The 57,177-nt window shown below is 59.9% G+C and carries 49 protein-coding genes and 4 pseudogenes (1 of these 53 only partly in view); 23 read left to right on the top strand and 30 right to left on the bottom strand.

The annotated features are described in order from the left end of the window. Nucleotides 1-338 carry the 5' portion of a hypothetical protein gene (locus tag HJC00_RS11625; RefSeq protein ID WP_210631991.1) on the bottom strand. 10 nt of this gene lie to the left of the window's left edge, so the window shows 338 of its 348 coding nt (coding positions 1-338); it begins with the start codon at nucleotides 336-338; its stop codon lies off the left edge, out of view. A 237-nt stretch (nucleotides 339-575) separates the two neighbouring features. Between HJC00_RS11625 and HJC00_RS11620 the strand changes: the two genes are divergently transcribed. The 7 genes and pseudogenes from HJC00_RS11620 (at nucleotide 576) to HJC00_RS11590 (ending at nucleotide 6,264) form a co-directional block, all read left to right on the top strand. Next, on the top strand, nucleotides 576-1,241 hold the full coding sequence (locus tag HJC00_RS11620; protein ID WP_210631990.1) for a response regulator transcription factor: 666 nt from the start codon (nucleotides 576-578) through the stop codon (nucleotides 1,239-1,241). Next, a complete protein-coding gene (locus tag HJC00_RS11615) occupies nucleotides 1,238-2,593 on the top strand; it encodes an ATP-binding protein (protein ID WP_259672236.1) in 1,356 nt (451 codons plus the stop codon). Before HJC00_RS11620 ends, HJC00_RS11615 begins: the two co-directional genes overlap by 4 nt. Before the next feature lie 423 nt (nucleotides 2,594-3,016). Then, nucleotides 3,017-4,312, top strand: a complete 1,296-nt coding sequence (gene blh, locus HJC00_RS11610; protein ID WP_210631989.1) for a bifunctional sulfur transferase/dioxygenase Blh — start codon at nucleotides 3,017-3,019, stop codon at nucleotides 4,310-4,312. Then, on the top strand, nucleotides 4,303-4,650 hold the full coding sequence (bigR, locus tag HJC00_RS11605; RefSeq protein WP_210631988.1) for a sulfite-sensing transcriptional repressor BigR: 348 nt from the start codon (nucleotides 4,303-4,305) through the stop codon (nucleotides 4,648-4,650). The genes blh and bigR overlap by 10 nt, the downstream gene beginning before the upstream one ends. After that, a complete protein-coding gene (locus HJC00_RS11600; protein WP_210631987.1) occupies nucleotides 4,647-5,057 on the top strand; it encodes a YeeE/YedE family protein in 411 nt (136 codons plus the stop codon). Before bigR ends, HJC00_RS11600 begins: the two co-directional genes overlap by 4 nt. Continuing rightward, nucleotides 5,054-5,485, top strand: a complete 432-nt coding sequence (locus HJC00_RS11595; protein WP_221164048.1) for a YeeE/YedE family protein — start codon at nucleotides 5,054-5,056, stop codon at nucleotides 5,483-5,485. The genes HJC00_RS11600 and HJC00_RS11595 overlap by 4 nt, the downstream gene beginning before the upstream one ends. Beyond that, a pseudogene (locus HJC00_RS11590) lies at nucleotides 5,467-6,264 on the top strand (sulfite exporter TauE/SafE family protein). Before HJC00_RS11595 ends, HJC00_RS11590 begins: the two are co-directional and overlap by 19 nt. A 44-nt stretch (nucleotides 6,265-6,308) precedes the next feature. Here the strand turns inward: HJC00_RS11590 and HJC00_RS32450 are convergent. Continuing rightward, nucleotides 6,309-6,460, bottom strand: a pseudogene (locus tag HJC00_RS32450) (universal stress protein); the annotation flags it as partial. 76 nt (nucleotides 6,461-6,536) lie between these two features. Then, nucleotides 6,537-7,358 (bottom strand): universal stress protein, encoded by an 822-nt coding sequence (locus tag HJC00_RS11585; RefSeq protein WP_221147019.1) that lies wholly within the window; start codon nucleotides 7,356-7,358, stop codon nucleotides 6,537-6,539. Between the two features lie 315 nt (nucleotides 7,359-7,673). On the opposite strand from HJC00_RS11585, the gene HJC00_RS11580 reads away from it, so the two are divergent. The 5 genes and pseudogenes from HJC00_RS11580 to HJC00_RS11560 all read left to right on the top strand — a co-directional run bounded on the left by HJC00_RS11580 (nucleotide 7,674) and on the right by HJC00_RS11560 (nucleotide 12,123). After that, entirely contained in the window at nucleotides 7,674-7,979 is a 306-nt protein-coding gene (locus HJC00_RS11580; protein ID WP_210631983.1) for a hypothetical protein, read from the top strand. A gap of 297 nt (nucleotides 7,980-8,276) precedes the next feature. After that, nucleotides 8,277-8,642, top strand: coding sequence for an EF-hand domain-containing protein (locus HJC00_RS11575; RefSeq protein ID WP_210631982.1), 366 nt, complete (start codon nucleotides 8,277-8,279; stop codon nucleotides 8,640-8,642). 30 nt (nucleotides 8,643-8,672) lie between these two features. Next, a pseudogene (locus HJC00_RS11570) lies at nucleotides 8,673-8,977 on the top strand (propionyl-CoA--succinate CoA transferase); the annotation flags it as partial. Between the two features lie 50 nt (nucleotides 8,978-9,027). Further along, nucleotides 9,028-10,011 (top strand): zinc-dependent alcohol dehydrogenase family protein, encoded by a 984-nt coding sequence (locus HJC00_RS11565; RefSeq protein WP_210631981.1) that lies wholly within the window; start codon nucleotides 9,028-9,030, stop codon nucleotides 10,009-10,011. Between the two features lie 204 nt (nucleotides 10,012-10,215). Beyond that, nucleotides 10,216-12,123 (top strand): PAS domain-containing sensor histidine kinase, encoded by a 1,908-nt coding sequence (locus tag HJC00_RS11560; protein ID WP_259672235.1) that lies wholly within the window; start codon nucleotides 10,216-10,218, stop codon nucleotides 12,121-12,123. 103 nt (nucleotides 12,124-12,226) lie between these two features. On the opposite strand, the gene HJC00_RS11555 is transcribed toward HJC00_RS11560, so the two are convergent. Then, nucleotides 12,227-12,898: a hypothetical protein gene (locus tag HJC00_RS11555; protein ID WP_259672234.1), complete on the bottom strand. Its 672-nt coding sequence runs from the start codon at nucleotides 12,896-12,898 to the stop codon at nucleotides 12,227-12,229. Between the two features lie 160 nt (nucleotides 12,899-13,058). On the opposite strand from HJC00_RS11555, the gene HJC00_RS11550 reads away from it, so the two are divergent. After that, on the top strand, nucleotides 13,059-13,706 hold the full coding sequence (locus tag HJC00_RS11550) for a BON domain-containing protein (protein WP_210631979.1): 648 nt from the start codon (nucleotides 13,059-13,061) through the stop codon (nucleotides 13,704-13,706). 239 nt (nucleotides 13,707-13,945) lie between these two features. Here HJC00_RS11550 and HJC00_RS11545 read toward each other — a convergent pair whose 3' ends face one another. Both HJC00_RS11545 and ftsH read right to left on the bottom strand, forming a co-directional pair. Next, complete coding sequence (locus HJC00_RS11545; RefSeq protein ID WP_210631978.1) at nucleotides 13,946-14,992, bottom strand: lysylphosphatidylglycerol synthase transmembrane domain-containing protein; 1,047 nt, start codon at nucleotides 14,990-14,992, stop codon at nucleotides 13,946-13,948. A 9-nt stretch (nucleotides 14,993-15,001) separates the two neighbouring features. Continuing rightward, on the bottom strand, nucleotides 15,002-16,849 hold the full coding sequence (gene ftsH, locus HJC00_RS11540) for an ATP-dependent zinc metalloprotease FtsH (RefSeq protein WP_221123494.1): 1,848 nt from the start codon (nucleotides 16,847-16,849) through the stop codon (nucleotides 15,002-15,004). A 196-nt stretch (nucleotides 16,850-17,045) separates the two neighbouring features. On the opposite strand from ftsH, the gene HJC00_RS11535 reads away from it, so the two are divergent. Continuing rightward, entirely contained in the window at nucleotides 17,046-17,477 is a 432-nt protein-coding gene (locus tag HJC00_RS11535) for a DUF3775 domain-containing protein (protein ID WP_210631976.1), read from the top strand. A gap of 90 nt (nucleotides 17,478-17,567) precedes the next feature. On the opposite strand, the gene HJC00_RS11530 is transcribed toward HJC00_RS11535, so the two are convergent. The 3 genes from HJC00_RS11530 to HJC00_RS11520 form a co-directional block, all read right to left on the bottom strand. Further along, entirely contained in the window at nucleotides 17,568-17,732 is a 165-nt protein-coding gene (locus HJC00_RS11530) for a hypothetical protein (protein ID WP_221164046.1), read from the bottom strand. A gap of 132 nt (nucleotides 17,733-17,864) precedes the next feature. After that, nucleotides 17,865-18,617, bottom strand: coding sequence for a helix-turn-helix domain-containing protein (locus HJC00_RS11525; RefSeq protein WP_221164045.1), 753 nt, complete (start codon nucleotides 18,615-18,617; stop codon nucleotides 17,865-17,867). Between the two features lie 246 nt (nucleotides 18,618-18,863). Then, a complete protein-coding gene (locus HJC00_RS11520; RefSeq protein ID WP_221164044.1) occupies nucleotides 18,864-19,331 on the bottom strand; it encodes a hypothetical protein in 468 nt (155 codons plus the stop codon). 312 nt (nucleotides 19,332-19,643) lie between these two features. Here HJC00_RS11520 and HJC00_RS11515 point away from each other — a divergent pair, with 312 nt between their 5' ends. Then, nucleotides 19,644-20,102, top strand: a complete 459-nt coding sequence (locus tag HJC00_RS11515) for a pyridoxamine 5'-phosphate oxidase family protein (protein WP_210631972.1) — start codon at nucleotides 19,644-19,646, stop codon at nucleotides 20,100-20,102. Nucleotides 20,103-20,343: 241 nt separating this feature from the next. On the opposite strand, the gene HJC00_RS33005 is transcribed toward HJC00_RS11515, so the two are convergent. The 5 genes from HJC00_RS33005 to HJC00_RS11490 form a co-directional block, all read right to left on the bottom strand. Further along, on the bottom strand, nucleotides 20,344-23,025 hold the full coding sequence (locus HJC00_RS33005) for an erythromycin esterase family protein (RefSeq protein ID WP_311044171.1): 2,682 nt from the start codon (nucleotides 23,023-23,025) through the stop codon (nucleotides 20,344-20,346). Nucleotides 23,026-23,099: 74 nt separating this feature from the next. Further along, entirely contained in the window at nucleotides 23,100-23,522 is a 423-nt protein-coding gene (locus HJC00_RS11505) for a hypothetical protein (protein WP_221155137.1), read from the bottom strand. A gap of 181 nt (nucleotides 23,523-23,703) precedes the next feature. Further along, nucleotides 23,704-24,351, bottom strand: coding sequence for a BON domain-containing protein (locus tag HJC00_RS11500; RefSeq protein ID WP_210631969.1), 648 nt, complete (start codon nucleotides 24,349-24,351; stop codon nucleotides 23,704-23,706). A 53-nt stretch (nucleotides 24,352-24,404) separates the two neighbouring features. Continuing rightward, nucleotides 24,405-24,647 (bottom strand): hypothetical protein, encoded by a 243-nt coding sequence (locus HJC00_RS11495; RefSeq protein WP_221164043.1) that lies wholly within the window; start codon nucleotides 24,645-24,647, stop codon nucleotides 24,405-24,407. Between the two features lie 11 nt (nucleotides 24,648-24,658). After that, nucleotides 24,659-24,916, bottom strand: a complete 258-nt coding sequence (locus HJC00_RS11490; RefSeq protein ID WP_210631967.1) for a hypothetical protein — start codon at nucleotides 24,914-24,916, stop codon at nucleotides 24,659-24,661. Between the two features lie 491 nt (nucleotides 24,917-25,407). Here HJC00_RS11490 and HJC00_RS11485 point away from each other — a divergent pair, with 491 nt between their 5' ends. Both HJC00_RS11485 and HJC00_RS11480 read left to right on the top strand, forming a co-directional pair. Next, a complete protein-coding gene (locus HJC00_RS11485) occupies nucleotides 25,408-26,004 on the top strand; it encodes a chemotaxis protein CheB (protein ID WP_221164042.1) in 597 nt (198 codons plus the stop codon). Between the two features lie 155 nt (nucleotides 26,005-26,159). Next, nucleotides 26,160-28,460 carry a heavy metal translocating P-type ATPase gene (locus HJC00_RS11480; protein WP_221155123.1) on the top strand — a complete coding sequence of 767 codons (2,301 nt, stop codon included), beginning with the start codon at nucleotides 26,160-26,162 and terminating at the stop codon, nucleotides 28,458-28,460. A 20-nt stretch (nucleotides 28,461-28,480) separates the two neighbouring features. Here the strand turns inward: HJC00_RS11480 and HJC00_RS11475 are convergent, their stop codons facing one another. After that, entirely contained in the window at nucleotides 28,481-28,648 is a 168-nt protein-coding gene (locus HJC00_RS11475) for a hypothetical protein (protein ID WP_221155122.1), read from the bottom strand. A 221-nt stretch (nucleotides 28,649-28,869) separates the two neighbouring features. On the opposite strand from HJC00_RS11475, the gene groL reads away from it, so the two are divergent. Next, nucleotides 28,870-30,489 (top strand): chaperonin GroEL, encoded by a 1,620-nt coding sequence (gene groL / locus HJC00_RS11470; protein WP_210631964.1) that lies wholly within the window; start codon nucleotides 28,870-28,872, stop codon nucleotides 30,487-30,489. A 47-nt stretch (nucleotides 30,490-30,536) separates the two neighbouring features. Here the strand turns inward: groL and HJC00_RS11465 are convergent, their stop codons facing one another. Beyond that, the gene (locus HJC00_RS11465; protein WP_221147012.1) at nucleotides 30,537-31,496 is read right to left on the bottom strand and encodes a glucokinase; all 960 of its coding nucleotides are present in this window, start codon (nucleotides 31,494-31,496) and stop codon (nucleotides 30,537-30,539) included. 135 nt (nucleotides 31,497-31,631) lie between these two features. Between HJC00_RS11465 and ppsA the strand changes: the two genes are divergently transcribed. Then, nucleotides 31,632-34,034, top strand: coding sequence for a phosphoenolpyruvate synthase (ppsA, locus tag HJC00_RS11460; RefSeq protein ID WP_221164041.1), 2,403 nt, complete (start codon nucleotides 31,632-31,634; stop codon nucleotides 34,032-34,034). Between the two features lie 124 nt (nucleotides 34,035-34,158). Here ppsA and HJC00_RS11455 read toward each other — a convergent pair whose 3' ends face one another. Together HJC00_RS11455 and HJC00_RS11450 are read right to left on the bottom strand one after the other, a co-directional pair. Next, nucleotides 34,159-34,806, bottom strand: a complete 648-nt coding sequence (locus tag HJC00_RS11455) for a phosphoribosyltransferase (RefSeq protein ID WP_210631962.1) — start codon at nucleotides 34,804-34,806, stop codon at nucleotides 34,159-34,161. Nucleotides 34,807-34,911: 105 nt separating this feature from the next. Further along, nucleotides 34,912-35,748, bottom strand: coding sequence for a universal stress protein (locus tag HJC00_RS11450; RefSeq protein ID WP_221147010.1), 837 nt, complete (start codon nucleotides 35,746-35,748; stop codon nucleotides 34,912-34,914). Between the two features lie 777 nt (nucleotides 35,749-36,525). On the opposite strand from HJC00_RS11450, the gene HJC00_RS11445 reads away from it, so the two are divergent. Next, complete coding sequence (locus HJC00_RS11445; protein ID WP_221147009.1) at nucleotides 36,526-37,401, top strand: bile acid:sodium symporter family protein; 876 nt, start codon at nucleotides 36,526-36,528, stop codon at nucleotides 37,399-37,401. On the opposite strand, the gene HJC00_RS11440 is transcribed toward HJC00_RS11445, so the two are convergent. After that, nucleotides 37,388-38,683 (bottom strand): DUF2254 domain-containing protein, encoded by a 1,296-nt coding sequence (locus tag HJC00_RS11440; protein ID WP_210631959.1) that lies wholly within the window; start codon nucleotides 38,681-38,683, stop codon nucleotides 37,388-37,390. The two genes, HJC00_RS11445 and HJC00_RS11440, sit on opposite strands and share 14 nt — an antisense overlap. Before the next feature lie 492 nt (nucleotides 38,684-39,175). On the opposite strand from HJC00_RS11440, the gene HJC00_RS11435 reads away from it, so the two are divergent. Continuing rightward, nucleotides 39,176-39,718 (top strand): host attachment protein, encoded by a 543-nt coding sequence (locus HJC00_RS11435; protein ID WP_247241769.1) that lies wholly within the window; start codon nucleotides 39,176-39,178, stop codon nucleotides 39,716-39,718. 188 nt (nucleotides 39,719-39,906) lie between these two features. On the opposite strand, the gene HJC00_RS11430 is transcribed toward HJC00_RS11435, so the two are convergent. From HJC00_RS11430 to HJC00_RS11405, 6 genes are all read right to left on the bottom strand, one after another. Further along, complete coding sequence (locus HJC00_RS11430; RefSeq protein WP_221164040.1) at nucleotides 39,907-40,428, bottom strand: Hsp20/alpha crystallin family protein; 522 nt, start codon at nucleotides 40,426-40,428, stop codon at nucleotides 39,907-39,909. 183 nt (nucleotides 40,429-40,611) lie between these two features. Further along, complete coding sequence (gene mgtA / locus HJC00_RS11425; RefSeq protein ID WP_221164039.1) at nucleotides 40,612-43,218, bottom strand: magnesium-translocating P-type ATPase; 2,607 nt, start codon at nucleotides 43,216-43,218, stop codon at nucleotides 40,612-40,614. Nucleotides 43,219-43,292: 74 nt separating this feature from the next. Then, a complete protein-coding gene (locus HJC00_RS11420; RefSeq protein ID WP_221147007.1) occupies nucleotides 43,293-44,000 on the bottom strand; it encodes a CBS domain-containing protein in 708 nt (235 codons plus the stop codon). Nucleotides 44,001-44,094: 94 nt separating this feature from the next. Then, nucleotides 44,095-45,207 (bottom strand): ABC transporter permease, encoded by a 1,113-nt coding sequence (locus tag HJC00_RS11415; RefSeq protein ID WP_221147006.1) that lies wholly within the window; start codon nucleotides 45,205-45,207, stop codon nucleotides 44,095-44,097. 2 nt (nucleotides 45,208-45,209) lie between these two features. Further along, on the bottom strand, nucleotides 45,210-47,948 hold the full coding sequence (gene rbbA, locus HJC00_RS11410) for a ribosome-associated ATPase/putative transporter RbbA (protein WP_221164038.1): 2,739 nt from the start codon (nucleotides 47,946-47,948) through the stop codon (nucleotides 45,210-45,212). A gap of 25 nt (nucleotides 47,949-47,973) precedes the next feature. Next, the gene (locus HJC00_RS11405; RefSeq protein ID WP_221164037.1) at nucleotides 47,974-49,083 is read right to left on the bottom strand and encodes an HlyD family efflux transporter periplasmic adaptor subunit; all 1,110 of its coding nucleotides are present in this window, start codon (nucleotides 49,081-49,083) and stop codon (nucleotides 47,974-47,976) included. Nucleotides 49,084-49,241: 158 nt separating this feature from the next. On the opposite strand from HJC00_RS11405, the gene HJC00_RS11400 reads away from it, so the two are divergent. Continuing rightward, nucleotides 49,242-50,072, top strand: a complete 831-nt coding sequence (locus HJC00_RS11400) for a universal stress protein (protein WP_247241768.1) — start codon at nucleotides 49,242-49,244, stop codon at nucleotides 50,070-50,072. A gap of 40 nt (nucleotides 50,073-50,112) precedes the next feature. Here the strand turns inward: HJC00_RS11400 and HJC00_RS11395 are convergent, their stop codons facing one another. The 5 genes from HJC00_RS11395 to HJC00_RS11375 all read right to left on the bottom strand — a co-directional run bounded on the left by HJC00_RS11395 (nucleotide 50,113) and on the right by HJC00_RS11375 (nucleotide 56,678). Further along, a complete protein-coding gene (locus HJC00_RS11395) occupies nucleotides 50,113-52,803 on the bottom strand; it encodes an HAD-IC family P-type ATPase (protein WP_210631952.1) in 2,691 nt (896 codons plus the stop codon). Nucleotides 52,804-53,028: 225 nt separating this feature from the next. Then, nucleotides 53,029-53,406: a hypothetical protein gene (locus tag HJC00_RS11390; protein ID WP_221147004.1), complete on the bottom strand. Its 378-nt coding sequence runs from the start codon at nucleotides 53,404-53,406 to the stop codon at nucleotides 53,029-53,031. 161 nt (nucleotides 53,407-53,567) lie between these two features. Continuing rightward, nucleotides 53,568-54,740 (bottom strand): acetate/propionate family kinase, encoded by a 1,173-nt coding sequence (locus HJC00_RS11385; protein ID WP_221147003.1) that lies wholly within the window; start codon nucleotides 54,738-54,740, stop codon nucleotides 53,568-53,570. 21 nt (nucleotides 54,741-54,761) lie between these two features. After that, nucleotides 54,762-55,064, bottom strand: coding sequence for a hypothetical protein (locus tag HJC00_RS11380; RefSeq protein WP_210631949.1), 303 nt, complete (start codon nucleotides 55,062-55,064; stop codon nucleotides 54,762-54,764). After that, a complete protein-coding gene (locus HJC00_RS11375; protein ID WP_221164036.1) occupies nucleotides 55,065-56,678 on the bottom strand; it encodes an MBL fold metallo-hydrolase in 1,614 nt (537 codons plus the stop codon). Nucleotides 56,679-56,801: 123 nt separating this feature from the next. Here HJC00_RS11375 and HJC00_RS11370 point away from each other — a divergent pair. After that, nucleotides 56,802-57,177, top strand: a pseudogene (locus HJC00_RS11370) (universal stress protein); the annotation flags it as partial.

Genomic DNA, 57,177 nt, shown 5'->3' with positions numbered 1-57,177 from the left:
TGGGCGCGCGGCTTGCTGCCGGGCGTAAACAGGCTGTTGCTCGGGGGATTCGCTTTCTCTTGCATGGGGGGATTGCGAGCGTCGCACCCAGCCTTGCCATCGTCATCATCGTCGTCATCACTTCGGCCGCCACAGCCGTTGGCAGCGTAGCGGTCATCCTCGTGTTCACGCCGGCGTTGTTCCTCGCTGTGGCCTTTGCTCTCATGTTCGCGATAATCCGCTTTCACGACGTCGGTACCACTGAGCCTCAATGGATTAAGCGGTAGGGCCATACCGGCGAAGGCGGCGAGAATGCCGGTAGCGACAATCGCGGTAAGAAGGAGCTTGCGGTGTTTCATGCGTGTGTCTCCTTTGAGAATTGGCGAGAGCGAGGGATCACCACGTGATCGTGGGTTCCTCGATTCCGACGACATCGAGCGTCACGGGGATGCCGGTCTTCATCATCGTTTCCTCTCGGTGTCGAACCGATAATTCAGGCCGCAGACTGACCGCCACCTGACGGACGCCAAGATCTTGCTTCAGCTTCCGGTAAGCTGGCGGATGGACTACAGAGAGGGCGAAGGGAGAATTCCTGCATGAGGGTTCTGCTGATAGAGGACGATAGGGCACTGGGGACGGCTATTCGTGACCAGATCGCCGCGGACGGTCATTCCGTCGATTGGATGAGCCGCCTCGACGAGGCGCGAGATGCGTTCTGCTCGGCCGCCTACGATCTCGTACTGCTCGACCTGATGTTGCCGGACGGCCTCGGCATTCCCTTCCTCAAGGGCCTGAGGGCGCGCGGAGACGCGACGCCCGTGATCATACTGACTGCGCTGGATCAGGTTTCCGACCGAATTGCCGGGCTGAACGCCGGCGCGGACGATTATATGGTCAAGCCCTTCGACCTAGACGAACTTTCCGCACGTATCGGTTCTGTGGCGCGTCGCTATACGGGCAACCCGAACCCGATCGTTACGCTTGGACCATTGGAGGTCGACCTAGCCGCCCGCAGCGTCAGGCTTAACGGCAAGCCGGTCGCTCTGACGGCGCGCGAATGGGTGCTGTTCGAGGTTTTCGTCCAGCGTCCTGGCCAATTGCTTTCCAAGGCACAACTCGAGGAGCGGCTCTATTCGTTCGATCAGGAAGTCGGCAGCAATGCGATCGAGGTTCATGTGAGCCGGCTGCGCAAGAAGCTGGGGGCTCATGTGATCGAGACGGAGCGCGGTCTAGGCTATCGGCTGGGACGGCCATCAAGATGATGTCTTCGCTTCAGGCGCGGCTGGCAGTCGCGGTCGGTGTTTCAGTGACCATATTGTGGCTCGCGGCCGCCATAGCCACCGCGCACCGCCTCGGACAAGACATGGAAGAAGTCTATAACGACGGGTTGAAAGCGACTGCCGAGCGCATCCTGCCGATCGCCCAACATGACCTGCGCGAAGGACACCAGAGACGTGAAAGCGTCGATGATGAGGAGAACGACGACGTCGGGCGTGATCCGCGACAAGAACGAAAGGCTCGCTACGGCGAGGATGTCACCTTCATCCTGCGCGACAGACAAGGCCGTGTGCTGCTTGGTTCGGCGGGTGCGGACGCCTCGATCTTTCCTCCGTTCGAGAGACAGGGGTTTTCCCGCACCAGGACGCATCAACTCTATTATGCGGCAAGCGCTAACGGAAACCTGGTCATCGCTGTGGCCGAACCACTGGATCGTCGTCGGGAACTGTCGCAGAGCATGCTGCTCGGGCTGTTGTTGCCGCTGCTGGTTGTCATTCCGCTGAGCCTTGTGGTGATCCTGTTCGCGGTCCGCTATTCTCTGCGTCCGGTCCGTGCTCTTCGGCAGGGACTTTCCCGTCGGGGAGCGCAGGATCTGTCACCTTTGCCGGACAGCGGCTTGCCAAGTGAACTGCGGCCGATTTCCGCCGGAATCAATCAGCTTCTCGACCGCCTGAGGGCCGCGTTCGAGGCGGAGCGGGCCTTTGCTGCAAACGCGGCGCATGAACTCCGCACACCGGTTGCCGGCGCGATAGCGCAGGCGCAACGCATCCGCTCCGAGACGAAGGAAAGGCTGACGGCACAGCGCACAAATGAGATCGAAGCCACGCTCAAGCGGCTGATGCGCATGTCGGAAAAGCTGATGCAACTCGCCCGAGCCGAAGGCGGTCGGCTGCGCGCCGACGAACCGTCCGATCTGAGGACGGTGATCCGCATGATCGTAGAGGACTTCGAACGTGCCGGAGAGCGGCAAATTGAGCTGACTATGCCGGAAGGGCCTGTTCTATCGCCGCTCGATCCAGATGCGGTCGGAATCCTCTCCCGTAATCTCATCGAAAACGCATTGAAGCACGGAGCACGAGGAAGCCCGGTCGAAGTGGTTCTAGAACCTGAAGGGGTTCTTTGTGTTGCCAATGATGGAGCGACGCTTCCTACAGAGGCAATGGATCGCCTGATGCGCCAGTTCGAGCGCGGCAACGTCAAGATTGATGGATCGGGGCTTGGACTCGCCATCGTCAAGGCGATCGCAGATCGTGTCGAAGCAGCTGTCGACGTCGTGTCTCCCCGCTCAGGAAAAAGCGAGGGCGTCGAAGTGCGCGTGCGCTTGCCTATCACGTAAGAGCCTAATCTTATTGTGCCAGTCAGCGATCATTCAGGACGGTCGTAGGTAGCGCCAATTCTGGTCGACGACCCCGTGGCGATCAGCCACCGGCGATCCAACGCGGCCGCCAGGACTGTTCCCGTGAAGACCAACGTGAAAGCATTCGCCTCGAGCGTCCGCTCGATGTTCCACTTCCGATCGAGCTCCGTCAGCCTGGATTCTATCTGGTCGGGATGTGAGCCTCTCCTCCATCTGCCAGCGCAGGTCGCCGGTTGATCTCGTCGGATGTCTGGGCGCGCTGACCCGGTTTTTATGTCATGGCCATGGCGGTTCCTCCTCTTCGGGGAGCCGCAGGCTAAGCACAAAGTTGCATGCCCGATCTTGATGAGATATCGATATATATTATATTAGAACATATAATGCTTAGGCACGGAGCCAGTCATGCCCATTACAGCAATATCCGAGAAGCTTTCCGTCTCGACGCAGCCGAGCATTGAGGACATCCAGTCACTCCGCGACAAAGGATTCAAGACACTCATCAACAACCGACCGGAAGACGAGGATCCTGCACAACCCGGCACGCAAGCGGAAAGCCAGGAAGCGAAGCACTGCGGCCTGTCCTATGCGTTCATCCCGGTCACGGCCAGCACGATCACCGAGGCGGACGTGCGTGCGTTCCAGCGCGCGGTCGACGAATCCGAGGGGCCTGTGTTCGGCCACTGCAAGACCGGCACTCGCTCGCTGAGCCTCTACTTGATCGGTGAGGTCCTTGACGGCCGCATGTCTGCCGATGAGGTCGTCGAGTTCGGACGCAGCCGCGGCTACGACACCAGCGCCGCCGCACGCTGGCTTGAGAAGCAAGCCGCGCGCCGTCCACAGGTAAAGGGCTTCTTCGACAAGCGTACCTGGAGCGTTCAGTACGTGGTTTCAGATCCCGCGAGCAGCGAGTGCGTCATCATCGACCCTGTGCTCGACTTCGACGAGAAGTCAGGGGCGACAGCGACCATCAATGCCGACGCCATCCTCGACTACGTCCGCGACCAGGGGCTGAGCGTCGAGTGGATCCTCGACACCCATCCGCACGCCGACCACTTCTCGGCGGCGCAGTATCTGAAGGAGAAGACGGGGGCGAAAACGGCCATCGGCGAGCGCGTCGTGGATGTCCAGAAGCTGTGGAAGGGCATTTACAACTGGCCAGAGCTCGCGACCGACGGTTCGCAATGGGACCGGCTGTTCGCCCATGGTGAGACCTTCAAGGTCGGCTCCATCGATGCCAAGGTGCTGTTCTCGCCGGGACACACCCTCGCCTCCATCACCTATGTGATCGGCGATGCGGCTTTCGTGCACGACACGCTCTTCATGCCCGACAGCGGGACCGCACGAGCCGACTTCCCCGGTGGTGACGCACGCGTCCTGTGGAAGTCGATACAGGACATCCTCACGCTCCCGGATGAGATGCGGATCTTCACCGGCCACGACTACCAGCCAGACGGGCGGGCACCTCGCTGGGAAAGCAGCGTCGCTGATCAGAAGAAGTTCAACCCGCATCTTGCTGTGACGGAAGAAGAATTCGTGGCGCTGAGGACGAAGCGCGACAAGACGCTGCCGATGCCGAAGCTCATCCTCCATGCCCTGCAGGTAAACATCCGCAGTGGGCGCCTGCCGGAGCCGGAAGCCAACGGCAAGCGCTACCTCAAGTTTCCGCTCGATGCGTTACAGGGAGCAGCATGGGGATGACCGCCGATCTGAAGGCAATGATGAAGGCTGGGCTGTCTCCTGCGGAGCTTTCTCTCCGCGCGGGCGAAGTGGCGAACCTTCTGAAGACGCTGTCCCATCCGGCGCGTCTGATGGTCGTCTGCACCCTGGTGGAAGACGAGTATTCGGTCGGGGAGCTTGAAGAGAAAGTCGACGTCCACCAGCCGCATCTGTCGCAGCACCTGACGGTACTGCGTGGCTCCGGCATCGTCGAAACGCGGCGGGTGGGGAAACAGATCTTCTACCGTCTGACGGAAGAAAAGGCCGCGCAACTGGTTGCCGCCCTCTATGACATCTTCTGCGTGAAGGAAGAAAAATGAGCGCCTATCTCCCATCTCTGCTCGGCGGCATGCTGATCGGGACATCGGCCGTCATGCTTCTGCTCCTCAACGGCCGAATTGCCGGGATCAGCGGGATCGTCGGGCGTCTCGCGCAAGGGATCGGCTTGACGACCAACCTTGCCTTTGTGCTCGGGCTGATGCTCGGGCCGCTCACCTATCTCCTCGTGTTCGGCGGCTGGCCGGTCGTGCAGATCACCGCCGGCTGGCCGCTGCTCATCGTGGCGGGACTGCTTGTCGGCTTCGGCTCACGCATGGGCTCGGGCTGCACCAGCGGACACGGCGTGCTTGGGCTTGCCCGCCTTTCTACACGATCGATGGTGGCGGTCGCCACGTTCCTGACCGCCGGTGTGATCGGCGTCGCAATTTTGCGAGGTGTCGGGTCATGAACAGGAAAGTCTACCAAATCGTCGCGGCGCTCGCCGCGGGCGTCGTCTTCGGCTTCGGGCTATCCTTGTCCGGCATGCTGAACCCCGTCCGCATCCAGGGCTTCCTCGACGTCTTCGGCGCCTGGGATCCGAGCCTCGCCTTCGTTCTCGGCGGTGCAGTTGCGGTCGCGGCCATCGGCGTGCAGGTGATGAAGCGGATGCGGCACCCAGCCTTTGACGACAGCTTCCATGTGCCGGCGAGCCGCCGGATCGATGCGCCGCTGGTTATCGGCTCCGTCTTGTTCGGCCTTGGCTGGGGGATCGGCGGCTTCTGTCCAGGTCCGGCAGTCGCATCCCTGTCAATGGGTCTAACTCCGACAATCCTGTTCGTCGTCGCGATGCTGGGCGGGATGACCTTGTATGACAGAGTATGGAGCGGACGGGCGTGAACTATCCTATCGTTTCGGCAGTCGGCTCCGGCGGACTCGTCGGCTTCATGCTCGGTCTCCTGGGTGGAGGCGGATCGATCTTGGCAACGCCCCTTCTGCTCTATGTGGTGGGAGTGGCCCAGCCGCACGTTGCCATCGGCACGGGAGCGCTCGCTGTTTCGGCGAACGCATTCGCAAATTTTGCCAGCCACGCGATCAAGGGTCACGTTTGGTGGCGCTGCGCGGCCGTCTTCTCTGCACTCGGCATCGCCGGCGCCGTAGGCGGCTCCAGCCTCGGCTAGGCGATAGACGGAGATCGCCTGATCTTTTTCTTCGGGATCGTGATGGTGGTCGTTGGCGCTCTGATGCTGAAACCCCGGAAGGCGGTGGCCGTCGACGGCCGCCCGGTCGACCTCAGGATGTGCCTCGCCACCGCGGCCGTGGCACTCGCCGCCGGCGCCGCATCCGGTTTCTTCGGGATCGGCGGGGGCTTCCTGATCGTGCCCGGCCTCATGCTGGCGACGGGCATGCCGATGATCAACGCGATCGGCACATCTCTCCTCTCCGTCGGTGCGTTCGGACTGGCGACCGCCCTGAACTATGCCAGTTCGGGCCTTGTGGACTGGTGGCTTGCCGCCGAGTTCATCGGCGGCGGCATTGTCGGCGGCGTTTTTGGCATGCTGCTCGCCACGCGGCTCAGCGCCTACAAAAACATCCTCAACCGCCTCTTCGCAGCGCTCATCTTCGTGGTTGCTGCTTACATTTTGCATCGGAACCGGGGGACGCTGGTGTCGGGGTAAGGCGCAAAGCAGAGGGACGGGGCGCGGTCATGTTCCGCCCTCGGTTAATGCGCCAGGAAAACTGGCATGCTGCTTTGCCCTATCATGTTGTGCGTCACGCCTTGAACAGCGTCTGCCGCCAACGAGCGTGATTGTATGCGCCCATGACGATCAAATCGGCAATCTCATCCGTCGCATGCTGCCTCAGGACCTCGTCAGTTTCAGCCCGGCGGCGGGGTGTTGCCTCAGGAGGCGGTCAACGTGGCGGTCATCCGCAACGCTCTTCGGTTCCCCTAATGGGCGAGAAGCACCGGGAGCTCAGCGTGGACGAGCAATTCGCGAGTAACGCCGCCGAGGATGAATTCACGAAGCCGGGAATGGCCGAAACCGCCCGCAACCAGGAGGTCTGCTTTTCGTTCCAGCGCAGCCGATTGGATGGCCGCGGTCGCGGTCTCTCCACCTGCCTGGATCGATACGTCTTCCACATCCAATCCAGAGTGCTTCAAAGACGAGATGAGAAGGGCGCGGTTCACCTCGTCGGTCTGCTTGTCGTCGGTGATCGAGATGACCTGCACCTTGGTCGCCCGCTCGAAGAAAATGCGGGCGCAGGATAGGGCACGCGCGGCGGTGGCGCTGCCGTCCCAGGCAACGGCGATCGTGTCTACGCGAGAGCAGACGCTGGTGGCGGGAAATAGAACGAGGGGACGGCCGCTTCCGAACAGCAGCGTCTCGGAAAGCTGGCGGGAGAGCTCCGAGGACTCGATGATGGACAGGTCGTGGCACCTGGCAATTTCGGAAAGTCGTTCATATACGAACGGCTCCGTGGCCTCGAATCCATGGATTCGTATTCGGACGTCAGTCTCCGAAACAGCGTGGGTGAGATGTTCCCGCAGCGCAGTCCCGCTGTCCCGGCTATACTGCTCTGCTTGCCCCCGCCATGTGTCGACATCGATCACTGTCGGAAAGGGCTGGTGGACCTGGGGGATGCGAACTTGCGGGATGCTGGCGACCAGATGGGCGTCATTCTGCCGAGCCAGGTCAATTGCATTGTCGATTATGGTGAAGGAACTTGCGTCGGGATAGGTCGACAACGGAAGATGGAACTGCGGGTGCATGCTGGCCTCCTGAGGTTAAACAGCCGTCATGATGCCTGCCGCAGAGGGAGTCTGCATTGCGCTTCGTCAAGGCCGCGGCGCAACCAGGCTGAGAATCTGGAAACTGGCCACCGTCTTGCTGAGGGGCTTCAACCAAGCATCCGGATGCCGCAGATTTCCTGCTGAACCGTTCGTAAGAGGGGCGAGACGTTAAGCTCCCTGAAAGCAAAAGCGTTGCCATTGTTGACCTGAATCAATGGGGCTCACGCCCGATAGACAGATGATGGCTCTATCGTCATGGCCGCGGCTTCGCGGTCATATGCGGAGGATCATTCAATGGCGAACACTACCTTGCATGCGCAACCGTCAACCTACTCTGCAATGCCGATTCATGTCTCCGTGCTGGTGCTTGGCACGACACTGGCCGCCTTCGTAACCATCTCATTCCTGCTCTGCATGGTTCTCGGCTTCGTAGCTCCCGACTGGGGGCTGCATCGGCCTTGGCTGCAGTTCTTTTCGGGTCTGACCGGCTTTGATCTTCGAAGCCTGGCCCTGGGGACGATTCAAAGCGTTATCTTCGGCGGCTACGCGGGAGCATTGATCGCTATTATCTTCAACTTCATCAGCCGACGTTTTGGCTGATGAAGGCGATCTGTGGAGCTTGGGCGCAACCTCAGCTTACGTGAGCAATTTCGCCAGAACCTGCTTCTGTTTTCATCTGAGGCTGGCGTTTCTATTACCGCAGGCGTGCGTTATCCGGGCTTTCGGACTGCGCCTGTCGCCGATCACTGCGACGGACGCAGTGTCATGGCCTCGGGTCAGCATCGGCAAGTTGTCAACTGGATGACCCGGCGCCGGATCCGACGGATCCGGCATTCGAAATCGTCCTGCTCCACTTCGGAAACAGGCGAGTAGACAGATCCACCAAAGGAGAAGGACATGAGAAAGACAAGAATTCCAAACACTCTCGTTTTGGCCGCAACGATCGCCCTCGGCGCTGCGGGATTCGCGGTCGCACAGACGAACGGACAGGGCCAGGAGTCCATGCCCGGCTCCGGCATGATGCCCGGCGGAATGATGGGGCAGGGTATGATGATGCAGCCCGGCATGATGGGAGGCATGCCCCAGATGGGCATGCGCGGTCAGATGATGAAGATCATGTTCGCAATTGCCGACGTGGACGGGGATGGTGCGCTGTCATTCGAGGAGGTCACGGCCATCCATAAGCGGATTTTCGACAGCGTGGATGCCAACAAAGACGGCAAGGTCACGCCCGAGGAGATGCAGGCGTTCTGGCGGCAATAGGCAGGACCGGTAAATAAAAGGGGCCTGTGCATGACGTTCAAGGACCGGCTTCCGAACGATCGGCTGTGGGATCGTGTCGTCGATGCCGCGGAGGCCGCGCAGCTGATCACCGATGGCATGATCGTCGGCATGAGCGGCTTCACCAGAGCCGGCGAGGCCAAGGCCGTGCCGCTGGCGCTGGCGGAACGGGCAAGACGCGATCCGCTGAAGATCACACTGATGATCGGTGCCTCGCTCGGCGACAATCTCGACGGCACGCCACCGAGGCTCATGTCATCGCGCGCCGCATGCCGGTCCAATCCGATCCCGTCTTACTCCGGGCGATCAATGCCGGCTAAGTGATGTTCGTCGACCAGAGTCGCGTCACAGAGGTGAGGAGGCGTTGATGAAGGCAATGGTCCTCGAAAGGGTGGGCTCTCCGCTGCGCTCGGAAGAGCGGCCCGATCCCGCGCCGGGATATGGGCAACTAATGCTGAGGATGGAGGCGTGCGCCATCTGCAGAACCGATCTTCACGTCTGTGACGGCGATCTGGCCGATCCAAAGCTTCCGCTCGTTCCGGGCCATGAGATCGTCGGCATCGTCGAGGCCGTCGGCGGGGGTGTCGCTTCGTCGCGGCTCGGGCAAAGGGTCGGCGTGCCGTGGCTGGGACACACTTGCGGGTCCTGCTCCTTCTGCCGCGCCGGACGGGAGAACCTTTGCGACCGTCCTGAATTCACCGGCTACACGCGCGATGGCGGTTTTGCCACACATGTCGTTGCAGATGCGGATTATGCCTTTGCGCTGGAGAACGATGCCGACCCCGTTGCGCTTGCGCCGCTGCTGTGCGCCGGCCTTATAGGATGGCGTTCGCTGAAGAAGGCCGGCGATGCCGGCAAGATCGGTCTTTACGGATTTGGCGCGGCCGCTCATATCATCGCCCAGATCTGTCGCTGGCAGGGTCGCGAGGTCTATGCCTTCTCACGCCCCGGCGACGAGGCGGCGCAAGATTTCGCGCTCGGCCTCGGCTCCGTCTGGGCGGGAGGTTCGGACGAAAGTCCGCCGGTCCCACTCGACGCGGCGATCATCTTCGCGCCTGTCGGCGAGCTCGTGCCGGCTGCCTTGAAGGCAGTGCGGAAGGGGGGCAGGGTCGTTTGCGGCGGTATCCACATGACCGATCTCCCGGCGATGCCCTATGCCCTTATTTGGGGCGAGCGAAGCGTGGTCTCGGTCGCTAATCTCACGCGCGCCGACGCGGAGGAATTCTTTCCGGTCGCTCGCAAGGCCAGGGTCAGGACCCATACGTCTGTCTATGCGCTTGTCGATGCCAACAGAGCGCTTGAGGATCTTCGGCTAGGCCGGGTGAACGGGGCCGCCGTTCTGACGCCTTGAGCGGTTGCCGCAGTCTTGACCCGAAAGCGAGACGCTCTCGTAACCGGTAGGCGGCCGTGGGATAACCTGTTGTCGGCCGGCACCCGACGCTGTCTCGCAAAATGTGGCACGATAGTGCATTCTTGATGGCGGCGAATGTCGGATGATCTTACGATCGAAGCCGCGCCACCTGTCTTTTGATGAAGAAGTGCCATGAACGGCGACATGACGACCAGATCCACCAGCGAAACCCAGCTCGTCGAGCTCGCGCGCCTGCTCGATGGAGCTAATCTCATCATCCATGGTTTCGATGGCGTCATCAGCCGGTGGACCGGCGGCTGCGAAGCACTTTACGGCTGGTCGCGGGAAGAGGCTCTCGGCAAGGTCGTACATGAGCTTCTGGCAACGCATTTCCCCCGGCCGGTGGAAGAAATCCGCGAAGCGGTGCGAAGCGAAGGCGCCTGGGAAGGCGAGGTGCTGCATCGCCACAAGGACGGGCGCACCCTCTTCATCGCTACTCGCTGGATTGGGATCGACCCATCTTCCTCCAAGGGCATGATCGTCCAGACCAACAATGATGTGACCAGTATGAAGAGGGTGCAGGATGATCTCGCAGGACGGGAGGCGCATTTGCGCTCCATCCTCGATACCGTTCCCGAGGCGATGATCGTCATCGACAGTACCGGCACCATCTCCTCTTTCAGCGCCGCGGCCGAGCGACTTTTCGGCTATTCCTCCGAGGAAGTCTTTGGCCGGAACGTCAAGATGTTGATGCCGCAGCCTGATCGCGACGCGCATGATGGCTATCTCTCTCGCTACATGACGACTGGCGAACGGCGCATCATCGGCTATGGCCGGGTAGTGACCGGGCAGCGCAAGGACGGCTCCGTCTTTCCCATGGAGCTCGCTGTCGGCGAGGCCATTGCCAATGGCAAGCAGATATTCACCGGTTTCATCCGTGATCTGACGAGCCGCCAGAGGATCGACGAGGAACTGCGCCAATCGCAGAAGATGGAAGCGATTGGTCAGTTGACCGGAGGACTGGCGCACGACTTCAACAATCTTCTGACCGTCGTCATCGGCAATCTCGAGATGATCGAGGATAAGTTGACCGACGAAAGGCTGCGGCCGCTCCTGCGTGAGGCGCAGAATGCTGCTGACGATGGCGCCAAACTTACGGGCCAGTTGCTCGCCTTTGGCCGCCGGCAGCCGCTGAACCCGAAGCTCGTTGATGTCGCGCAATTGGTTTCAGGCTTTTCCGAGCTGCTGCGGCGCACTGCGGGCGAGGCGATCGAGTTCCGTACCATCGTCACCGGCGTAGACAACAAGGCGCTCGTCGACAGCTCGCAACTCCAAAATGCGCTTTTGAACCTCGTGCTCAATGGCAGGGACGCGATGCCCCGCGGCGGGCAGGTTTCGATCGAGATCTCGCGTGTCAAGCTCGATGTCGACTATGCCAAGATGTATCCCGAGGTGCGCACCGGCGATTACGTGCTGATCTCGGTCACCGACACCGGCGGCGGCATGACGGCCGAGGTCAAGCAGCGGGCCTTCGAACCCTTCTTCACCACCAAGGGCGTCGGCGCCGGAACCGGGCTCGGCCTTTCGATGGTTTATGGCTTCGCCAAGCAATCCGGCGGTTTTATCCAGCTTTACAGCGAGATCGACCGGGGTACGAGTGTGCGCGTCTTCCTTCCAGCCGCGCGCGCGGCGGCAGAAGGCGCCGGCGAAGAGGGAGCGAAAGAGCGCCTCCAACCGAGCATTCCGGGCGGCGTCGAAAAAATCCTCGTCGTCGAGGACGATCCGCGCGTGCGCCGCGTCGCTGTCTCCCGTCTGGCAGCCGCAGGTTACACGGTCGTCTCGGCCGCGAATGGTGGGGAAGCGCTGGAGCGGCTGGACGAACATGATGATATCGCCTTGCTCTTCACCGATATCGTCATGCCTGGCGGCATGACCGGCGATGAGCTCGCCAACGAAGTGAGGGCGCGGAAGCCCGGGATCAAGATCCTGTTCACGTCTGGGTACGCGGAGCCGGCAATCGCAGGCCGGGAGCTGGCCCTTTCCGGGAGCTGGCTGAAGAAGCCTTATACCGCCCGTGAGTTGGCGTTCCGGCTCCGTGAGCTCCTCGATTGACTTCGCCTTTCGCTGGGGTTCCCGAAACTTCTCGTCGGCGCTGCCACGCGGGAAAACCTGTTGCGTGGGTGATTGCGGGGAGGAGCGGGCCGGATCTGGATAATCATGCTGCAACGACTTTCACATCGGCTGCCGCGAGTCCTTGATAGAAGCGGCGTTTAAGGGCGATGGACCACCAATCATAAAGGAAGATCTCGAGCGGGCGCCAATTCGCAACCCAGCCGAAAATAAGCAGTCTTTCGCTCAGGACCTTTCCAAGGGTGTCCGATCCCATCACGTTGATGATGAGTTGGCTGCAAACGATGCTCAACGCCAGGGTCGGAATGCCAACGATCAGTTCACGTCGCCCTTCCCCTAGGAGCTCCCGCAATTCGCGGCGAGTTTGAACGGCTCGATCGCCGAAGTTATGTTGAATTGCCTCGCATATCATTGCAGCCGAGTCGGTTGCGAGTTCTTGAACTGGCAGCTGAACGACGATCTCCAGCCGAGCGCTTCTCGGTGCTTCCTGTGCCCATTCGACGATGAAGCGCTCCGCGTCTGGATCAAGGTCCCGCTCACGAAATGGCGTGGGGTCGAGGGAGTTGAATAGGCGCGCGGCGCAATCGACTTTCAAAATGATCGTGTGGCTCTCATCGTCCATCTGCCGAACAATCTCTTTTTGGCGCCCTATGTGACGCAAACCTTCATCAGCGGTCGGGCTCGATCTCAGCATCCACATGCATGATTTCTTGAGTTTATCAGAGTTTAGGCGACGCCTTTCCTTGAGATCGGTCAAATCAGGCGCCTGCGGAAGAGTTCATGAGGGAAATTGCAATCGGATCTCAAACGCGCAGTCGCAAGCTTTCTTTGATCGACCGCAATGCAGTCCTGCCGGGAAAGGGACAGAGTTGCCTCCGAGGGTCCCCCTCTATCATCTTCAAAAGTGGAGAGATCAGATGCACGACAGTACCATACAACAGGACGTTCTGGACGAACTTGAGTTCGAGCCAAGCATTGATGCTGCCAATATCGGCGTCGCGGTCGAAAATGGCATCGTCACCCTGTCAGGCCACGTCGAGAGTTATGCGGAAAAGGCCGCTGCCGAAGCAGCGGCGCGACGTGTGAGAGGTGTACGGGCAATTGCCGAGGAAATCGAGATTCGCTATCCGGAGCGGAAGAAGCATGCCGACGACGAAATTGCTGCCCGGGCGGTGAAGATCATCAGTTGGGATACAGCACTTCCAGATGCCGCTATCGGCGTGACCGTCCAGCGCGGCTGCGTTACGCTGACGGGCGAGGTGCCGTGGCACTTCCAGCGCGTCGCGGCGGAAAATGCCGTCCGCAAACTGGGCGGGGTTCTGGCGATCGTCAATCGTGTGACCATTCGGCCGACCGCAAGCGCGGCTGACGTTCGGGAGCGTATCGAGAGTGCATTGCGCCGCAATGCCGAGATCGAGGCGTCCGGCATTCGCGCTGACGTGGCCGGCGGCAGCGTTGTCCTCAATGGCGATGTCCATTCCTTGAACGAGCGTCGCGCCGCTGAACGCGCTGCCTGGTCTGTTCCCGGCGTGACCAAGGTAGACAACCGCATCGCGGTGCACTGAAGGGAAGGGAATCGTCAGGCAACGGCTCGGCGTCTGCTCAAGCAGCATATCGGCCTGGCTGAAGTCGAGCCGCCGTGTATGACCGAATGCCGCAGATGGGGCCTCACGCGTCGCATCGATTCATGCGACGCGTTTTAAGTGTTTGGTCTCGTGTATGCCGACATTGCCACGGCGACCTCCGCGACAGGCACCATGTGAATTTCACTACTGGCGTCTTCTCCTGGCTGAACCCATCGCGATTATGATGTCTGCTTCTCCCGGGCTTCTCGGCGAATAAGCCAGAGGCCAGGCAGCATCGGCAGCCAGAACGTGAAGCCTCGCAGCATAAGTGTCGCCGCGAGTCCCATTTCGACCTGCACCCCGAGCAGGTGAAGGAGAGCGACGCAGCTTCCTTCGAAGGGACCGAGACCAAGTGGTAGCGGCGAAAGTGTCGCGACGACGGAGGCCAGAATGAAACAGACCAGGGCGTTCGACAGCTCGATGTGCACGCCAATTGCCCGTAGCGCGAGCCATAACGTTGCAGCGTCGAGTAGAAAGATCGCTGCCTGTAAGGCCGTTGCCTGAGCCAGAACGGTACCGTCGCTCAGCAAGTCGCGCCTGACTTTGGCTAGCATGTCCGCAGTTCTCGCGATAGGCGGCCAGGACAACATCCGTCTGGGGATAAACCGGCCGCGGGAGTGGGCGACAAGGAGCAGAAGAGCCGCGATGAGGACGACGACGCCACTGAAGGCGATCGATAGGGAGAACCAGATGTCGGTCAGTTCGCCTCCGTACCACAGAAGTGCGAAGGCCATGAAGGCGACCAGCAGATAGGCGGCGTAATAGGAGATTGCCGCCACCAGCAGCGCGGTTATCGCAATCGGCGAGGGAACAGCCCGCTTGATCAGGCCGCGAACCACCATGAGGCTACCGCTCAGCCCACCGGTCGGGATCGCCTGATTGGCGAAAAGTTCAACAACTGCCAGGCAAAGGAGGTCGGGGATCCGTTTGCGGTGGCCGGCCTTGGCCATCACCATTGCCCAGATTGCCGCCGCACAGACATAGGTGGCTGCCTGGACTATCAGCGCCGCCGCAAGCCAGCTGGGATCCGCTGATTTCAGTGTGGCGATGAACAGACTGAGATCGCCGAAGTGCAGGATGAAGCCGACCAATCCTGCAAGGACGAGAACGCCAATTCCCCAGCCGACGAGCAGGTTGACGGTGCTCGGCTCACTTGAAAGCGATGGGAATTCCGACTCCAGCGATGGCTCCCCCGGTGCCACGAGATCTGGTCGGCGATTGACCATGATCGCATCCTATTGTGCCGCGAGTGGCAGGTCTTCCTGCACCTGATGGGCGCTCGCACTGTCGCCACGCTGCAGCGGCTCGAAATCGGCAGGGGTGATCGTTTCGCGCTCAAGCAGCAGCTTGGCGCCTGCGTGGAGATCGGCCATGCGTGTCTTCAGCAGCGCTTTAGCTTGTTCATAAGCCTCGTCGAGCATGGTGCGAATAGCGATGTCGACCTCGCGTGCAGTAGCTTCAGAATAGTCTTTCTGCCGCAGGTCCGGCTGGCCGTCGCCCAGCCACTGAAGACGCTGCGGTTCCAGGACGGCTTGGCCGACCGAACTCATGCCGAAGCGAGTCACACATCCCCGCGCCACATCGGTGGCCTTGGCAAGGTCGTCGGCAGCTCCCGTCGACACCTCGCCGAAGACGACGGCCTCCGCGGCCCGGCCTGCTAACAGAGCGATCATCCGCTCCTTCAACTCGCCGAGGGTGATCAGAAAGCGATCCTCCGTTGGCCGCTGCAGCGTATAGCCCAAGGCCCCGATGGAACGCGGAATAATCGAAACCTTCTGCACCGGATCGGTCCTCGTCAGGGCAGCTGCCGCCAGCGCGTGTCCCATCTCGTGATAGGCAACGCGCTCGCGCTCCTGCGGATTGAGCAGACGGCTGCGGCGTTCGGAACCGGCGACGATGCGCTCCACCGCCTGAGTGAAATCATCCATATTGACGGTGGTGCCGTTGCGGCGCGTCGCGAAGATCGCCGCCTCGTTGACGAGATTGGCAAGGTCGGCGCCTGTGAACCCCGGCGTCAGGCCCGCTATGTCGTCGACCTTCACGTCAGGCGCCATCGTCACCTTCTTCGCGTGGACGGCAAGAATGGCGGCACGACCTTTCCGGTCCGGCCGGTCGATTACGACCTGCCGATCGAAACGGCCGGCACGCAGCAGCGCCGCGTCCAGAATCTCAGGTCGGTTGGTGGCGGCCAGGAGCACGATTCCCACCCGGGGGTCAAAGCCGTCGAGTTCGGATAGAAGCTGGTTGAGCGTCTGCTCCTTCTCGTCGCTGCCGCCGTAACCCGCAAGCGGGCTTCGAGCGCGGCCGAGCGCATCGAGCTCGTCGATGAAAATGATGCACGGGGCGGCGTCCCGCGCCTGCTCGAAAAGATCGCGGACGCGCGCCGCACCGACACCGACGAACATTTCGACGAATTCTGATCCGGAGATCGAGAAGAAGGGCACACCCGCCTCGCCAGCCACCGCACGAGCCAGCAGCGTCTTGCCGGTGCCCGGCGGACCCACGAGCAGGATGCCCTTGGGAATACGGGCGCCAAGCCGACCGTACTTGTCCTTCTCCTTCAGGAAGGAAACGATCTCCTGCAATTCGGCCTTGGCCTCGTCTGCACCGGCGACGTCCTCGAACGTGACACCGGTCTTGCGTTCGAGGTAGACCTTGGCCCGGGATTTGCCGATATTGATCAGCCCCCCCATGCCCTGCCGCTCCGCAAAGCCGCGGAAGAGGAAAACCCAGACGCCGAGGAACAGCAGCGTCGGCAGCACCCAGGAAAGGAGGGTCGTCAGCCAATTGCTGTCCGTGCCTCCCATAACCTTGACGCCGGCCCTTTCGAAAGCCTCGGCGGCGGCGGGATCGACGCGGTTGCTGACGAACAATGTCTTGCCGTTTTGCGGTTGCTTGAACATGCCCTGGATCGTCGTCTCAGTCAGCGTTACCGACTGTACCTTTCCGTCGCTGACCATGTGCATCAGATCGCTATAGGCAACCTCGACGACATCTCTCGATGCGAGCCAGAGCTGAAAAATTCCGACCAAGACCATCGCAACGAAGAAGTACCCAAGGTTGAAGCCGTGTTTGCGTTCCATCGGTCACTCCCGCATCCGCGTTCTTCCATTTTCCTTGCATAAGTGGGCGAGGCGATCATTGACGCCGATCAAGTTGCGGCGCGTCGCCATGGGAAAGTGTCGCGATCGGCGGAATTTGAAATTGATCCAACGCAACGCGGCAAAACCGAAAGCTGATAGACTGTGAGGTTAAGATGACGTGATGTGAGGAAGCGACATGCGCAATGATGCGAGCGGTGATTGGAAGCCTGGCATTTCGCCGGATAAAGTGCGCTTTCTCATTCTTAAGAGCCGGGAATTCGACGCGAAGGACGTGCTCACGGAGCCGGATCCCGGCTCCAATCCGACGGATGACAATATGATTGAAATCCTGGAAGAGCATCCGGATGACGTCGTCGAAAAGGAGCTGGAAAGCGCGATCTGGGCGCTCAACGAAGACGAGCAGATTGATCTTGTCGCTCTTGCCTGGCTCGGTCGCGGTGATGGCGACGCCAGCGAATGGGACGATCTGCGCCATCAGGCTGCCGAAGCGCATAACAATCGCACGGCTGCCTACCTTCTTGGCCTGCCGCTGCTGCCGGACTACCTCGAAGAGGCGCTCGACCAGTTCGGAGAGAGCTCGGCTGCCGCAATGGAAGGCAAATTGTAGAGGCACCAGTGCAACGGAAGGTACGTTGCAAAGCTTAGCCGTGCGCCGGCGAAGAGCCGCCGGTTCAAACCACACCAAAGATAGCGATAGTCAGGACCTCTTGAAGCTGTCAGCCTTTTTCTCAATCGCCTGTTCCAACTGCGCTTGCTCTTGGTCGATCATCCGACTTAGTTTTTCACGCTCTACAGGATCTCGCACCAGTTCGAGCATGTCCTGAAATCGCCTGATGTTCTGCTGGATGACATAAGGGTCCATGGTCTTAGACCTGTTCCGGACAGCGGGAACGCCCATTTTAGTCTCACGCCCGCCCAGATCAATAGCTCGTTTTAGCTATGGTCAGCTTCCATGATGTATGTTCGTTGTCACATCTATTTCCGCCGCTGGCGTTCAGTGGTGCGACCCCCTTGCATAGCTGGCAAATTCCACCATGTTGTCGACGTATTCGTCGTCATTGCCCGCCAGCAGCACCAGAGCGGAGCGCTTGACGATCCTGACTGAATGACGACCGGCGGGGGCGACGACGCCCTTGTTCGTCAGCTTCGTCATCGTCCGCGAAACCGTCTCGATGGTCAGGCCGAGATAATCCGCAATATCGAGCCGGGTCATCGGCAGCTCGATGATGGCATCGCACCGGCGGCGGTCAGCATCGCGAAGGAGTTCCTTCAATAGAAAGCTGCAAACGCGCTCCTCGGCATTCTTGCGGGAGAGGAGCACCATCTGATCCTGGGCGGCTGCCATCTCGTCGCAGAGATGGACAAAGACCTCAGGCCGCAGATCCGGTGATTTGTCGACCGCTGTCTCGAAAGCCCTGCGTGAGATGCGGCGGACCTTGATATCGGTGACCGCTTCGGCGCTGTAGAGATAGTGGCTCTTTAGCGATACGCCGATAATGTCGCCGTCATGCAGGAAACCGGTGATGACGCGGCGGCCATCGGAGATGATCTTGAAGATCCGCAGGCTGCCCTCGATAACCTCGAAGAGATGCGTGGCGGCATCCCCTTCGAAGAACAGCGATTGGCCCGCGGCGACGCGTTCGACGGGCTGTTTTTGGAAAAGTGCCTGAAGGCCGGTCGGCGCGGAGCCAGGAAAGGTCGCGCTCGTGACGCCTTCTGCATGGTGAAAATTGGCGACCTGCAGCATGTCCATCCCTCCGTGCTGTTGATGACGACAATTGACCAGCCGCCGGTGACACGCCGATGCCGCGCGTGTTAAAGATGGTGCGAATTTGTAACAGTTGGTAACAGGCAACGGCTTGTCGAGCAGAAGGGTCCGGCGGGGCCCGTTCGACGGCGGGATAATAAGGTCCATGCCTCCAGATCATCCCGTTTCGGCAACAGATGCATATTCGCAGCAGCCTCGGCCACAAATATAATGCGCCTTTCGCTGTCAGCGGCCTGCAAGCGAGCTTCCCGCAATTGGTACAATCACGCTGCCTTTCGAAGCCGGCTGGCATTGTGGAGCAGACCACCAGCAATCCTTTGCCAATCTGCGAAAATGTACAGTACGAACGGCGTACTTTCTCGCAATCTCAGTTGCGTAGTCATACAGCGCGCGGCAGATAGCATTCTGGTTTGCGCCTTCTTCAACAATAAGAACCGGCACGTCCAGCACCTCGTGATAAGGCCACTGTTGCGTGCGTTGGAGCAAACAAAAGCCTCTGATCATGCCAACTCTATCGACGGCGATGAGCATTTGGTTTGAGCCCCGATGGGTCATGCCCGCTGGATATTCGACGGTCAGCTGCTTGAGTTCCTGCCACACAGCCGGCGGCGGCATTGCGCCTCCCGCATCCAGAAACCGCTCGAGGTCCGGCCAATCGCACTCCTGAACCGGCGCTACAGTAAAGTCGTTCACACCGCTTGCCCTCCCGCTGCAATGAGGAGCAAAGATCTAACGAACTATAGATGTCGGACGGCTGGAGAACATTGCGACAGATCAAACGCTCCGGGCGGTGAGAATTGGCCTTGCCTGTCGAAGACTTGCTCGTGCGCGCTCGAAACTCCTGCGTTGGCAAACTGTCGCGGCGCGTCCTCTCTCCAACGAGATCAGATTCTAACGGAACGCGCCTGGTGCGTTGTTCCTGAAATCTGTGGCGAATTGAGCTATCGCAAGGTCTTGTGGCGAGCAGTGTGGCATTGTTTCAATACTCGGCTGGAGGCGACGACGATGAGCGTGACGATTAAGGAAATGAACACAGACGATTGCTTCGATATGCTTCGCCACGCGAAAACGGGAATATTGGCATGTAGCCATGAGAACAAACCCTATCTCGTGCCGATCTCCTTTGCCTGCGAGGAACGAAAGATCTACGCCTTCTCGCTCGAGGGAAAGAAAATCGACTGGATGCGCGCAAATCCCCAAGTTTGCGTGCTGGTCCACGAACATACATCCCGTGGCTCATGGCGTTCCGTGATTGCCTCCGGACGCTTCGAAGAATTTCCAGATAAGAATGGCTTTGCCAGTGAACGTCAGCACGCCTGGAGTGTTCTGCAGAAGGACAGCGGGTGGTGGGAGCCTGGCGCGCTCACCCCTGAAGATGGGACCGCCGCAAAGCCACGCGAGCCGATTTTCTTTGGAATTTGGGTTGAAGAGATTTCGGGCAGGCATGGTGTCGAGGCAATTTGAGATGAATCGGAAGGAGTGCCGTGAGAGCTTTGGCTCTTCCCAATAAGCCGATGTGGCGACCCTTTTTCGTTTCGGATGCCTGGCAAAATTGCTTCGCCTTTAGATCCGGATGGCTGTCATTGGATTTTGACGTGAGGACGCCTTATGTGACGGACTCGTCGCGTCCACGGTTTTGAGGCTGGGACATAGACTTGAACAGCCTCCTGAAGTGGCGTGAGAAAAACTGAAGGATAGCGGCGCTTCATAGACCGAAGGGATAAGTCTCATCCTCTCCGGCGGCCACCTCAGTCGGCAAGGGAGTTACTGCGCAGGTCTGATCGAACCACACGAACGCATCGTACTGGTCGGACAACGACGCGTAACTGTAGTGACTCCATCGCTCCGTCTCGGGCCGATAGATGACACCAATGTAGCGTTCAAGCCGCGGGGCAGCGATGACGCGGCGGAGATTGTCGTGCTCCTTTGCGCGAAAATCTACCAGGAAGCGGTCGGCGCCGACGTTGTGGAACAAGTCCTCGTAACTGCCTCGGCGAGACGATCGTATGGTCTTGATTTCCATCGGCCCATCCCATTCCGATGCCGCCGCGACGGTACCGGAATGTGTGCCAAAGCCGATCAGCGCTGCATCACGTCCATACGCCTGTCTGCACAACTGGCCGATGTTCAGCTCGCCGCGCTCCATACCCATTTCGGTGAATCGGGCGTCTCCGATGTGGGAATTGTGTGCCCAGATAACCGCTTTCGCTTTTGGACCTGTCCATGCGAGGATATTCTGCAGCGCGTTGAACATGTGCTGGTCGCGGTGGTTCCATGATTCATGGGCCCCGTAATACATGGCCCGATAGTAGCGTTCCGCGTCAGCCACAAGACGGGCATTCTGCATCGCGTCGAAGAACTCAGCGCCATCGTTCTTGGCGTATTGGAGCTCCTTCTGCAGCAGGTCGATGAGAATGCGTGTCACCGGCCGTTCGCACAGTGCATAACCTTCAGTCAGCGATGCGCGGCCATAGGCAGCCGGCTCCCGCGACCACGGCGACAGGCAGGCATACCGTTCACGCGCAATTTGCGCAGCCTTGGGATCCACGCGGTCTAGATAGGCGAGCACTGCGGCGATCGACGCCGTCATGTTGTAAAGATCCAGGCCATAGAAACCGACCTTTTCACCTTGGAGTTTCGTGGCGTTGTGATCGCGCAGGAAACTGATGAAGGCGTCGACATCCTTGTTGCGCCACATCCAGGTGGGGAATCGCGCGAACGGTGTTGAGTGCATTGGCCGATGCGGGCTTTGCCGAACATAGCGGTCGATTGCGGCGGCATCGGGCCAGTCAGCCTCCACAGCGACAATCGTGAAGCCGTGCCGCTCGATCAGACGGCGCGTGATAGCGGCGCGAGCCCGATAAAATTCCGAAGTACCGTGGGAGGCTTCGCCAAGCAACACGACCCTTGCTTGAGCGAACCGGTCAAAGACGGCTGCGAAATTCGCGTCCTCCAGCGAAGGCAGTGGCTCGGCCGCAGTCCGCAACACGGCCACTGCCGATGTCTGTGAGATTGACTGAGGTATCGCGGAGGCTGGCTGGTTGGGCGTCAACAGGTAATGCTCGAACCAGGCACTTGCCAAGTCGGTCACCGCTTCAAGCGCACCAGGTTCTTCGAACAGATGCGTGGCTCCAGGAACGATTTTGAGCAGCTTCTCACATGCGAGTGCATTTAGTGCCTTGTGGTTCAGGGTAAGAACCTCCCGATCATCGCCGCCGACAATGAGCAGGGTCGGTGCTTCGACCTCGGCCAGACGCGGCCCGGCGAGATCAGGGCGCCCGCCGCGCGAGACTACCGCTGCCACGCGGCCTTGAAGTTCGGCAGCTGCCAACATTGCCGCCCCGGCGCCGGTGCTCGCACCGAACAGCCCCAACGGTAGATCGGCAATGTCCGGCTCAGCCTGAATCCAGATCGCAGCCTCGAGCAAACGCTCGGCAAGCAATGGAATATCGAAGACATTTCGGCGGTCTGTCGCCTCATCTGCCGTCAGCAGATCAAGAAGAAGCGTCGCGAAACCCTTGTCATTCAGCCGGTCAGCGACAGCAATGTTGCGAGGACTGAGGCGGCTCGACCCACTACCATGGGCGAATAATATGATGCCCCGTGGATCCGGTGGCACGCTCAAATCGCCCACCAGACTGTGCGGCGGGACCACGATACGGCGCCTGGAACGATCTTGGCCGGTGGTACTACCCTCGGCCCATCCTTGTCTCAGCAGCCCGATTGTCTCTTCATCGGTGAGTTGGTGGAAATCGCTGTAGAATGCGCCCACTCCCTGAAAACCTCGCGCCGGATGAAGACAGACGATAATGTCCGCATATGGACGCATTTCCGCCAGCGTTGCTTCTGGCGCCACGGGAACAGCAAGTACAACTTTTGCGGCACCCTGTTTTTTGATTGCGATGAGCGCGGCTTTGGCTGTTGCCCCCGTGGCAAGACCATCATCGACGACGATTGCGGTTCGTCCCGCCGGCTCCAACCGTGCGTGACTACCGAGGTATAAGGCGCGCCGACGTTCGAGCTCGACAAGTTCCCGTTGCCGCGCACGCTCAAGGTAAGTATCGTCGGCACCCGTCGCCATTCGTACGTCTTCATTGATGACGGTTTCGGCCCCTGAGCCTTCGACGACAGCACCGAGCGCCACTTCGGGCGTCCCCGGTGCGCCAATCTTTCGGACCAGAAGGAGATCGAGCGGCGCTTGCAAAGCACGCGAGATTTCCAGCGCGACTGGTACGCCACCGCGCGGCAAGGCATAGACGACAGGTTGCTCGAGAGATAGCGCAACGAGCTTGGTCGCTAGCTGACGCCCTGCATCGAACCTGTCTCGAAATTGGAAGTGCCATCGAACCATACAGATAGAATGTGTGCCTATTGATCTGCCACGCATTGATCAACATCAAATCTTCGCGGGGAATAGATGGACCTCAGGGCGCCGAGCGATTACGGCGGCTGGAAGGAGGGTCAAAGCGGGTGCATGCTCCCGTGATCCCAACGATGACGATATTCCTGGTTATCGAGGAGGTTCCAGTTCTCTGGCCTGAGCGTCCAGACCCTCAAATAATTGCAGTTCGCGTCAATCGCCTTCTTCCTCACATTGGAAAAGAGCTTTGCGGCGATCTCCTGCTCGCGAAACGGGCTCACCACGATGAAAATCGCAACATCGAACAGACGCCCGGCAAGTGGGTGGTTCTCGATTCGAGCGTGGCAGAGTCCGCGGACGTGATCATCGATATCGGCCGCGACGATGAAGTTGCAGCGTTCCGAACCGCTAGTGACCTGACGCCAGGAGGCGAGCGTCAGACGTGGCATTGCCGCCTGGGCGACGACATACGCACGCTCTATCTGAGTTTCCTGCAACTGGCCGATCTTCAGTTCGGATGTCATATGAAACCATTCACGCCAAGCGACGGATTGCCGCCTCGCCGTTCTGACGGAGCAGCGCTTCTTGTTGCGCTGGCAACAGCGCGTCGCCTTCTCAGATGACCTGCATGCAATCGCTGATGCAGTCACGCCGGGGACAGCAAAACCTCCCCGGCACGAATTTTGATGTGAAGCCTTAATGCGATCATCCGATCGCTATCTGATCATTCAACGTCTTGATTCCCGGAGCCGACCAGGCTGCCCGTTCGGCCGCTCTCCGCTCCGACCAAGTATGGACCTTGCCTTTGAGAGTTACGCTGCCGCCGGACACTTCGACCCGAATTCCCTGCGATTCCAGCTCGGCATCACGCTTGAACGCATCCTCGATGCGCTTCTTCACGTCAGCAGCGCTGACACGAGGACTGATCTCGATCAAATTCGACAGGCCGACGACGCCCACGAGGTTGCGAACGGCATCGGACGCAGCATTTTTCTGATATTGCCATTCGGCCTTGCCGGTGAGCGTGATCCAGCCCTTTTGGACCTTGACCTGGATTGCGCCCTTCGGGACGGAAACGTTCCAGTCGAGCATGTTGGCGGCGCGGCGGGCGATATCATCGTCGGAAGCCTCGTAGTTTCCGAAGATCCTGACGTCGATCTCTTGGGCAATGCCTCGCACGCCTTTGATCCGCTTTACCACTCGCTCGGCGGTCTCCTTTTCTGAGTAGGAGCCGACGTGACCGGTGAGAGTGACGATGCCCTCTTCGACGGATATTCCGATGTTGGCGGCATCGATACTGGGTTCGAAGTCAAGCTCGTCGATGATGTTCTGTCTGAGAGTAATATCGTCCATGATTTGCTCCTTTCTGCTTTCAGGACTTTTTCCGGCAACGGCCGAAGGCGCTTTCAGACGGGAAGCCCCATGCGTTCGTTTGCCGATTTCGCGCGCAACCCCTCCTTCTGCTGAAGCAAGGCGCTGCGCAGTTGGTCAAGTTGTGCGCGCGATCTCTGAATTGGGCTTTGGTCGTTGTAGACCGCCGCCGGCAGGGTCACCCGTGGACCCTTCGAAATGCGGTGGCCTGCCCCGTCCAGGCTCATCAGACCGACGAGGCCGATGGAAGAAACGAAAATCGCTGCTGGCATCCGCATTTTCTTCTCCTTCAGAAATGAAAGGTGGTAACCGGCCCGACATATTCCGTCACGAAGCCGAAAGAACGGGCTTTCCTGATCAGTGCGTTGGCGCCAATGAGGTTGGTCTTGATGATCTGATCCTCTTTTGGATCGCCTTGGCCGAAATTCGCGCGCATCCAATGGGCTGCTCGGGGCGTGAGCGGGCTGATCGTCCAGTGGCTGGCCTCTTCACGCTTAACCCTGAAATCTGGCAGTTGCTGCTCATTCGAAGCAATTAAGACGGACATCCAATTTCTCCCCTATCGGCGCAACGATACGTTCGACATGAAGCCCGCGATACTCGGAGGTCTTCCGAGGCGCGAGCGATATACATGAGATGAGCTCCTTCTTCTTTCGTTCACCATAGGCGAAATGTTCCGGCGCTCTTTGATTCGAATCAAAGACGTCGAATGAAGTTGTTGCACGCGGGGGAAACAGGAGTGGCTCGCTTCGGACAGCCGCCTCCCAGTCGAGACGTCGACGGCGGTGGTCTGCGAAGGATTGAGCGGTTCAATGCATTTATGCAATTTCTGATCAAGGCATCGCCTACCGCGGGAGCTCAGGAGATGACCCGACGGATCTCGATCGGCATTGAAGGGTCAATTGCTCGAACTTCGATGAAGAGGAATTGCGCCAAACTCTGGTCACTGAGGCTGATTTTTTCGACCTTGACCAACGTCAATGTCCGAAAACCTATCATCGGCTAAAGGATCGGAAAAACGGATGGTCGAGGTAGATCATGAAACGGGATGTTGTCGCTATCGGAGCCTCTGCGGGTGGAATTGAAGCCGTTTCGAAGTTACTGAGTTATTTACCGGCAGAACTCCCAGCCGCTGTCTTGGTCGTCATCCATCGACCAATTGAGCCGCCGAGTTACCTGCCTGAGGTTCTCGCACGACTATGCGCGCTTCCAGTGCGCTTCGCACGCGAAGGCGAGCAACTCGAACACGGCACCTGTCTGTTGAGCCCGCCTGGCCGGCACCTGAGCGTGTCGAAGGATTGCCGAGTACATTTGTTGGCCGATGGCTTCTATCGAGCCCACAACGTCGACGCCCTTTTCATGTCTCTTGCCGCCGCAATTGCCCCGCGTACGATCGGCGTGATCCTTTCGGGCGCCCTGAAAGATGGAACGCTAGGCCTGAAGTTCCTGAAAGAAGCTGGCGGCATCGCTTTGGTGCAAGATCCGGCGGAAGCCTCCTTTCCGGACATGCCGGAGAATGCGGCGATGCACGACGGGGAGATCGATCTGATCGGTCCCATCGAAACCCTTGCTGAATTCATCTGCGAGCAGGTCGGGCTTCAACCTCTATCCCTGGGCGCGCCCCCCGCAGGATGATCATGCTCAAGGTTTGACCGATCGGCGTGGACTAGTGATGTATTCGGCTTTCCCAATGCGGGCGCAGTCCGAGTGTCCGGAGTGCAAGGGGTCTCCGGCCATATTCGTCACGTCTGCTTCGGGAGGCCGTGGTTCAGAAACGGAGAAACGTCCACATGCGGATGCCCGGCTGGCGTGTCGCCAAAGCATGGATGCTGCCATTGGTAACATTGGCTCTGGTCGGCGGTGGATTGGCCAGATTTGTGGGGCAAGAGAGCCTTGCGACGCAATTTTGGACGACGGGCACAGCAGTCGTCTTTGCGGTGCTCGTCATCGATATCGGCATTGGTCTGCACAGGAAGGATTTCGGCCTGGATCTCATCGCGGCGCTGGCGATGGGCGGGGCCATCCTGTTTGGAGAGTATCTGGCAGGGATTGTCGTGGCACTCATGTTTACTGGCGGGCAGTTCCTGGAGAACTTCGCGCAAAACAGGGCAAGCCGGGAGATGACAGCACTGCTGAGCCGGGTGCCAACGCGCGCGGCCCGGTATCAAGACAGCCGCATCGAGGATGTTGCGGTGTCGGCCATCGCGCCTGGCGATCTCGTTCTGGTCCGCCGCGGCGAAGTTGTTCCCGTCGATGGCATTGTCGCGGGCAACCTTGCCGTCCTAGATGAATCCGCACTGACGGGCGAGGCGCTGCCTATCCGACGGCAATCTGGACAGGCGGTGATGAGCGGCTCCACGAATGCCGGCGATGCGTTCGACCTGAAGGCGACGAGCGCGGCTGCCGACAGCACCTATGCCGGCGTCATCCGGCTGGTCGAGGCAGCACAGCGGACGAAAGCGCCGATCGTGCGATTGGCGGCCAAATTCGGTTTGGCCTTCCTGGCCCTCACCTTGTCGATTGCCGCTTCGGCCTGGGCACTGACCGGCGAGGCAACCCGGGCTCTTGCCGTCATCGTGGTGGCGACGCCCTGTCCGCTGATACTCGCCGTACCCGTCGCCATCGTGTCCGGCATCTCGCGCTGCGCAAAGAAGGGCGTCCTGGTGAAAGACGGAGGCGCCCTTGAAGCCCTTGCTGCCGCGAGGACGGTGCTTCTCGACAAGACGGGAACGGTTACCGATGGTCGGGCCCGCCTGATTGAGATCAAGGCACGCGGCGACCTCGATCCGCTCGACCTCTTGAGGGTGGCGGCATCGCTGGATCAGAGCTCGCCTCATGTCGTGGCCCAGGCCCTCGTGGCCGCCGCCCGTGAACGGGGGCTGCGGCTTGATGTACCCAGCGGCGTCCGGGAAACGGCAGGCTCAGGATTGACGGGCCGCGTCGCCGGGCGAGAGGTCGTGGTCGGCGGCTGGGCTTTCGCGAGCACAGGCATTGAGGACTCGGACTTTCGCCGCGAGATCGAGGCATGGATACGGCGCGACGGAACGGTCGCAGTCGTTGTGACAATAGACGGCGCCCTGGCCGGGGCGATGCTTCTGGCAGACCAGATTCGTCCCGAAGCGGGTTACGTATTGCGGCATCTGCGCGAGACCGGCATTGCGCGCATCGTTCTCGTTACCGGCGATCGCGCCGATCTCGCTGCAGGTGTTGGCGCATTCCTCGGAGTGGATGACGTCATCAGCGAAATGAAGCCCGAGGACAAGACGAATGCGGTCGACAAGGAGCGGGTGAGAGGCCGTCCCGTGCTGATGATCGGCGATGGGGTCAATGATGCGCCCGCGCTTGCCGCCGCCGATGTCGGCATAGCAATGGGAGCGCGCGGTGCCGCTGCTTCGTCCGAAGCGGCGGATGTCGTGATCCTGGTCGATCGTCTGGACAGGCTGGTCGGTGCCCTCCATATCGCACGCCGCTCGCGCGCGATCGCGCTACAGAGCGTTTATGCCGGCATGGCCCTTTCGGTCGCAGGCATGATTGCTGCCGCCCTCGGTTATCTGACGCCGGTCGAAGGAGCGCTTTTTCAGGAGGCGATCGATGTCGCCGTCATCCTGAATGCCCTGCGCGCCCTGGGGCCACCTGTCTCCTTCGCCATGGCCTCGCCGCGGTTGAGCAACGAAGACCTGCAGAGACTGGAGGCCGAGCATAAGGCATTGGCTGACGTGGTCGACGATATTGGCATGACGGCAGATCGAATTGCACGCCTGCCACAGGAAGAGGCAATAGACGAGCTCCAAAGGCTGGATCGCGGGCTGCGCGACCGTCTCCTTCCCCACGAGAAGAGGGACGAACAGGTTTACGCGCGGCTTCGCCAAAAAAACGCCAAGCCTGACATTCTGGCCGGAATGAGCCGGACGCACATGGAAATTCAGCGGCAAATTCACAACCTCACCGTCATGCGCAAGGCGTTCGACGGCAAGGCGCCGACAGAGGCGCAGCTTCATGAGGTCCAGCGGCTGCTGCACGGGCTGGAGGCGATCACACGTCTTCATTTTGCGCAGGAGGAGGAGATCTATCGCTCGCTGGAGGTCGAGTGAGGGGTCCCAGCCAGCACGGGCTACTGCGGTGTCGAACCCATCAGCGGCGCATTTCGCTGATCGTGCTCGATCATAGCTTTGATCGCTGGGATGCTGAAGACGGCCGCAACCATCAGAATGAGAACGATCAACAGGAGGTGATCGATGATAAGCCATCGCAGCCATCGTCCCGCGGAGAAGTGGTTCACGGCCTTGCTCCAATCGTAGCTGGTGAGCCAGTGAGAACGATTGTCTTCACGGCAACAGTCTAGAGGGCGCCATCGAAGAGGCATTGCGCAGGATCAAATTGCCGCCGCGCCGATTTCCTGGCGGCCGCTTTTGACGCCGGTCAATTTCATCACCGCGGATCTATGTCATTGATATCGTGCCAGCCTGTCAGGCGAGGTCATGACAACTTGGGGATAGGGCAATGCCGCACAAACAAGTTCTCTTTCATGCAGAGGCCAGGAGTAAGGTTCTTCAGGGGGCAACCAGACTGGCAGACGCCGTTCGCATCACCCTCGGCCCGCGTTCCAAGTCGGTTCTGATCGAGAAAAAGTGGGCTGCTCCCATCGTTTGCAATGACGGGGTGACGATCGCCAAGGAATTCGATCTGAAGGATCCCGAGGAAAATCTCGGCGCCCGCATGTTGCGCGCCGCTGCCGAGAAGACAGGAGATGTGGTTGGAGACGGAACAAGCACATCCACCGTGCTTGCGCACGCGATCTTGGCGGATGGTCACCGCAATGTCGTGGCGGGCGCGAGCGCCATCGACCTCAAGCGTGGCCTCGACCGCGCCGTCAACCGCACCATCAAGGCATTGCGGGATCTTTCCAGGCCGGTGACCACTGACAAGGAAAAACAGCAGGTTGCGGCGATCTCCGCACACAATGACGAAACCATCGGCCAGCTGGTCGCCGAAGCCATGACGCAAGTCGGCAAGGAAGGTGTCATCACTGTCGAGGAATCGAAGACGATGGAAACCCGGCTGGATGTCGTGGAAGGCACGCAATTCGACCGCGGCTATATCTCGCCCTATTTTGCGACGGATCCGGAAAAGATGGAATCCGTTCTCGAGGATGCTCGGATCTTGATCTTCGACAGGAAGATCTCTGCGCTTGGCGACTTGGTCGGCCTGCTCGAAGAAATCGCCAAGTCGGGCAGGCCGCTCCTCGTCATCGCCGAGGACGTGGAAAGCGAGGCGCTTGCCACTTTGATCGTCAACCAGATCCGCGGCACCTTCCGCAACTGCGCCGTCAAAGCGCCCGGCTTCGGTGACCGCCGCAAGGCAATGCTGCAGGATCTGGCGATCCTCACCGGCGCTCAGCTCATTTCGGAAGACCTCGGATTCAAGCTCGATAAGACGACGCTGGAGCAGCTCGGCACGGCGACGCGCGTTGTCGTGGATAAGGACACCACCACGATCATCGGGGGCGGCGGCTCGCAGCAGGCGATCAGGGCAAGGGGCGAGCAGATCCGCAAGGAGATTGAGACGACCACCAGCGACTATGACAAGGAGAAGCTGCAGGAACGGCTGGCGAAGCTTTCCGGTGGGGTGGCCGTCATTCGCGTTGGTGCTCCTGCGGAAGCGGAGGTGAAGGCCAAGAAGGAAGCTCTCGACGACGCGATCAATGCCACCAAGGCGGCGGTTGAGGAGGGTATCGTTCCCGGCGGCGGGCTCGCGCTCTTGCGCTGCATCGCGGCTGTGGCCGAGGAAGAACAGCTCTGCGATGGGGATGAGCGGACGGGCGTACAGATCCTGAAGCGTGCTCTGGAAGTCCCGGCGCGGCAGATTGCCGAGAACTCGGCTGTCGATGGCGGTGTCGTTGTTGCCAGGATGCTCGAAAGTCAGGGCGCGATCGGCTTCGACGCAGCGCGGAACCGCTATGTCGATCTCCTGCAGGAAGGCATTATCGATCCGACCAAGGTCGTGCGCGTCGCATTGGAAAACGCGGTCTCCGTCGCCAGCATATTGCTGCTGACGGAGGCGACGATGACGGAGATTCCCGAACCCGCCCGTCAGCCGACTGCGCCGCCGATGGAGATGTAGAGCCGGTCGACGCCGGCCGGACTTTGCGTGAAATCCTTTCGTGGCAATCAGGAAAGCGCCAGGGCGGCGCCGCGCAGGGCAACGTTCGAAGCGGTCACGATGTGGACCGGCACAGTCGACGCGAAGCCTGCTGGGCCGCCTGCAGCCATGAACGAGGCGGCGAATGTTCCCTCCGTCAGAACGTTCCGCAGATCGTTCGGCAGGCTGCCGGCCAGATAAAGTCCTCCCTCTGCGCCGTAAGCAGCAGCCAGGTCGCCGGCCAAGCGCCCGAGCCAAGTGGCAAAACGTTGGAGCGTTTCCCTCGCATGGGGGTCCGGCTCTTCGAGCGACGCGGCTTCGATGATCTCCGATACGCCGCAAGCTGATGCACTGAGACCGGCATGCTGCCGCAGCGCATCGTAAACACCGGCAAGCCCGGTTGAAGTCAGAACATTCCTTAGCACCATTCTGCCCGGTCCGCGTCGTATGCTATTGAGGACGAGGAGCTCATCCCCGTCTTCGGCACCGAACGAAATGTCGCCGGCTCGGCCCAATACGGCTTTCCAACCCGGGCCAACCGGAACGGCGGCAGCGACCTCCACGTCCCTTTCCACCAGCAGGATGGCTTTCGGTCCGACCCGCGGGGGCATTGCTTCGCCGATCCGCAGAAGGTCGTGCTGCGTCAGCAGCGGCACGGATCGACAGACTGCTTCGATGTCGCGCATAAGGCTGACTGTGGGAATGGAAAACGCGTCGTGCAGCTGTTTGGCGGTAAAACTCCAGGGATGATGAAGGAGGCGAGCCTGGCCTCCGGCGACATCGCCGGCCACGGCGAGGCTCATCCTCGCCGGCCGGTCCTGCAGCGACGTGAGATAAGCATCGATCGCCAGTTCGATCGAGTCGAATTCGGCGGTTCGAAAGTTGACATAGTGGTCCATCGCCAGTTCATCGATATCGGCCACCGCAAAGCGCAAGTGGGTCGGGCCGATCTCCCCGACAACGGCGTGACGATCTGAAAGGGTCGGCATATTGGGTCTCCACATTCTTAAACTTTTCCCAGTCTGCGCCAGCTGCTGCGCCCTGGCCTTGATTTTCATCAAGGTCGAAGGAGGCGAGCCCGTCTACTCTCGGCGCAGTTCAAGGGGGCAGGCCGGGAGCGTGTCATGGGCGGCAGGATGGAACAGGTGATCTGGTTTGAGCATCTCCGGCGCGGCGACATCGCCCGAGTGGGCGGCAAAAATGCCTCGCTGGGGGAAATGATCCAGGATCTCGCGCCGAAAGGAATTGCCGTACCCGCGGGTTTCGCCACCACCGCCGATGCCTACTGGCATTATGTCGACGCCAATGGTATTCGGGGCGAGATCGCCGCACGCATCGCCGACTGGCAGCAGGGCAAAGCGAGCTTGGCTGAAACCGGTTCGGCCATACGCAAGCTTTTCCTGCGCGGCGACTGGCCAGAGGACCTGGCGAACACCATCCGAACCGCTTACGCAGAGCTTTCGAAGCGCATCGGAAGCGAAGATGTCGCCGTTGCTGTTCGCTCCAGCGCCACGGCCGAAGATCTGCCGGATGCGAGCTTTGCCGGGCAGCAGGAAAGTTTCTTGAATATTCGCGGTGAGCGTTCGCTTCTCGATGCCTGCCGGCGCTGCTACGCTTCCCTATTCACCGACAGGGCGATCTCCTATCGCCAGACGAAGGGCTTTGAGCATCTGAAAGTCGCACTCTCGATCGGCATCCAGCAGATGGTCCGGTCGGATCTCGGCGGCTCCGGCGTCATGTTCTCCATCGACACGGAAACCGGCTTCGACAAAATCGTGCTGATCAATGCCGCCTGGGGGCTCGGTGAGAATGTCGTCCAGGGCGCCGTCGACCCGGATGAATACCAAGTGTTCAAGCCGTTTCTTGCAAAGGGCTCTCTCCGCCCCATCATCGCCCGCAAGTGCGGCGCAAAGGCAAAGAAGATGATCTATGGATCGGCCGAAGAGCCTACCCTCAACGTTCCGACCTCGAAAGCCGAACGGGCAAGCTATGTGCTTGACGATGAAGCGGTGCTCAAGCTCGCCCGCTGGGCGTCGCTCATCGAGCAGCACTACGGCTGTCCGATGGACATGGAATGGGCCCGTAACGGCGAGGCCGGAGAACTCTTCATCGTGCAGGCGCGGCCGGAAACAGTTCAGTCGAGGCACAGGACAGGGGTCTTCAGGAGCTACAGCATCAAACAGAAAGGCAGGAAGCTTGTCGAAGGTCTGGCGATCGGTGACGCCATCGTCTCGGGCCGAGTCTGCCTCATTGAAACGGCCAAGGATATCGATCAATTCATCGACGGTTCGGTATTGGTAACTGCGACGACCGACCCGGACTGGATGCCGATCATGAAACGGGCGGCGGCGATCGTTACCGATCACGGGGGCCGCACTTCTCATGCCGCAATTGTCAGCCGCGAGCTTGGCCTGCCGGCGGTGGTGGGGACCGGCAACGCGACGCTGCTGCTGCATACGGGCGAGGAGGTGACTGTGTCCTGCGCGGAGGGGGACCAAGGGTTCGTCTATGACGGGGCTGCCGAATACGAGTCCGAAACGTTCGATGCCCACGACCTGTCGGCGACGCAGACCGAAGTGATGCTGAATCTTGCAAATCCGGGTACGGCCTTCCGCTGGTGGCGGCTGCCCGCTGATGGCGTCGGCCTTGCCCGGATGGAGTTCGTCATCAGCAACGCCATCCGCATCCATCCGATGGCGCTTGTCCACTTCGACAGCCTGAAGGACGAGGCTGCCCGGAACGAGATCGCGGCGCTGACGCAGGGTTATGACGACAAGTCGGAATATTTCGTCGACAATCTCGCGCGTGGCCTTGCCCGTATCGCCGCTGTGGTCCACCCCAATCCCGCCATCGTCCGGCTGAGCGATTTCAAGACGAATGAATATGCCGGGCTTCTGGGCGGGGCTGAGTTCGAGCCCAAGGAAGAAAATCCGATGCTCGGCTTCCGCGGTGCCTCCCGCTACTATTCACCTCGCTACCGTGAGGGTTTTGCGCTGGAATGCCGCGCCATTCGCAAGCTGCGCAACGAGATGGGTTTTGCCAATGTCGTCGTCATGGTTCCCTTCTGCCGGTCGGTCGAAGAAGCTGAGAAGGTGCTGCAGGTCATGGCGGAAAGCGGCTTGAAGCGCGGCGAGGACGGACTGAAGATCTATGTCATGTGCGAGATACCCTCAAACGTCATTCTTGCTAAGGATTTCGCCCGCTATTTCGATGGCTTCTCCATCGGCTCAAACGATCTCACGCAACTGACGCTCGGCGTCGATCGAGACGCGGGCGATCTCGCCGATCTATTTGACGAGCAGGATCCGGCGGTAAAGTGGATGATTTCGAGAGTGATCACCGAAGCCAGAAAGGCCGGCGTCAAGATCGGCATTTGCGGCCAGGCGCCGAGCGACTACCCCGACTTTGCCGCCTACCTCGTCGAATGCGGGATCGACAGCATTTCCGTCACGCCGGACAGCTTCGTGGCTGTAAAACAGAAAGTGGCGGAGGCTGAGCGGTGCAGGGAGCAGACCGTTCGGGGGTGATTGCAGACGAGACCGGAATGAAGCCCCTGCGTCTATATCTTGCTGTGCCGTGCCTCTCGAGCGCGATTATTCGGCGGGGAGCGCCGCGCGCCATACAGATAAGACGCTGGATTAACCGACGCAATCAGTGTGCCGCCGGTGCAAGCTGCTTGAAGCAGCGGATGACATCTTCGTCTGACAGCTGAGGAAAGTGGAAGTAGAAATCACCGACCGCGCGGAAGGACAGCCCGGCCTCAAGGCAAACCACCTCTTCGACCTCGTCCTCGAGATCGGCGACCACCTTTGCCGGCGCAACGGGAACGGCAATGATGATGCGTTCGACCCCGCATTGTCTGATTGCCATCGCCGCTGCCTTCATCGTGGCACCGGTAGCGATGCCATCGTCCGCCAGGATGACGGTCCTGCCTTCGATGTCGATATCGGGCAAAATGCCCTTGAACACGGATCTGCGGCGCGCGATTTCTTTCAACTCCATATCCGTGGCGGATTGAAAGACGGCGTCCGAGATGTCGGTTTGGCGTATGATGTCGTCGTTCTTGAAGATACAGGGATGCGGTCCGTCGACGACCGCGCCCATAGCAACTTCAGACATTGCGGGCACTCCAATTTTCCTCACGAACACCATCGTCATTGGCGCGTCCAGAGCGCTGGCGATCTCGTAAGCAATTGGAATGCCTCCGCGCGGAAGGCCTACGACGACGACGTCTCGCCCACGATACCGGAGCAGGGCTGCAGCAAGTGCCCGACCAGCATCCTTTCTATCCTTGAACATCGTAAATCTCCTTTCGGCGCGCTTCTGAGCGCACATCGTTCTTTGGATCAATGGCCTCGGCCTACAGTGCGACTTGTTCCTGCAATACTGATCCCGATGCCTGCGCTAGTGACCGAGGAAAAGCGGCCGACTGCACGTCTCAATCATCGATCGCGTCACGCCGCCGAAAATGCGTTCGCGCAATCGGGAGTGGCTATATGCGCCCATGACAATCAGATCGGCCCCCATTTCCGCGGCGCGTTGCTTGAGGATGTCCTGGACGGGCCTTCCTCTGCTCATGACGGTTTCCGCCGTGACAGGCACGCCTTGTCGTGCAAGATAGGCAGCGATATCGGCACCCGGATCTTCGCCGCCGGGCGATGCCTTTGCCAAAGGATCGACCAGAACAAGACGCACTTCGCCGGCGCGCTGGAGAATTGGAAGGGCCTGCTGAACCGCGCGGGCCGCTTCTCTCCGGGAGTTCCAGGCGATCAGAACGGTGCGAGGGGTGAACTCGGCGGGCTGATCCGTCGGGTTCAAAAGCAGAGGGGCGGGCGCCTGAAACAAGGCTCCGCCGATGATCCGCGGGCAGAGATCGCGATCGCGGGCAGCCCGCCGGCCGACAAGAGTCAGATCGACATACAGCGCTCTTTCGGCGATCGCCTCGTCCGCCCAGGCGCCCTCCGTGTAGAGGTCCTGAACATCAAACGAAAGCCCCGAAGAGGCAAGCTGCTCTTCCACATGCCTCGTCTGCTCCGCAAGCTTCGCGATGTCGCCTCCGCGTTCCTCCAGCCAGACGGCTGAAATCTCCTCGGCAGATGCGCCAAAGGGCGGTGGCGCTGCCATGGCCGCCACTACAACCGACAAGTGCGCGCCAATCGTCTGACCACTGACGATGGCGTCCTTGATGTCGTCTTGAAAGTCGTTGACGCCAAGCACGACCAGTATCGTTTTGTAAGGCAATCTTATGCCTCCTTCTTTGGGCTGCACGCCGCAAGTCTAGTCCGCCTGCTTGCGGGCGCTTTGACTCACGTCAAGACGTGGAAGCCTTCATCCATGATCCGCCCCCTGCGAGGCAGAAACAGGCCCGTCACCTGCAGGGCTTTCACAATGGAGATGAATGCTGATCACATTTTGACCCGCATCAATGAGAAACGGCCTTAAGAGATGTCTTCTTGAAGCGCTCCAGCCGAGATGATGGTCGCTACCGCGTTTGGTCGGACGAAAGCGACTACGACATCCCTGGCGTTGATCGCACCCCATGAAAGAAAGGGGGATGAAATGAGCCAAGTTGTCTCGCGGACGGCAGAGGCATTGCTAGCCGGCGCAGGATGCCCGGATGTCCTTCGCGGTGGTGTGGACTTTCGCCTTGAGCGAACGAGCAATGATGACTGGCAGATAACGGCCGTGTCACCCCGCGCCCACGCCTGGATGCGTGACGAATTATGCGGCCCCTTCGCTCAATGCTTCAATGACGTCGTCCGAGCAGATGCTCTCAGCGCGAACTCTTTCGTGAAAGAGGCGCACGAAAGGGGATTGCGAACTGAATTCATTGGCCGCAGCGGCAAGGATCTATTTTAGCCTTTGGGGCACTAAACCGGCCGCTTAGGCAATCATTTGAAAGATCCTAGGACCGCCACCGCACGCCAGGATTTGCCACCTCGGCGAGAGCACCGACGGCGCATAGCCACAGGGCAACAGACCGAGAGAGCGGAGTTCTCCGGCGGAGAGGAGAAGAACATGATATCGGAGTTACTTAGATACACCTTACAGGTCGCGCTGATCTCGTTCATGCTTGGCAGCCTGGCAGATGTCGGCCTTAAACTTGATGTCAGGGATGCCTCGACTGCACTGCATGACAAGGAATTCGTCGTCCCCAGCGTATTGTCAGGCTTCGTTCTGGGGCCAATCCTTGCCATTGTCATCGCAAGATTGCTCGCCTTGCCGGAACCTTACGCCATCGGTTTGCTGCTGCTGGGCTTGGCGCCGTGTGCGCCATTCATGCCAATGCTGTCTGACGTTGCGAAAGGAGACGCCGCCTATACGGCGGCGTTCATCCTGATTGCTGCTCTTGGTACAATCCTCTTGATGCCGATCGCACTTCCCGTTGTTGCCCCAGGCCTCCACGCGGGTGTAGGTGTGATCGCACGGCCGCTCCTGCTTCTCATTCTCGCACCTTTCGGCATTGGAATAGCAGTGCGTCAACTGTCGAACAGGTGGGCGGATAGGTGCGACCCGATTATTAGGAAACTGGTCGCCTTCAGCACTATCGTATTGCTTTCCGTCGCGTTCCTGCAGAATTGGGACCACATTCTCAGCGCCATAGGAACCTGGGCGATAGCAGCACAGTTTATCTACTACTGCGCGCTGGCTCTGGGCTCCTACGCCGTTTCGTTCAGGCTTCCTCGCGAGAAGCGAGGCGTAGTCACACTTGGGGTCTGTACCAGGAACGTCGGGGCGGCACTCGCCCCATTGTCAGCAGTTGCCAATGCCGATCCGCGATCCAGCACGATGTGCATCCTGGCAGCCTTCATCACTCTGGCGGTCGGATTTGCCGTAGCGAAAATATTGGCTCGACTGGCGCCGAGGCCCGATTTGGCGATCAATACTGGCTAACTCCGCTTGTCCGCTCGGCAGCCCCTCCGAGTCCCTGCGAGTCTGGTGTGCGTGCCAGCGCCAAATCTTCAGGAAAGACGTATGTCCTCTCGAGCATCCGGTCGATGAGGTCCAGTTCAGCGAGCAGCGCCGGGCGCCGGTCCTGAGGCAAAATTTGCAGGGCATATTCGATCAGGGCTCGCAGACGGCGGGCGATCTGAAAGTTTTCCGCGCCGTATAAGCGTATCTCGCTGAAGGTCAGCTGCACGAAATCCTCCCAATTCGGCGTCCTGCAGATAAACCGCAGTTTGCCGGATTTTCCGCGGATCTCATCGCCGAGAAGATGCCTTCCTCCCACGAAGCAAAGAAGGCGTTGAAGCTGATCGATCGCGAGAACGGCCGTTGTGGGATCGTTGATGGCCTTTGAAAGAGCTTTGATTCCGATATCGACGATGATCCTGAAGGCAAATGTCGCATCCTGTTCGAGCGTGCGTTCCGGCCCGAAAGCGACCAAGGCTGTCACTACGCTATCCGGGGGCAGACCCTCGCCGTACAGGCGGAAAAGAATTTCGCCCGCACCAACGAAATCGCCGACTTTTGGCACCAGCTCGATGATCGAGTCCGTCCTCTCGGCCAGCGCGACGAGCGCCGTCATATTGACCGCGACCACGACCGCGGAATTGGCCCGATGGTAAACAATTCTATCGGGCGAACTCGTGAACGAGGTCACTCCACGATGGGAGCAGTCACTTTCGGCAGGTGCGGGATAGACTTCCTCAATGACGGCATGACCGCTTTCGCCGACTCTCAAGATGATGCTGACAGGACGCAGCAGGCGGGCCGCGTAGTCTATCAGATACAGGAAGGCCGCAATGGAAAGAAAGCCAAGCAGTCCCGCGATCGCAGAGACACCATGAGGAACGGTCGCATCGAGTCTGGAAAGGGCGCCGGTTGCAAACAGTAATGTAAAAATGAAAAGGCCCACGGTGAATCGGATGGCATTGTCGCGCAAAAGAGTCGTCGCGATGATCCGGGGCGTCAACTGGCCGCCGGCAACTTGAATTGCCACCAGCAGCGATCCGAACGTGAACACCACGAACGTCAAAGTCATTGTAATGATTGTCTCAAGCATCCTTTGCGTGCCCGCCACTTCCCAAGGCCAGAAGTCGATCCAAGGGGTCCAGTTTTCAAAAGCATAGACCAATCGGATGGCGGCGACGTAAAGGAGCAGGGCCACGAAGGGAACGATCCACAAAGAGGATCTGATGTAACTCCTGAAGCTATACCAGCGGTTCCAACGCATCGACTTATCTCACTCCTGAAAATTCTGAGGGCGAAATTTTGCCTTTCAACCATGGTTTATCGCCCGGAAAGATCATTGATGCCGATCAAGACACGGCGTCTATTTTGATCTCGCTTAATGTCCGGCCTGCGGAATGTGCGTAGATTTCGGACGATCCCGTCGCACCTCCAATTGCGAGGGCATACGAGGAAGGGATCACAACAGCAGCGAGCGGAACAAGCTGGCAGGTGGGAAGCCAAGACGATGTACAAGAAAGGGAAATACATCTGCGTCCCCGCACCCTTCGGTCTCTACAGCTGGTCGAAGCGGGCAGCGGGTCACCGGTGGAGGCGGGTGTGACATCGGTTTTTCTGACGCGGAACGAAGCCCGCGGAAGCGCCGCCCGCGCGGCGCGCTCGGCTCACTCTGCCGCCGCTTTCCAGCATGCCTGCAAGACATCCGGCAGACGCGCTCAGCGCAGGTTCCGTTGTGTCGTAAGCGCATGAAGAAGTCTTGATCGAACCGCCGAGGCCTTCTCCGGGCATTGACGCCGATCAAATCGCCAATCCAGCACCCGAGTATGATGAACCGCGCGAAAGAAAGGATATCGCGATGAATCAGAATATCATCTCATACAACGCGCGAGTGCTCGTCATGGACGCGAGAAAAGCCCTGCTTCTGCGCAATGTTGGGACAGCGTCCGACCTATCTCTCGAAGTCGAGCAGGTATTCGAGGCGCCGCACAATGCACCGACCCGTCAACAGGGAACAGATCGTCCCGGCCGGACCGCGAGCGGCAGCCATCGCAGCAGCCTCGGACAGACTGATTTCCATCAGCTTGAAGAAGAGCGGTTCTCTTCCATGGTCGCGGAAAAGTTGGAAATGATCTGCGCCGGCGACAACATTCAGAAGCTTTTTCTCGTGGCTCCCCCGAAGGCCCTTGCCGACTTGCGGCGTGTCATTTCGGAGGGTGTGAGGAAGCGGATCGTGGCCGAATACGACAAGGACCTCGTCAACCTTCCGGTCGACGAAATCGAAAAACATCTGACGTCGTGAACAACGAATTTATCATGGATGGCACGGCAGCGGCCAGGTCGACTCTCCGGTAGCTGATGACTGGCCGGGCAACGGCATCGGCAAAAGCACGATGGGACGATGTGCATGGCGTTCGGCGATTTCTGTTGCCTCATCGCCAACGAAAACGGGCGTGCATCGCGACGCGCGCCCGTCCGACACGAATCCGATCAAGCGACTTTTATCTCCACCTTCCGCTCGTTTTTTTTGGCATCGGCGCTCTTTGGAAGTCTCACCTTCAGGACGCCCTTGTTGAAGGTGGCCTCCACCTTGTTGGCGTCTACCCCATCTGGGATCTGGAAGGTGCGCTGGAAGGAGCCGTAGCGACGCTCGGACACATGGTATTCCTTCTGCTTATCCTCCTTCTCCTCCTGCTTTTCGCCACGGATTGTCAGGTAGCTGTTGGACAGCGTGACTTCGATGTTCTTTTCATCGAGGCCGGGCATTTCGGCGGTGATCTCGAAGGCGTCGTCCTTTTCGATCACATCGACAGCCGGGGCGGCTGCCCATCCATTCAGCGACGGAAAGCCGCGCGCGAAAATGGATCGGTCAGAGGAACGCCAAGGCGAGGGCACGAAGCCATCGAACAGACGGTCGATCTCGGAGCGCAGCGCTTCGAAGGGGGACCAGATTCCCGCCGACTGGACCGGCTTATCTTCGTTCTTAACAGCAAGTTTGGTTGCATCTGCCATGATTTTTCTCCTGTCTTCCAAGAAGGAGGCCGCATCGAAGCGCCAAGTGGAATTCGATGCAGCCGACGTCAGCTCGTCATTGAGCATCTCCATTTCAAATCTTTAGGAGCAAGTCAGCATTGACGCGGATCAAGCTTCGTGCGCGGCGGACCTCATACGTGTTCGGCGCAACTCCCTGACGCCTCAGGCGCGTTCTGGCCGGAGACGCCGTGGAGATCTTCGACGTTTCCGGCCTGCGGTGCGGCGTCGTTGGTCCTCGCGTCGGAAGAACCAGTGTTTGGCCAGCTCCGACGACAAAAGATACATCACGCTGATGGAGACGATCCCAAGTATGGTGGGAAGCGGCAAGGGGAGGAAGCCGAACCAGCGCGCGACCGGCAGGAAGGGCAGCGCAAAGGTCACCGAGATGATCACAGCAGACAGAGCGGTGAGCAGGCGCGACGGCCAGCTCTGCCAGAACCTCTTGCGTGTACGGATAATGAAGACGATCAGCAATTCCGTCAGCAGCGATTCAACGAACCACGCCGTCTGGAAATGCCGCTCGCCGGCCCCCACCAGGAAAATCAAAAAGCCGAAGGTCAGGAGATCGAAGAGCGAACTGACCAAGCCGAAGGTGACCATGAACCGTCGTACGGAGCCGATTTCCCAATGACGGGGCCGACGCCTGTCCTCCTCGTCGACATTATCGGTGGCAATCGCGAAGGAGGGGATATCAGAGAGAAAATTATTGAGCAGGACCTGCTGGGCGAGAAGGGGCAGGAAAGGGAGCGCGACGGAGGCCAGCGCCATGCTGATCATATTGCCGAAATTGGCGCTGGTGGTGATCGATATATATTTCATCGTGTTGGCGAAGGTGGTTCGCCCGTCATCAACGCCTTGTACCAGTACGCCGAGATCGCGTTTCAGAAGGACCATATCGGCGGCTTCGCGCGCCACGTCTACGGCGCTGTCGACAGAAATCCCAATATCGGCTTCATGTAGGGCGGGGGCGTCGTTGATCCCATCGCCGAGATAGCCGACGACGTGGCCGCGCGACCTGAGGGCACTTACGATGCTTTCTTTCTGATTGGGATCAATCTCGGCAAAGAGATCGATATGCGCTGCTTTTGCCGCAAGTGCTTGCGAGGAGAGCTTCGATAGGTCCGCCCCCGTAAGAATCAGATCGGATGACAGCCCGATCGCGGCAGCGAGGTGGGCGGCGACATAGCGGTTGTCACCGGAAATGACCTTGACCATGATGCCGCGCCTCGCCAGTTCGGAGAGGCAGCGCTGGATCCCCTGCTTCGGCGGATCAAGAAAAAGAAGAAAGCCTTCGAAGCAAAGGCCGTTTTCGTCCGTGCGGGCGTAAGGACCGGGAGTCCTCAAGCGCCGTGTTGCAAGACCGAGAACGCGAAAGCCCTGTTGGCTCCAGCTTTGGAACTTGCCCTCGACCGCAGCTCGGTTCTCCGGATCGAGGGGTGCCTCTTTTCCAGCGTCGCGGATGGTGCTGCAGATCCCCAGGACACCGTCGACCGCCCCTTTGCAGATCAGCACGGTGTGTCCTTCCGGAGACGTGACGATCACCGACAGTCGCTTTCGCACAAAATCGTAGGGAATTTCGTCCCGCTTGGCGAAGAACTGCTCGCGCGCATCAGTGCCCTCTGCGGCGAGGATCGCTTCGTCCAGGGGATTGGTGAGGCCGCTCTGGAGAGTGGCATTGAGACGGGCCAGCAGGAGCACGTCCTGCGATCGCTGTCCGCTCGCATCCAGGCAGCTCTCGAGACGGATGACACCTTCCGTCAATGTCCCGGTCTTGTCGGTGCAAAGAATATCCATGCTGCCGAGGTTCTCGATCGCTTCAAGCCTGCGAACGATGACGCCGTTGGCCGCCATTGCCCTGGCTCCCCGGGCAAGCGTCACACTAATGATGGCGGGCAGCAGCTCGGGCGTGAGGCCGACCGCAAGCGCAAGGGAAAAGAGGATGGAGTCAATCAGCGGGCGGCCGAGCAGCGCGTTTGCGAAGAAGACCAGAATAACCATGACGAACATGATCTCGGTCATCAACAGGCCGAACCGGCGGATACCCCGGGAAAACTCGGTCTCCGGAACCTGACGTTCCAGGCTCTCGGCGATGGAGGCGAATTCCGTGTGGATGCCGGTTTTGACGGTCAGGACGGAAGCCTTGCCGCTGCGCACGGATGTACCGGCGAAAACAACGTTACTGCGCCGGGAAAGAGGCGCACCGGCTTCCGCGATGCCCGGTATCTTCACAGCCGGGAAAGTTTCTCCTGTCAGTACTGCCTCACTGACATTGAGGTCGCGCGCTTCCAGGATGATACCATCGGCGGGGATCAGGCTGCCTGCGGAAAGATGCAGGATGTCGCCTGGCACGACCTCTTCGACGCGAATAGTACTCTCGGCGCCATTGCGCAGGACCACCGTTTTCTGTGACAGGCGCCGCTTGAGCTTTTCCGTCGCCTGCGAAGCCCCGTATTCCTGGAAGAAGCCGAGCAGACAACTGGCCAGCACGATGATCGAGATGATAAGCGTCTCATGCCCTTCGCCCACAAAAGCGGAGATTGCCGCGGCCGCGATGAGGATCAGGACGAGTGGGCTGCGGAACTGCCGCACAAGAGCCGCGGTCGCCGAGTGCCTCCGGTCCTGGCCAAGCGAATTCGGACCGCTGTCCTTCAATCGCCGTGCGACCTCGGAGGTGGAGAGGCCGTCCCGCGAACTGTGCAGCTCCGCCAAGACTGTCTCAGCGGATAAGGACCAGTAGGGCGGCCTCGCGTGATCGGAGATCGTGTCCATTCCAGATCCTTTTCAGCGATTGGCAACCGCGCCTGGCGGCCCCAAGAGAACGGAGAGACCGCCCCGCACAGCCGTCATAAATAGAAGCCGGGTGGCGGTACCGGCATGTCAGGCGGCACAACGACCTGGATCCGGTCATCCACCCGTTTCACGCCGATCGTGTTTTCCGCCGCCACGTGAAGGGCGGTCTTCTCTCGCGTGTCCAGCACCCGGCCTTCAAGCGTAACCACCCCATCGGCGACGTGCAGAGTCACGGAATCTCCCCATTTTTGACGAGCCAGCTCCGCTTCCAACGCTTTTCGGATGTCGCTATCGGCTCGTGCGGCGCAATGGCTTGCGAGTTCGCGGACGAGCGCGGCCATGACGTCGAAGCGGGTCACGATACCGATGATTTCGTCGCCTTCGACCACGGGAAGACGTTTGATGTTCTTCCTGGCCATTAGCTCGGCAGCGGTTTCGACGGATGCATCGGGCTGCACAGTCACCGCCGGACAGGACATCACTTCGCCAACGGTACTTCCGAAGTTTTTCGCGTATTCTTCAGCCAGCTCGCCCCGTGAAGAAAAGAAATCACGCCAGAGGCCGTGCGTTGCGTCGGTGTGGATTTCGCTGCGCCGCAGGAAGTCGCTTTCACTGATGATGCCGAGAAGGCCGCCTGATTGATCGGCGACGGGCAATCCGCTTATGCGGTGATCCAGCATCGCGTTGGCAGCCTCCCAGATCTTGGCATCCGGCCCGATCGTCGCCGGTTTTGGCGTCATGATTGATCGAATTTTCAACATCTTCCTGCCTCCTTAAATGACGGCAGGATACGACGTCTGCGGCGCTCTTCCTTGATCGCCGTCAATTGACATCGTCAGTCGCGATCAACGGAGGTCACCTTAACGACCGGCGAAATCCAAGCAGGGAGAAAACAAACAAGACTGTGGCAATCACTGCAAGCCAAACGAATTGCGGCCAGACGGTGACAAAGCCGGCGCCACGATAGAGGATCGCTTGCGCCATGGTGATGAAATGCGTGTTCGGCGCCGCGAGCATGATCGTCTGTATCGCCTCGGGCATGCTCTCGCGCGGAGTGGTGGCGCCGGAGAGGATCTGCAGCGGCATCAGCACCAGCATCAGCAGCAGTCCGAACTGTGGCATGGAGCCCGCAATTGTCGCTAGCGCGATGCCCATTGCCGTTGTCGCCAGGAGGTGGAGTGCCGCTCCCGCCATGAAAAGGGCCAGTGACCCCTCGATCGGCACCTGAAGCAGGCCCTCCACCATGAAAACCAAGGAAAGACCGGTTGCGACGAAGACGACCAGCCCCATGGACCAGACCTTGGCGAGCATGATCTCGAGTGGTGTAACCGGCATGACCAACAGATGCTCCACGGTACCGTGTTCCCGCTCACGTATCAGCGCAGTGCCGGTAAGGATGATCGACAACATCGTCACCATATTGATGACGTTCATCACCGATCCGAACCAGGTTTGATTGAGCTCGGGGTTGAATCGGGCCCGGAGCGCCAGATCAACCTGAGGGATTTGGGAGATTGTTTGTATGGCGGCAAAGCCCGTGATTTCCTGAGCAACAATGGATTGCACGTAACCTGATCCGGAAAATGCCTGGGTCATGCGGGTGGCGTCGACATTGAGCTGGATGACCGGCGATTTGCCGGCAATGAGGTCGCTCTGGAAATGTGGGGGAATGTCGAGCGCGAACGTATCCGTGGCTGCGTCCATGCGGGCGTCCATCTCGTCCGCGGTGATCGTCACCGGCGGCTTGAAATAGGGCTTCAAAAAAGCATCGGCGATGCGCAGCGAAAGCGGCGAACCATCTTCGTCGACGATGGCAATCGGAGCGTTGTTCAAGGTTTGGGGGACGGCCCTCGCTTCGGCATAAACGGCGACGGTGAAGGAATAGAAGATCAATCCGAGGAGGATCGGATCGCGCATCAACCCCCGCAACTCCTTGATGCCGAGATGTAAGATGGTGGCGAGGCGCATGGTTATCTCGCCTGCTTTTTGAGGAGAAGGGCGCTGGCGGCAAGGAGCAACGGCCCGGCGACGAGGATCGGAAGCAGGGTCGTTTCGAGATTGCCGAAGCCGAGCCCCTTCGAAAAAGTGCCGCGCGAGATGATGTTGAAATAGGTCGCCGGAAAGATGTGGCCAATTATCGCGCCAAAACCCTGCAGCGACGAGACCGGGTCGATCATGCCGGAGAACTGTACAGCCGGAATGATGGTCAGAAGCGTCGTGCCGAAGATCGCCGCGATCTGGCTGGACATGAAGGTGGAGATCATCAGTCCGAAAGCAGTCGCGAAGACCACGTAGAGGAAGGCGGATATCGTGAAGACGATAAGGCTGCCGGTGAACGGAACCTCAAAGATGAAGACCGCAAACAGCCAGAGCAGCGCGGCATTCATCATTCCGAGCACCAAGTAGGGAAGCTGCTTGCCGAGCAGGAATTCGAGCCTCGTCACAGGTGTGACGTAGAGATTGACGATCGATCCCAGTTCCTTCTCCCGGACGACCGAAAGAGCTGAAAGCATGGCGGGGATCAGAAGCAGCAGGAGCGGGATGACGGCCGGCACGATGGCGACCAGACTTTCAATGCCGGGATTGTAGCGAAAACGGGTCTCCACGGAGAACTGGCCGGGTCCTGGTTGGCCGTAGACTTCGCGTGCCCTGCGGGCGATCCAGCTATTGTGCATGCCCTGCACATAGCCGCGCGCCGTTTCCGCGCGCTGTGGCATCGCACCATCGATCCAGGCGCCGATCTCGACATTATGGCCGCGGGCGAGGTGTTCGGCAAAGCCGGGTGGTATCTCGATTGCGAGCTTCAGCGAGCCGTCGCGCATGCGTCGGTCGAGATCGGCGTAGTCAGTGATCGGCGACTGTTCGATGAAATAGCGAGAACCTGCAATATCCGCGATATAATCGCGGCTGGCGACCGTATCGTCCCGATCGAGCGCCGCGAAGGCAAGATCCTTGATGTCCATGTTGATGCCATAGCCGAGGACAAACATCAGGATAACGCTGCCGATCAAGGCCATGGTCGCGCGGACGGGATCGCGGCGCAGCTCCAGCGCTTCGCGGCGGCTATAGCTCAAAGCGCCGCGAAGATCGAAAGCGCGCCGCGGCTTGGCCGCGGGAAGTGGATGCGGCCTACCGATCATGGTAGACGGAGCGAGATCCGTTTTCGACGATTGACCGATCGCATCCTGGAGGTAGCTGACGAAGGCGTCCTCCAGCGTGGCCGCCCTGCGGCTTTCGCGGAGCGCCTCGGGCGTGTCCGTCACCAGAACGCGGCCGGCATGCATGAGCGAGACATGGTCGCAGCGCTCGGCTTCGTTCATGAAATGCGTGGAAATGAAGATCGTCACCTTCTCCTTGCGTGACAGTTCGATCAGCGCTGCCCAGAGTTGGTCACGAGCGATGGGGTCGACACCCGATGTCGGCTCGTCGAGAATGAGCATCTCCGGCCCATGGACGAGAGCCACCGCCAGTGACAATCGCTGCCGAATGCCGAGCGGCAGCGTGTCAGGCAGGAATTCCATGACGCCATCGAGCTGGAAGCGATGCCCCAGTTCCTCGATCCGCGCGGGGATGGTCTCGGCCGGCAACCCCAAAAGCCGCGCGTGCAGGTCGAGATTCTGCCGGACCGTCAATTCCGTGTAGAGCGAAAAGGCCTGGCTCATATAGCCGACGCGCCGGCGGACATCCATATTGCGCGTATCGACTGTTTTGCCGAACAGTCTTGCCGTGCCTCCGCTTGCCGGCAAAAGGCCGGTCAGCGTCTTCATCGTGGTCGATTTGCCGCATCCGTTCGAACCGATGAAGCCGAATATTTCGCCGCGGCGAATCTTGAAGCTGACGTTATCGACCGCGGTGAATTCGCCGAACCGTGTCGTCAGGCCCTCCGCCTCGATGACGAAGTCCGCTTCATCAGGTGTCGAGAGCGGCGGCAATTCCACGACATGATGCGACGCCCGCCTGTCTTCCGGCATCAGTGCGATGAAGGCATCGTCAAGTGTGGCCGTCTTCGTTCGCTCCAGCAGATATTGGGGCGATCCAGTCGCCACCAGCCGGCCAGCATCCATGGCCGCCAACCAGTCGAAACGCGCCGCCTCTTCCAGGTAGGCCGTTGCCACCACCACGCTGAGCCTCGGTCGCTCGGACCGTATGTCATCGATAAGGTCCCAGAATTGCCGGCGTGACAGAGGGTCGACGCCGGTGGTCGGCTCATCAAGAATCAGAAGCTCTGGGTCGTGGATCAGTGAACAGCAGAGGCCGAGCTTTTGTTTCATCCCTCCCGAAAGTTTCCCCGCCGGCCGGTCTTTGAAGCCGGAGAGGCCGGTGCGCTGCAGGAGCGTGCGGATGCGGTCCTGCCGTTCTTCTCGGCTCTGGCCGAACAGGCGACCGAAGAAGTCGGCATTCTCAAAAACCGAGAGGGTCGGATAGAGATTTTTGCCAAGGCCCTGAGGCATATAGGCGATCAGGGGGCAGGTCTGGCGACGGTGGCCGGCGCGGCGCATGTCGCCGCCAAGCACAGTCACATCGCCCTTTTGGATCTGTCGCGCGCCGGCGATCAGCGAGAGGAGTGAGGATTTGCCAACGCCATCCGGACCGACAAGGCCGGCCATCAAACCTGCCGGAATACCGATCGTGACTGCATCGAGAGCCGTGCATCCGCCGTAGGTATGCGTCACGTCCTTCAGGCGGGCGACATATGCCGAGTCTGTCATCTCGAAGGTCACAGGATGCTCCAGGTTACGGGGTGAGAGGCGTCGAAAGCGGGGCCGGCCATTTAGCGGCGGGATCGATCCTGACATAGGCTCGCCCAGGAAGGCCTGTCTTCACCTGCGTCACATATTTCTGCAGCAGTTCCTTCGGCACCTGCGCACGAAGGCGAAACATCAGCTTCTCGCGCTCCTCCTGCGTTTCGACCGTCTTCGGGGTAAACTGGGCGACGTCCGAAACGAAAGAAACTCGAGCAGGGATGACGTATTGCGGTGCGGCGTCGAGGACGATGCGTGCCTCGCTGCCGATCGCGGTGCGGCCCGCGTCCGCGGTTCCCAGAAAGAAGGTCATAAAAACATCGCCAACATCCAGGAGGTTGAGGACTCGTCCTCCGGCCGCGACGACTTCGCCCGGATGCGCAACGAGATATTGGACGCGGCCGCTTCGCGGGACCTTGAGATCGCAATCCCGCAGATCCGCCTCGATCCGCACGACGGTCGCCTCAGCGGCTTCAACGGCGGCTTCCGCGTCGATCACCTGCGCTTCGGCGTTGCCGATGGCAGCGTCAGTGGCGGCGAGGTTCGCCTTGGCTGCGCCAAGTGTGGCCGCCGCTGCGTCGGCGCGCGTGCGATCGTCGTCGAGCGTCTGCTCGGAGACGGTGCCGCTCCTTGAAAGTTGCTGACTGCGGGTAAGCCGCTTTTGCGCCGACTGAAGCTGGACGTCGTTCTGGGAAACGGTGGCTGCCGCGGCCTCCTTTTCCGCCTGCCGCTGAGCAACCAGCGTCCGTGCCGTGCCGATCGCAATTTTTGCCCTGGAGAGCTGCGCCATGGCCTCCCGCCTTTGGGCATTGAGCTGCTCGATGTCCATCGTCGCGACGACTTGGCCGGCCTCGACGAAGTCGCCTTCATGGACGAGCACGTCCGACAGACGTCCCGCCGTGCGTGCAGCGACGTCGATTTCGACGGCTTCGATGCGTCCGTTTCCACTCGCGATGCCTATCATGGCCTTCGCGGCACGCCGGTTTGCCTGAAACTGCCAGGCGGCATAGCTGGCACCCGCCAGGGCGAGGAGCAGGAGTGCAAGTTTCCAGTAACGGTTCAACGAAGGCTCCTTACCTGCGAGATCTGACGAGCCTTTCATCATACGATTCCCGGGAATCTACCTTGATGGGGATCAATCGCGACGGATTCAATTGATCTTCTCACGCGTGCTTGTGGCTATTGACAAAGATCATTGCGGCTTTCGGGCAGCCTTGTAGCCTCCCTAAGATCAACCAGCCAAACCGGAAGGAGATCACCATGTCCTTGAAAACTCTGCTTGCGATCGTCGGAGCCACGGATCCTGAAACAGAGATCAAGAGCGCCATTCAACTGGCGGTCGAGAACAGTGCTCATCTGTCGATTCTGGTAGTCGGCGCCGCGTTGCAGCCGGTCACCGTCGAATACCCGGTGACCACAGCCTGGATTGACCAAGTGCAGAAGGAGACAGATGCCCTGCAGAAGATCCGGCTGGAGGCCGAAGACTTGTGCCGCACGAACGATATCTCCTTCAATGTCGAGTGCCTCTATGAAGATCTCTTTATCCTGGAGAGCAGTATCGGCATGCGCAGCATGTACGCCGACATCGTCTTGATCGGACATGGCTTACGCGCTGACGCCGAGCTGAGGAGAACCGTTGTGGCGGCAACAACCTTCGATTCGAGGACGCCGCTGTTGCTTGTTCCGAATGCGGGCACCGCAAGCCTGAAGCCGACGAACGTGCTCGTTGCCTGGAACTCGCGACCTGAAGCCGCCAATGCCGCCAAGGCAGCTTTAGAGCTGCTGATCGCAGCCGAGGAGGTTCATCTTGTGCTCGTCGATCCGGATGGCACCTATTTCAAAAGCGGCGATGAGCCAGGGGCGGATTTTGCAACATTTCTGGCGCGCCATGGAGTAAAGATTGTTGTCGAGCAGTTGGCAAGCGGTGGACGCAGAACCGAGGAGGTTCTCCTGAGACGCGCGCGCGAGCTTGGCTGTGACATGATCGTTATGGGCGCCTATGGCCATTCGCGGCTTCGCGAAAGAATATTTGGCGGCGTGACGGCCTCGATTCTCGAGGACTGCAACACGCCGGTTTTAATGGCCCGATGAGCCAGAGCTTGCTGCCATTGGCGAAAGAGGGCAATGGCAGCTACTTGGCTTCGATTCTCCTCGGATATGCGCGAGAAGACGTGCGTTCCCGCACCTTGTCAACTTCGATGACCAGAAGCAGTGATCCGGCGGCCAGAAGCGTCAGCGCCCATTCCGCGAGGGAAATCGGCGCCAGGCCAAGCACCTCACGGAACCACGGGACATGCATGGCGCCGATATGGATGGCCTGGGCTACGACCATACTGGCAAGCAGCAGCGGGTTTTTGAAGAAGGATCGCGAGAAGAGCGAGTGATGTTCGGAACGGCAGCCGAGGGTTTGCACATTTTCGAACATGACGAAAAGCAGAAGCAACAGATTGCGCGCCTCGGATACCGGGTAGCCCTGTGACAGCAGCCAATAGAAGACCGCAAACCCGCCGCCGCCGATGACGAGCGCGGATTGGACGATGCGGCGAACCATCAGCCGGTCGAAGATCGGCTCCTTCGGACGGCGAGGTGGCCGGGCCAGTTCGTCGCCCTCAGGCGGCTCTCCCGCGAGCGTCACGTCCTGAATTCCATTCGTCACGAGATTCAGCCAGAGGAGCTGCACGGGCAACAGTGGCATTGGAATGCCGAGCGGAATCGCCAGCAGGAACAGCAGCATTTCCGCAGCTCCTGTCGCCGTCAGCATCAGGATGACTTTGCGAATGTTAGAATAGGCGGTTCTGCCCTCGCGAATGCCGCCGACGATGGAGGCGAAATTGTCATCGACAACGACGATGTCGGCGCTCTCCTTGGCGACCTCCGTACCCTTCATGCCCATGGCGACACCGACATGGGCGTGTTTCAAAGCCGGAGCATCATTGACGCCGTCGCCCGTCACCGCCACGAAATGGCCGTTGCGCGCCAGGGAGAGCACAATCGCAAGCTTCTGATTGGGAGCGACCCGGGCATAGATGCGGGCGCCGTTTGTAAGCTCGTCCAGCCGCGCCGGGCCTGCGGCCTCGGCCTCGCGCACCGCATCGCCGGTGGTCACTTGGCTCGGTCCGAACTGCAAACCCGCCTGAGCGGCAATCGCCGCCGCTGTTTTGGGGTCGTCGCCCGTCACCATCGCCACCTCGACGCCGGCGGCGCGGCATTCGCGGATCGCCTGCGGAACTTCCCGGCGGATCGGATCCTGCATGCCTGTAATGCCGAGGAATATGAGATCGACCAGGTGATGATGGCCGAAGGCGGCGTCGGCATCACTCCGGATTTCGCCTTCCGCGAAAGCGAGGACCCGAAGGCCGCGGGCCGCCATCTCCTCTTTCTGGGCAAGAAGCCTGTGTCGGTCGATTTCCACCACGCGGTCGCCGATATCCATCCGGTCGGCCATGCTGAGCAGCGTTTCGGTCGAGCCCTTCGCGAAGATGTGCACGTTTTCGCTCCCGCGATGGAAGGAGGCGGCATATTTGAGATCGGGCTCATAGGGAATACGGGCGATCAAGGGATAGTCCGCAGCCACCTTGTCTTGCGCCAAGCCCGCCTTGCGCGCGGCGGTCAGAAGGGCGACGTCGACCGTGTCGCCGATACCCTTCCAGCCGTTCCCGTCCTGCATGAGCGAGCCCTCGTTGGGAAGGGAGGCGGCTCTGAGCAGTCGGCCGGCCCGTGCGCGCGCCTCCGCCACGGCCATATTGGCTGCCTTGATCTCGCAGGTGTCCGGGTCAGTCCCCGCATCAAGGGCAAGGTCGGTGCCATCCGGGAGCCGGATATCGGTAACGGTGAGCTCATTGAGCGTTAGAGTCCCGGTCTTGTCGGTTGCGATCATGGTGCAGGAGCCGAGCGCTTCGACCGCCGGCATTCGCCGGACGATAACGTTGCGTTTCGCCATGCGACGCATGCTGATCGCGAGCGCAATCGAGATCGCGATCGGCAGGCCTTCGGGGATGGCGCTGACGGCAAGACCGACCGACATAAGGAAAAGATCGCTCCAGGCGAGCCCTCGCATGAGGCCGATGCCGACCAGGACCAGCGACGTCAATCCCACCGCCCAGGCGATCGCATTGGAGAAACGAGCAAGTCGGATCATCAGTGGCGGTTGCGAGAGGGAAGTTTTGCCGATTTCGGCGGCGATCTTGCCAATCTCCGTTGCAAGTCCTGTCCCCGTCACGATGCCCGTGCCGCGGCCACGAGTAACGAGCGTGCCGGCGAATGCGGTTGCGGTCTTGCCCTCCGCAACCGGCGCGGCGGGGGACGGTGCCGTCTTGCGCGTCGCCATGGATTCTCCGGTAAGGAGGGATTCGTCGCACAGAAGCTCGGTCGCCTCGACCAGCGCGAGGTCGGCGGGAACCCTTCCGCCGGCTTCCAGCAGCACGAGATCCCCCGGCACCAACTGGCGCGCTTCAATGTCACGCACCTCTCCGTCGCGGATGACGGCGGCACGCGGTTGTTCCAGCTTGCGAAGCGCCAGCGCAGCTCGGCCCGCCGAATATTCCTGCAGGCTGCCGATCAAACCGTTCAACAGCAAGACGACGCCGATAAAGACCGCATCCTTTGTGTCACTGATCACCAGGGAGACCGCGGCAGCCAAAAACAGGATATAGATCAGCGGGCTGCGGAACTGCCGCATGAAGACGATGGCAAAAGAGGGGGCCTCCGGCTCGGGCAGAATGTTTGGACCGTAGCGCACGAGCCGGCTCTCGGCCTCTTCAGTGACGAGGCCTCTACGGCTGCCGAAGCTGGCGGCGAATGGCTGGGGAATGGGAACGGTCATGAGATGTCTCCTGCACGAAAGTGCCGGCAGCCTGGCGCATATCACCCGGAAAGGCTTTAGCCGACCTCGTCGAGGGATCTTGCCGCTTCAAGCCGAAGCTGCTTCATTTTCTCCGGAACCGCCTGAGCGCTGATCACGACGTCTGCATAGTCGCTGAAAATCGTACTGCATGTGGCTAATAACCCTTCACAGTTGCCGGCGCCGATTTCGCCGACCTCGGCAGGATCAAAAACCGTTGCCTTTTGTCGGCGGGATGAATGGATCTGGGTAGCCTTCCTTGGGAGCTGTCTTCGTCTGCGGGGCGTTATCCGATTGATCGAGCTGCGGCCACCATGTCGCGCCGCTGTAGCCGGCCAGGATGGCAAGCAGGATCACAGCTGTTACTGTCACTATCTTCGGCATTGCGCGTTCCTTTCGCTCGGTGAGATGGCTATCTTCGAGCGAGCTTGGCCCCTGCGCATTGCGCTCGATCAATAAGCCGATCGAAGGGAATAACGATCGAGCGGGTTGCGCTTCAGCGCGATCGGCAGGTATCTCTTCGAAAGTGGCGCCGGCGTCCGCAAAGGTCGTGCGCGAGCTGGCGGAGGGCACCGCCAAAGACATGGTCGTGCGAACCTGCGCTTGAAAGCGGTGCAATAGACGTCAGCTATGCCGTTTTGGATCACGCGGCCGAAGACTTCCTGAGCCCCGTTGCCGATTATCGTCCAGCGAAAACCGTGCGGGAGCCTTCAAGTGACCCTCTGGCGGTTCATGCTCCACGATCATCAGTGCCGATGCCGATTTACGACAGCGAGCGCCTCGTCGGCTATCACCTGCTCCTCATCGGTTGGTATGACGAATGCGGCTATTGCGCTATCCCGGCCACTGATGATTAGCGCATTTGCCTTGTTCGCAGGCGCGCTGAGGTCGAGCCCCAGCCAGGCGAGATAATGTGCCACGCTCTTTCGGACTTCCGGTTGATTTTCTCCGATTCCGGCGGTGAAGACGATGGCGTCCACACCGCCCAACGACACAGCCAACCTGCCTATCTCGCCTGCTATCCTGAAACAGAAGAGATCAAGCGCTTCCCGTGCCGCCGGGTGAAAGTCCTCTACAAGCACCCGCACGTCTCCGCTCACGCCGGAAACGCCGAGCAACCCACATTTGTGATAGAGAAAATCCTCAAGCTTGTCGGGGTCGTGGAATTTGTTTCGGAGAAGATGGATGACGGCGCCGGCGTCGATCGATCCCGGCCGCGTTGCCATGGGTATGCCGTCGAGCGCGGAAAACCCCATGCTGGTATCGATGCTGACGCCATCCACCATGCCACAAAGGCTCGCGCCGCTTCCCAGATGCGCGCAAACAACCCTGCCGCTGCCCAGATCCGGTGCGAGCTCCTTGAGTTTCGAAGAAACGAACTTATAAGAAATCCCGTGGAAGCCGTATCTGCGGATTCCCGCGTCATGCAGTGCGCGCGGGATGGCCAGACGTGTGGCCATGCTGCATTGCGACGTGTGAAATGCGGTATCGAAGGATGCGGTCTGCGGCACCTCAGGACATGCCGTGCGCACAGCGCGGATCACATTCAGCGCTGGAGGCAAATGCAGAGGCGCGAGTGGTACGAGCTCTTCGATCCTCGCTTGTGTGTCCGCGTCTATCAGGACAGCGCCGGTAAACTTGGGGCCTCCATGAACGATGCGATGCCCGATCACTGCGGGCTGCGAACCTGGTGGCAGCAGCCGCGATAGAATTTCCGCAATCAAGGCGGGCCCGACTTCGGTGACGTTCGGCAGATCGGCTTCATAAACGGTCTCCCCTGTTTCGCATCTAAAGCGCGTTTCCTGGCCAATCGTCACGGTGCCCCTTGCCATCGGATGCGCGCCGGCCACTCCGATGTTGAAGGCGCCGATCTTCAAGCTCGACGATCCGATGTTGAAGGTAACTGCAATGCTGCTCATTGGACCTCCTGCAGATCTCCGCTAACGCGCCATCTTCTCGTCCTTCGTTTCCTCGCAGGCTAAAGTCAGCAGTTGAAGCGCGAGTTCCTTTGCGGCCCTTTTGTCGTCCGCGCACAACTTCAGCGGGGCGGACTTCGCTTTCAAATTTTCCAGGAGCCCGTGGCGAAGCCTGGGGATCTGATGCGAATCCGTTTTTGCGAGAAGCTCCTGCAAGCAGGTGATGGCAATCACTTCGAACATCAGAAGCTTGCCTTCGATTTCACCTTGCGAAGGAATAGCAAAGCGCTCGCCGCCTCGTTTGTAGTCTCGTTCCGTCGACAACATTTACGGGATCCCACTTTTCTTTGGGTCGTCCCCGTCGGCTTCGAGCGCGCGCTCAAGCCGGCGCAGGATGACGGCGCGGCTCTTGTGGTCGGCTGCATCCTTCAACCTGTCGGCCAGGTTGAGGACGAAGTTCTGGTAGTCGTTGTGCCAATCCCGATGTCCAATCTCCTCGGGCTGCAGACGAGCCGGTGCCACCCTGGACAGAAGTCGAGCGGATGTCCCACTCAGCTCATAGACGTCGTCGAGGTGTGGGGAAATTATCGCGACAGACAGTTTCTCGGAAAGTCTGCTCGACATCGCATCCCGGGCCCCGGCCTCGCCATGGACAAGAAACAGGCCTTTGCGGATCGGACCACGCTCCATCACCCAGTCATCCAGTTCGCTGGCATCGGCATGGCCACTATAGGCATCAAGGGTTGCCATTCTCGCGCTCACCCGGATTTCCTCGCCTTGGATCCGCACGATTTTGGCGCCGTCCTGCAAGATTCTGCCGAGCGTGCCGGCTGCCTGAAACCCCACGAAGAGCACGGTGCACTCGTTGCGCCAGAGCCAGTTCTTCAGACGGTGTCTGATCCTGCCCGCCTCGCACATGCCACTTGCCGCGATGATGATGTGAAAACCGGTTACCAGATCCAGGGCTTTGGACTGTTCGGCGGTCTCCGTAAACCTCACATTTGGCGCATTGAGCGCGCGCAAAAAGTTCGCTCCGTTCTCCATCTCGACGACATGTTTCTTGAAGGCACCGGTCGCTCTCGAGGCAAGCGGTGAGTCGATAAAAATGGGACACCGCTGCAGCGTTCCGGCTTCCATGAGCGCGAGAAGATCTGTCAGGACTTCCTGAGTGCGCTCGACCGCAAAAGACGGGACGAGAAGCACGCCATTGGGCTGGTTTGCTTGTGCGACCAGCTTCTGAAGGCGTATCCGTCTTTCCTTCAGCGCGTATTCCTCCCGCTCGCGATTGCCATAGGTGGTTTCACAGATCAAATAGTCGATCTCGCTCGGCGCTTCCGGCGGGCTCTCGAAAAGCTTGGAACCCGGTCCAATGTCGCCCGAGAACAAAAGCCTTACCGGCCCTTCCATGCCGCTCGCCTCTATTTCGATCGAGGCGGATCCGAGAAGGTGGCCGGCGTCCCAGAAACGAAATCTCACGGCGCCTGCCGTCTCGCGCCATTCTCCATATTCCACCGCGATAAACTGCGGCATGATGCTGCGCGCGTCGTCTGCGGTGTAGATCGGCTCCACCGTTTCTCCAGAGCGCCGTCGGTTCCGGCGATTAAGCTGACGAACCTCGGCTTCCTGGATATGCCCGGAATCCTGCAGCATGATGGCGCAAAGATCTATCGAAGCGGGTGTCGCGTAAATCGGGCCGCTGAAGCCGTCCTTGGCTAGTTTCGGAAGCAGGCCCGAATGGTCGATGTGGGCATGCGTGAGAAGCACCGCGCCGATCTCGACAGGCTCAAATGGGAACGGTCTATAGTTAAGTTCCTTCTCGGTTTTGGAGCCCTGGAACATTCCGCAATCAATCAGAATACGGGCACCGCCGGCCTTGAGAAGAAAACAGGATCCGGTGACTGAACCTGCGGCTCCGTGAAACTCTAGGATCGGGGTGTCCATCACTGCTCCTGTGGGTTCGGAGCCACTTTACAAAGCTAAATTCGAAACCGCTTTGATGAAGGTCAAGGAAACCCAGGGCCATCGCGATTATCCTTTTTGCATCCAGCAGAGAGGTATATCGACATGGCCATCAGGACGGCACTCAGCATCCTCAGCGTTCATCAGTTCGAGGAAGATCTCAAAACCGCCATCGACTTCTGCGGTGCCCATGGCGCGCATTTGAATGCGCTGGTGATTGCGACGGGAGCAGCTCCGATCATCGGGGACTACAATGTCATCTCGCCCGTATGGATCGAGGAACGCCAGCGCGAGATCGACGCGCTCTCCGACAAGGCTGCGGAGATCAAGGATATTCTCGACCGAAGCGAGATTTCCTACGAAGTCCAGGACGTCTACACGGAATTCGCATGGGCCGACGAAGATATTGCCGAAAGGGCACTCTATGCCGACGTCGTCCTGATCGGGCGGCAGGCGGCCCGAGACGAAGACCTCCGCAAAC

The sequence above is a fragment of the Rhizobium sp. NLR22b genome (assembly GCF_019685295.1).
GTDB lineage: Bacteria > Pseudomonadota > Alphaproteobacteria > Rhizobiales > Rhizobiaceae > Rhizobium.
Note: the sequence above shows the minus strand (reverse complement) of the source record. Positions and strands in the feature narration are given on the sequence as shown.

Excerpts from the sequence above, each read along its gene's own strand:
- HJC00_RS11620 (WP_210631990.1), top strand. The coding sequence starts at position 576 with ATGAGGGTTCTGCTGATAGAGGACGATAGGGCACTGGGGACGGCTATT.
- HJC00_RS11615 (WP_259672236.1), top strand. The coding sequence starts at position 1,238 with ATGATGTCTTCGCTTCAGGCGCGGCTGGCAGTCGCGGTCGGTGTTTCA.
- blh (WP_210631989.1), top strand. The coding sequence starts at position 3,017 with ATGCCCATTACAGCAATATCCGAGAAGCTTTCCGTCTCGACGCAGCCG.
- bigR (WP_210631988.1), top strand. The coding sequence starts at position 4,303 with ATGGGGATGACCGCCGATCTGAAGGCAATGATGAAGGCTGGGCTGTCT.
- HJC00_RS11600 (WP_210631987.1), top strand. The coding sequence starts at position 4,647 with ATGAGCGCCTATCTCCCATCTCTGCTCGGCGGCATGCTGATCGGGACA.
- HJC00_RS11595 (WP_221164048.1), top strand. The coding sequence starts at position 5,054 with ATGAACAGGAAAGTCTACCAAATCGTCGCGGCGCTCGCCGCGGGCGTC.
- HJC00_RS11585 (WP_221147019.1), bottom strand. The coding sequence starts at position 7,358 with ATGCACCCGCAGTTCCATCTTCCGTTGTCGACCTATCCCGACGCAAGT.
- HJC00_RS11580 (WP_210631983.1), top strand. The coding sequence starts at position 7,674 with ATGGCGAACACTACCTTGCATGCGCAACCGTCAACCTACTCTGCAATG.
- HJC00_RS11575 (WP_210631982.1), top strand. The coding sequence starts at position 8,277 with ATGAGAAAGACAAGAATTCCAAACACTCTCGTTTTGGCCGCAACGATC.
- HJC00_RS11565 (WP_210631981.1), top strand. The coding sequence starts at position 9,028 with ATGAAGGCAATGGTCCTCGAAAGGGTGGGCTCTCCGCTGCGCTCGGAA.
- HJC00_RS11560 (WP_259672235.1), top strand. The coding sequence starts at position 10,216 with ATGACGACCAGATCCACCAGCGAAACCCAGCTCGTCGAGCTCGCGCGC.
- HJC00_RS11550 (WP_210631979.1), top strand. The coding sequence starts at position 13,059 with ATGCACGACAGTACCATACAACAGGACGTTCTGGACGAACTTGAGTTC.
- HJC00_RS11545 (WP_210631978.1), bottom strand. The coding sequence starts at position 14,992 with ATGGTCAATCGCCGACCAGATCTCGTGGCACCGGGGGAGCCATCGCTG.
- ftsH (WP_221123494.1), bottom strand. The coding sequence starts at position 16,849 with ATGGAACGCAAACACGGCTTCAACCTTGGGTACTTCTTCGTTGCGATG.
- HJC00_RS11535 (WP_210631976.1), top strand. The coding sequence starts at position 17,046 with ATGCGCAATGATGCGAGCGGTGATTGGAAGCCTGGCATTTCGCCGGAT.
- HJC00_RS11530 (WP_221164046.1), bottom strand. The coding sequence starts at position 17,732 with ATGGACCCTTATGTCATCCAGCAGAACATCAGGCGATTTCAGGACATG.
- HJC00_RS11525 (WP_221164045.1), bottom strand. The coding sequence starts at position 18,617 with ATGCTGCAGGTCGCCAATTTTCACCATGCAGAAGGCGTCACGAGCGCG.
- HJC00_RS11515 (WP_210631972.1), top strand. The coding sequence starts at position 19,644 with ATGAGCGTGACGATTAAGGAAATGAACACAGACGATTGCTTCGATATG.
- HJC00_RS33005 (WP_311044171.1), bottom strand. The coding sequence starts at position 23,025 with ATGCGTGGCAGATCAATAGGCACACATTCTATCTGTATGGTTCGATGG.
- HJC00_RS11505 (WP_221155137.1), bottom strand. The coding sequence starts at position 23,522 with ATGACATCCGAACTGAAGATCGGCCAGTTGCAGGAAACTCAGATAGAG.
- HJC00_RS11500 (WP_210631969.1), bottom strand. The coding sequence starts at position 24,351 with ATGGACGATATTACTCTCAGACAGAACATCATCGACGAGCTTGACTTC.
- HJC00_RS11495 (WP_221164043.1), bottom strand. The coding sequence starts at position 24,647 with ATGCGGATGCCAGCAGCGATTTTCGTTTCTTCCATCGGCCTCGTCGGT.
- HJC00_RS11490 (WP_210631967.1), bottom strand. The coding sequence starts at position 24,916 with ATGTCCGTCTTAATTGCTTCGAATGAGCAGCAACTGCCAGATTTCAGG.
- HJC00_RS11485 (WP_221164042.1), top strand. The coding sequence starts at position 25,408 with ATGAAACGGGATGTTGTCGCTATCGGAGCCTCTGCGGGTGGAATTGAA.
- HJC00_RS11480 (WP_221155123.1), top strand. The coding sequence starts at position 26,160 with ATGCGGATGCCCGGCTGGCGTGTCGCCAAAGCATGGATGCTGCCATTG.
- groL (WP_210631964.1), top strand. The coding sequence starts at position 28,870 with ATGCCGCACAAACAAGTTCTCTTTCATGCAGAGGCCAGGAGTAAGGTT.
- HJC00_RS11465 (WP_221147012.1), bottom strand. The coding sequence starts at position 31,496 with ATGCCGACCCTTTCAGATCGTCACGCCGTTGTCGGGGAGATCGGCCCG.
- ppsA (WP_221164041.1), top strand. The coding sequence starts at position 31,632 with ATGGGCGGCAGGATGGAACAGGTGATCTGGTTTGAGCATCTCCGGCGC.
- HJC00_RS11455 (WP_210631962.1), bottom strand. The coding sequence starts at position 34,806 with ATGTTCAAGGATAGAAAGGATGCTGGTCGGGCACTTGCTGCAGCCCTG.
- HJC00_RS11445 (WP_221147009.1), top strand. The coding sequence starts at position 36,526 with ATGATATCGGAGTTACTTAGATACACCTTACAGGTCGCGCTGATCTCG.
- HJC00_RS11440 (WP_210631959.1), bottom strand. The coding sequence starts at position 38,683 with ATGCGTTGGAACCGCTGGTATAGCTTCAGGAGTTACATCAGATCCTCT.
- HJC00_RS11430 (WP_221164040.1), bottom strand. The coding sequence starts at position 40,428 with ATGGCAGATGCAACCAAACTTGCTGTTAAGAACGAAGATAAGCCGGTC.
- mgtA (WP_221164039.1), bottom strand. The coding sequence starts at position 43,218 with ATGGACACGATCTCCGATCACGCGAGGCCGCCCTACTGGTCCTTATCC.
- HJC00_RS11420 (WP_221147007.1), bottom strand. The coding sequence starts at position 44,000 with ATGTTGAAAATTCGATCAATCATGACGCCAAAACCGGCGACGATCGGG.
- HJC00_RS11415 (WP_221147006.1), bottom strand. The coding sequence starts at position 45,207 with ATGCGCCTCGCCACCATCTTACATCTCGGCATCAAGGAGTTGCGGGGG.
- rbbA (WP_221164038.1), bottom strand. The coding sequence starts at position 47,948 with ATGACAGACTCGGCATATGTCGCCCGCCTGAAGGACGTGACGCATACC.
- HJC00_RS11405 (WP_221164037.1), bottom strand. The coding sequence starts at position 49,083 with ATGAAAGGCTCGTCAGATCTCGCAGGTAAGGAGCCTTCGTTGAACCGT.
- HJC00_RS11400 (WP_247241768.1), top strand. The coding sequence starts at position 49,242 with ATGTCCTTGAAAACTCTGCTTGCGATCGTCGGAGCCACGGATCCTGAA.
- HJC00_RS11395 (WP_210631952.1), bottom strand. The coding sequence starts at position 52,803 with ATGACCGTTCCCATTCCCCAGCCATTCGCCGCCAGCTTCGGCAGCCGT.
- HJC00_RS11390 (WP_221147004.1), bottom strand. The coding sequence starts at position 53,406 with ATGTCTTTGGCGGTGCCCTCCGCCAGCTCGCGCACGACCTTTGCGGAC.
- HJC00_RS11385 (WP_221147003.1), bottom strand. The coding sequence starts at position 54,740 with ATGAGCAGCATTGCAGTTACCTTCAACATCGGATCGTCGAGCTTGAAG.
- HJC00_RS11380 (WP_210631949.1), bottom strand. The coding sequence starts at position 55,064 with ATGTTGTCGACGGAACGAGACTACAAACGAGGCGGCGAGCGCTTTGCT.
- HJC00_RS11375 (WP_221164036.1), bottom strand. The coding sequence starts at position 56,678 with ATGGACACCCCGATCCTAGAGTTTCACGGAGCCGCAGGTTCAGTCACC.